This is a genomic window from Agrobacterium bohemicum, assembly GCF_001562555.1.
GTDB classification, from domain to species: domain Bacteria; phylum Pseudomonadota; class Alphaproteobacteria; order Rhizobiales; family Rhizobiaceae; genus Agrobacterium; species Agrobacterium bohemicum.
The window spans coordinates 57672-113005 of sequence record NZ_KQ961033.1 but is presented as its reverse complement, the minus strand read 5'-3'; the positions used below and the strand labels follow the sequence as shown (position 1 = coordinate 113005).

The following is a 55334-nucleotide window of genomic DNA, read 5'->3' as shown; positions in this document are numbered from 1 at the left end:
GCGGAAGCCGAGGGCATTGCGCGTATCTTCCGTGAGGCAGGCTTCGAATGGCGCGAGTCCGGCTGTTCCATGTGTGCGGCAATGAACGGCGATGTGGTTGGCCCCGGTGAGCGTTGCGCATCCACCTCAAACCGCAATTTCGTCGGCCGTCAGGGTCCGGGCGCACGCACCCATCTGGTCAGCCCAGCCATGGCGGCTGCCGCTGCCATCAGCGGCTGTCTGACCGATGTCAGAAAGATGTGAGGGCGGGATGATGAAAGCATTCACACGTGAAACATCCACGGCAATTGCGATCCCCGGCGTCAACTGCGACACGGATCAGATTATTCCCGGACGCTTCTTGAAAGCTGACCGCGCGCAGGGCTACGGCCAGTTCCTGTTTCATGACATCCGTCGTGATGAGCATGGGGAAATCGACCCTTCATTTCCGCTGAACAGACCCGGTGCCGATGCCGCGACGATCCTGCTTGTCGAAGACAATTTCGGCTGCGGTTCATCTCGCGAGGGTGCCGTTTACGCTCTGGTGGATCACGGCGTAAGGGCGGTCATCGGCCCTAGTTTTGGTGATATTTTCTTCAACAACGCACTGAAAAACGGGTTAGTGCCAGTCCGTTTGGCCGCGGAACACTGCGAAGCGCTGGCGGACTATCTCACGCGCTTCCCCGCCGCCGAGGTCTCAGTTGATCTGGAAGCTGCGGAGCTTGTCTTGCCGGGTCATCTTGGCATCCATCCCATCGCCATTGATCACTTCGCGCGCGACTGCATCCTAGGCGGTCTCGATGAGATCGAAATGACATTCACCTTCATGGAGCAGATCACCGCCTTCGAAAAAGATCGAATGGCGTCGCATTCCTGGCTGGACCGTTGACGGGCGGACCAGCGAGTTTCTTTTGCCGTCTCATAAAAAACTGGGAGCATAAAAAATGACATTCAAAATCGAAAGACGTGACCTTTTAAAAGTATCGGGAGCGCTGGCGGTCGGCCTGGCCGCACCCTCCATCCTGCGTGCGCAGACGCCGCCAACCGTAAAGGTCGGCGTCATCGAGCCGCTGACCGGCAATCTTGCCTATAACGGTACACAGAGTGCGGCCGGTGCAAAGTTCGCCGCAGAAGCGATCAATGCAGCAGGCGGCATCAAGAGCATGGGCGGCGCCAAGATTGAACTCGTGGTGGTCGACGCACAAAGCCGCCCGGAAGCCGCCGCTTCCGCCGTCGATACCCTCATTCAGGCCGATGCCTGCGCCTTCACAGGCGCGACAGCATCTGCGCTTGGACTTGCCTCTTCGCAGGCGGCTGCAAAGTATAAACTGGCTCAGGTCTTCTCCATCGGCACGGCCGAAACCGTTGTCCAGCGCGGTTTGCCAAATGTGTTCCGCTTCACGCCGGGCGTCAACAAATGCACCAGTGTCGCGCTTGAAAACCTCAAGCTTCTCAATGAAGGCACCGGCAACGCGGTCAAGACCGCAGCCATTGTTCATGAAGATGGGCCTTTCGGCTCCAACATGGCGAAAATCCTTGCCGAGCAACTGCCTAAGCAGGGTATCGAGGTTGTCGAGACGATCTCACATCCGACGCCCCAGCGCGACTTTTCCAACATCGCGCTGCGCGTGAAGGCATCCAAGGCCGATATCCTCATTCCTTCCAACTACATCAATGAATACACGCTGATGGCACGTGCGCTGAACCAGCAGCGTGTGGAGCTGAAGGCGATCTATTCCATCCTTGGCGGCGCCGCATCCAACATCAAGTTCGTTCGTGAAAACAATGCGGTCGCGCAATATGTCATGGATTGCAATCATTGGTACGATCCTTCCAAGGAACTGTCCAAAGCACTGGCCGCCAGCGTAGCCGCTGCAAAGCTCGATATGACCTACGACGTTATGGTTTCCTACGCGACGATACAGGTCATCGCCGATGCCCTGGAGCGCAGCGGGTCTGCCGATCGTCAGAAGATGATCGAAGCCTTGTCGGCCTCCACCTTTGACCAGTCGATCATGCCCTATGGACCGACGAAGTTCGTCAATGGGGACAATGTCAATTCACGGCCCGTCAACACCCAAATCCGTGGCGAAAAGATCGAGCTGGTCTTCCCGAAAGAATACGCCACCGCAGAGGCGGTCTTCCCGATCCCTGCCAAGAACTGACACGGCCTCGCCCCCATGACCCCATGGTCCTGGGGGCGCTCTTCAAACGACAGAGAGGCGAGCCCTGATGTCAAGTCTGATCTTACCTGCCGTGTTGAGCGGCCTGATGATGGGAGCCATCTATGCGCTTGTGGCGCTGGGCCTGACCCTCATCTATGGCGTGCTCCACATCATCAACTTTGCGCATGGCAGCCTGTTGATGCTGGCGCTCTACGCCGTCTATTTCCTGTACTCCTATTTCGGCGTTGATCCGTATCTCGCCATTCCCCTTGTTCTTCCGGCCTTTTTCGCGCTGGGATACTTGTTGCAGCGTTTTCTGATTGCGCCGATGAGCAGCGGCTCGGAACAGAACGTGCTTCTCATTACGCTTGCCGTATCGATGATTATCGACAATCTGGCACTCTACTTCTGGACGTCCAATACGCGCACGGCAGATATCGCCTATGCCTATGACACCGTTGAGGTGCTGGGCGCTTATCTGCCGCTTGGTCGCGTCATCGCCTTTGGTGCAGCCCTTACCGTCGCGCCGCTGCTGTGGTGTTTCATGGCCTATACCCGCACCGGCTCTGCCATTCGCGCCGTTGCCATCGAAAAGCGCGGGGCCGAACTCGTCGGTATCGACGTCAATCATACCTATGCCGTCTGTTTTGGCATCGGCACCGCCTGCGTAGCACTTGCCGCCTGCCTGTTGTTGCCAACCTTCTACATCACCCCGCAGGTCGGCTACACCTTCGTGCTGGTCGCCTTCACGACGGTGGTGCTGGGCGGAATGGGTAGCCTTCTGGGTGCCTTGGTCGCGGGCCTGCTGCTCGGCGTCATCGAATCGCTGTGCGGACTCTTTCTGGGCGAAAGCCTCGGCCAGATCGGCATCTTTCTCGCCTTCATCTTCATCCTTCTCTTCAAACCATCAGGGCTTCTTGGGAGGGCAAAGACATGAGACCTCAATCTATCGGGCAGATTGCCCTTATTGCCGCTGCTCTCGCTTATCTCTTCGGGGTCTATTTCGCGTCGTCGCCAGTCTGGATGGGCTTTACTATTAACGCGCTAATCGTCGCGGTCGTCGCTCTCTCCTGGAACATCACCGGTGGTTTCGGTGGCCTTTCGTCCTTCGGTCATGCCGCACTTTACGGTACCGGGGCCTATGCGTCCGCGATCCTTCAAGTTCAGTATGGTGTAAACGCCTGGGTTGGCTTCGGCGTGGGCATTCTTGCAGGTGCCGCCATGGGTGCCTTCATCGGAGCCTTGGCGTTCCGCTATGGCCTGAAGGGCTCCTATTTCGCGCTCGTCACCCTGGCCTTTGCTGAAGTGCTGCGCATCTGCGCATCGTCCTTCGATTTTACGGGCGGCGGTAGCGGGCTGCAATTGAAGCTGGACCCCGGCGTGGCCAATCTGCAATTCAACGACCGTGCCATCGCCTACACCGCCCTTCTCGTTGTGGTGGCACTGGTCATGGCGCTAACGGCCCTCATCAAATACTCACGTTTCGGTGCCTATCTCATTGCTGTCAGGGAAAATGAAGATGCCGCACGCGCGCTTGGTATCGACACCTACAAGATCAAGGTGCAGGCCATGGCGATATCAGGCGCCTTCGGTGGTCTGGCCGGTGTGCTTTATCTCCAGCTCTGGCTCTTCATCGATAGCAACGTTGTCTATGGCAGCGCGGTCTCTATCGAAGCTCTGATCGGGCCGATTATTGGCGGTGCTGGCACCATCTGGGGTCCGCTTCTCGGCACACTCGGTCTGCATCTTCTCGGCGAAGGCGCGAAACATCTGCTGCCCAACGCGCCCGGCCTGAACTTCGTGCTTTATGCGATTGTGCTGATCTGCGCCCTGCGCTTCCTGCCAAACGGTCTTGTTGGGCTTACTAGCAAGCTCGGCACCTTCAAAAAGAAGGAGGACGACAATGCTTGAAGTTCGTAATCTTTCCAAAAGCTTCGGCGGCTTGAGAGCCGTCACAGACGCCTCGCTCGATGTGCCCGAGGGTTCAATCGTTGGCCTGCTTGGGCCGAATGGTGCGGGCAAGACAACTTGCTTCACCATGATTGCCGGTTTCACTAAGGCGGATGAAGGCACAGTCCGCTTTCAGGGCAAGGATATTACCGGCCTGGCGCCGCATAGCATCTGTGCGCTCGGAATGATCCGTACGTTCCAGATCGTCCAGCCCTTTGCCGGGCTGACGGTGCAGGAAAACATCGCGGTGGGTGCCTATCTTCACCACCACGATCGGCGCGAAGCCATGGCCGTGGCACGGGATGTGGGCAAGCGGCTGGGCATGGGCGCAATGCTTGATCGTCCCGCTTCCTCGCTCACCATTGCGGGACGCAAGAGGCTGGAGCTTGCGCGTGCGCTTGCAACCGGTGCGAAATTTCTGCTGCTAGATGAGGTCATGGCGGGGCTGATCCCATCAGAGATCACCGAGATCGTCGGCATCATCAGAACAATCCGCGAAGAGGGTCACACGTTCCTCATGATCGAACATGTCATGCAGGCCGTCATGCAGCTTGCCGAAACGGCCTATGTGCTGAACCAGGGCAAGATGATTGCCCACGGAACACCACGCGAACTCGTCAAGGATCCGTCCGTGGTGGAAGCCTATCTCGGCCACGGTGCGGCCGCGCACTTGCAGGAGGAAAACCATGCTTGATATCAAGGGTATCCGCGCAGGCTACGGATCGATGAGCGTCCTACAAGGCATCGACATGAGCGTCAACAATGGCGAAATCGTCGCTCTCCTTGGTTCGAACGGCGTGGGCAAGACCACGCTCAACAATGTCATTTCCGGCTTCATCAAGCCCAGCGCCGGATCTATCTCCTTCAAGGGCGTGACGATAACCGGTAAGAATGCACGCGATATCGTAGCGCTCGGCATTGCCCATGTGCCCGAGGGGCGAAAGGTTTTCCCGAACCTCTCGGTGGGCGAAAATCTCAAACTTGGCGCGTTTCGCCGTGCAGGCAAAAACACCAGGCAGAACTTCGAGAAGATCTGCGAGATTTTTCCAAGATTGCGGGAAAGAATGAACCAACTGGCGGGAACTCTGTCTGGCGGTGAACAGCAGATGTTGGCGATTGGGCGTGGGCTTATGTCGGAGCCGGAACTGCTCATTCTCGATGAGCCGTCTCTCGGCCTTTCGCCGATCATGGTGGAGGAGATGTTCGGGCTGATCACAAAGATCAATGCAGACGGCGTTGCCGTGCTGCTGGTCGAGCAGAACGTCATGCAGTCGTTGAGTGTTGCCAAGCGCGCCTATGTCATTGAGCAGGGCCGCTTCGTCATGCAGGGAGAAGCCGCAACGTTGCTGGCCGATCCGCAGTTGCGCCAGGCCTATCTCGGAATGTGAAAAGTCGCCCTGGACAACACGCGCCAGGGCGCAGCCAATTTACGGAGAATGGAGAATACAATGTCCCTAACACGTACCCAACGTCTGCGGCAGTTGCTCGCAGGCGAACGAGCCCTCATGGCTCCCGGTGTCGTCGATGCTATGTACGCCCGCCTTGTCACAGAAGCCGGTTTCGACGCCATGTATATGACGGGTGCTGGCACCTCTGCCACACGCCTTGGCTATCCGGATGTGGGTCTTCTGACCATGACCGAGATGGTCGATAACGCCACCCGCATCGCCGACGCCTCCGACATCCCCCTGATTGCCGATGCCGATAATGGCTTTGGCGGCCCACTCAATGTGCGGCGTGCCATTCAGCTCTACGAACGTGGCGGTGTGGCTGCGGTCCATCTTGAAGATCAGGTCTTGCCGAAGCGCTGCGGGCACCTCGCGGGCAAACAGATTGTGTCAGCCGAAGATATGGTGGCCAAGGTCAAGGCTGCAGTGGATGCCCGTGTTGACGAGAACTTCGTTGTCATTGCCCGCACGGATGCGCTTGCGCTGCATGGCCGAAACGCTGCATTTGACCGTGCGGAAATGTATCGTGAGGCAGGCGCCGATGTCATCTTCATCGAAAGCCCCGTCCCAGATGACTTGGCCCATATTGCACCGCGCTTTCCCGGCATTCCGCTGCTCTACAACATGGCGACCTCGGGCAAGACACCCTTCCTGACCCGCTCTGAAATCGAAGCGTTGGGCTTCAAGCTTATCATTTACCCTAACTGGCTGCTGCTTTCTGCCTGCGAAGCGGCGCGCAAGACGCTTCAGGTTTTAAAGACCGAAGAGACCATCGCGTCTGTCGCGCCCAACGTCATGAACTTCAAGGAGTTTTTCGATATGGCGCGGATGCCTGAAATTCAGGAGCTGGAAGCCCGCTACGGCACACCGGACGCAAACCGTACCACCTATTGAGCAGGAGATTTGAGCCATGGCAGTGCTACAAGCCGAAGGCGTGACGTTCGATTTTGAAGTACCTGTCGTGGTCGTCGGGGCAGGGGCCTGCGGTCTGGTCGCAGCCCTTGCCGCCCATGATGCGGGTCAAGATGTCATGGTGCTGGAACGTGACGAGAACCCGACGGGCTCTACCTCGCTGTCTGCCGGTCTCATTCCGGCACCGTGCACCCGTTTGCAGAAGGAAGCGGGCATCGAGGACAGCCCCGAACTCTTCGCTCAAGACATCGTCGCCAAAACCCATGACCACACACCCCATGATATGGCGCTGGTTGCTGCAAAAGCCGCAGGTCCGATGATCGACTGGTTGATGGACACGCATAAGGTGGAGTTCGAACTGGTCACGGGGTTCATCTATCCCGGCCATTCGCGGCTTCGCATGCATGGACCGAGAAGCCGAACTGGTGCCGATCTGGAGCAGTCTCTTCTCGCCGCCTTGTCTAACTCCGATATCGATTTGATGACCGGCGCGTCTGTAGAAGACCTTTATGTGGATGCCAGCGGCCGCGTCACCGGCGTTCGCTTCCGCCGGCCTGATGGTGCACTGGAAATGCTGGGCTGCAAAGCGCTTGTTCTCGCTTCCTGTGGCTTTGCAGGAGACGTCGCGCTGGTGCAGAAATACATTCCGGAAATTGCCGATGCCGAGTGTTGCGGCCACCTCTCCAACACCGGGGACGCAGTAAAGTGGGGGCTGGAGATCGGCGCTGCAGTCGCCGACATGGCAGCCTATCAGGGCCATGGATCGGTCGCTCATCCGCATGCCTTGCCGTTGACATGGGCCGTCATCACGATGGGTGGCATTCTTCTCAACACGCAAGGCCAGCGCTTTTCCAACGAGATTCGCGGTTATTCCGAACACGCCGCAGAAGTCGCCGCCCAGCCCCACAATATTGCCTGGGACATTTATGATGCCAGGGGTGAAGAGGCCGCAATCGGCTTTTACGACTACCGCGAGATCCGCAAGTTGGGTGCCGTCAAAACGGCCAATAATCTAGAGGAACTGGCATCTGTCACGGGTCTTCCGCTTGCCGCCATCCGTGAGGAGTTGGAGGCCATCGAAAGCTGCGCACGCACCGGCGAGCCAGACCGTTTCGGTCGCAGCTTTACCCAGGATCAGGTTCTGGTTGCGCCCTATTATGCGGTGAAGGTCAACGGCGCGCTGTTCCACACTCAAGGTGGTCTGGTCATTGATGCCGAGGCCCGTGTGCTGCGCGAAGATGGAACGCCCTTACCAAACCTGCTGGCAGGCGGCGGTGCTGCGCGCGGCGTCTCTGGCGATTCCAATTACGGCTATCTCTCCGGAAACGGTCTTTTGACAGCGACCAGCTTTGGCCGGTTGGCTGGCATCACGGCTGCCCGAATTGCTGCTGAAAGCTGAAAAACAAGAGGAGGACGTCATGAAGAAGGTTATGGTCATCGTACCGTTTCCCATGGGCGAAGACGATATCGCCCGCCGACAAGCGCAGATGAAGGCGGTCGATCTTGGTCCCGGCGTCGCGTTTCACTATCGCTCGGTGCGGGTTGGGCCAAAGAACTATTCCAGCCAGCACGACATGGCGCTCGCCGACTTCTCGATCCTCGATGCCGGTCTCGATGCTGAGAAGGAAGGCTTTGATGCCGTCTGCATCGACACAATGTCCGATAGCGGCATGTCGATGCTGCGCTCCGTCCTCATCATCCCAGTGATTGCGCCGGGCCGCCATTCCATGCTGCTGGCGCAGATGCTGGGTGACAAGTTCTCGATCCTGATGATGTGGGATCGCTGGAAAATGCTCTACACCAAGACGCTGGGCGAGCTTGGCATGGAACATAAATGCGCGTCTATGCGCTCGATTGGCGTCACCCCTGATAATATGAGCCTGCTTTCCGGCAAGGAAGACGAGGTATTTCCACTTCTGCTGGGCGCCGCGAAAAAATGCGTTGAGGAGGACGGTGCGCAGGTTCTGATCCTCGGCTCCACCACCATGCATGAAGCGCATTCCTGGCTCTCTGCTCGCATCGGCGTTCCCGTCATCAACCCTGGTCCACTCACCTACAAGCTTGCGTCCATCGCACTCGATCTGAATCTCACCCACAGCAAGGCGACATGGCTAACACCGCTTACGCCAAAGCACGACATGATCCGCGCCATCGGCGCTGCCGGTGCGGCCTATCTGGAGGGTAATCAATGACCCGCATTCTCGTCATCGTTCCCTTCGCACTGGACGAAGAAGGCGTGCGCAATCGCCAAGCGCAGTCGCAATATGTGCCGCTGCCTGCGGACTGGGAACTAACCTATCGCCCCGTGACCTGCGGCCCGACGTCCTTCATGTCGCCGCATGATTGGGGACTGATGGATCTCGCCATTTTCGAGGCCGGGTGCAACGCGCAAGACGAGGGTTTCGATGCTGTCTGCATCGACACGATGTCGGATAGCGGCATGGTCATGCTCCGCTCTGTCCTCTCCGTCCCCGTCATCGGTGCGGGCAAGGCCTCAATGCTCTATGCGCTGACGCTTGGTGGAAAATTCTCGGTGCTGGCGCAATGGGACCCGGCACTGCCGCGATACCGCAAGGCCATCCGTGAATATGGTTTCGACCGCCAGTGCGCCTCTGTGCGCAGCTTCGATCAGCCGCCGGATTTCTCCAACCTGCTGGGCGGCAAGGAAGACAGCGTGTTCCCCCGTATGCGCGATTTAGCCATGCGCTGCATCGAGGAGGATGGCGCGGAGGTCATCTGCCTGGGATCAACGACCATGCATCAGGCTGGCGAATATCTCGCCGCAAACCTGCCGGTTCCGGTCGTCAATCCCGGTCCGCTGACATACAAGCTGGTCGAGACCTTCCTCGCTCTCGGCTTGACCCATGGCAGAGATGTCTATCCACCACCGGTGGAGCCACGCTTGGATATGTTACACGCGATGATGAAAGCAGGAGCTCTTGCAGAAGGGGCATCGAAAGGTAACTAGGTCACTGCTCCGAACAAAAAGCCTCAATTACCCAGCGAGAAATCTTTTCCGTCTTCGCGCTTTAGCGAGACACGGTATTCGTAACGATCAGCACGATAAAAGATTTCAGCCGCGTAAAAAGGCTTTAATTCTGAGTTGAAAAACAAACGGTTAACCAGCATCAATGGAGCGCCGATGGGTATTTCCAAGTGTTTGGCGGCATAGTCGTCGGCAAGCGTCGCCGTCAATGTTTGTTCTACCTTTTCAACGACTGCACCAGCTTTTTGCACAAGATCGATCATATTGGTCGTTGCCAAATCCTGCCGGTTCAACGTCTCGCCGATTTCCGGCAGCAGATAGGCTGTCGATAGCGAATAGGGGCGGCGGTCCAGTGAACGCACCCGAACGGCGCGAACCAGTTCCGTGGTGGGCAACACGCCCATCTGTTCGCAAATCCGTGGCGGTGCTTCTCCAACATCAAGGCTGACAACCTTCAGCCGTGTGCTCTTCCCCACTGCATTGAGGTAGCTGAACAGGCTGTTGATGTTGGAAACGACGACACGGTTCAATTTGTTTTCTTTGGTGCGGTCGGTGATATAGGTGCCTCGTCCCCGCGTTCGTGTCACCAGCCCTTCCGCCGTCAACATCTCCATCGCCTTGCGAATGGTAATCCGGCTGACCGAAAAGCTTTCTGCCAATTCCGCTTCGCTGGGGACCGGTGCGTCGCTGGGATAATAACCCTTTACGATGCGTTCGCGCATGACCGCATAAATCCTATGATAAAGCGGGGTAGGTGAGCGGACTTCAGGCATCGATCAAGGAATTCCATAACGAGAAATCGGATTATGTCATGCAGGGGACGAGCCTCAGCCTCCAAGTATAACATCTAAGATCCTGTTAAGGGCGGCCCCGCTCCCGATCGACCATCTCACAGCAACGCGAGAGGTGCAATTCAAAAGATATAACATTATGTCATTTATATCTTTTATTTTGAGTAATCTTCACTGGGCAGGAACATACGAGCTAGACCCAGGTTAGTATGGAAAACCAAGGAGCTCATCAAGAACATGACCGGTCCCCAGACACCAAGCACTCCCTTCGCCGATCCAGAGACATCGCTTTACACCGATCCAGGTGTTGTTCCGGCTGATGAAACGGATTTTGCGTCCAAGCCCGATGCGCCGCTGGTCGAGGATGCTTTGAGGTATGTGGCGGAGAGGGACGCCGGGTTTGGCAGTTCTGTGACTGATGAACTGAAGGCCATACGCGGAGAAGTGGAAAGCCTTTCATACCGTGCAGGCGACACGCTCTCGACCAACCTTGTGGCAGCGCCCGAAAAGACTGTTCGATCAGCGCGGCGTCTCATAGATCAACACCCAATTGCATCACTCGGCCTCGCTGCTTTGCTCGGATTCGCGTTTGGATCGACGCGCAGGCATTGATTCAGCGATTGGGAAACAGGGAGATTTAGCGAGTTATCCGCGAAAATCTCCCTCGTTCGTCTCCCGCTCATCATAATTCACATCCCATTCTTTCTTGATCGGTTTCTTTCCGGGAGGCGTTTTATGCATGGTCGCATCGTCTGATCCGGTAATCACCCGCGGCTTGGCGCTGTCCACTCCATTATTATCGCTGTGCTTCAAACCTTTGGTATATTGCCCTTTGGCATCGTCGTGAATGTCTTCCACAGAACCCTTAACGTCTTTTTGCGGTGTCATCACGTGTCTCCTTTGAGCTGTTTCGCGAGGATTTGTCTGCACTCCTGAGCGAACAGCAAGTGACACCTGTTGTTCCCGAAAAAATAATCATAGTTTGAGAGCAAGCTGCGGCTCTTGGAATGTTTGCTGGCTGTTGAGTGAGGAAAGGGTAACGCCCAGAAGCCTCACTGAACGCTTGAATGGAAACACGGACGCCAGCAGAACCTCTGCGATCTCCGTGATAATCCCGGCATCGGAAATCGGTTCGGATACTGTCTTGCTGCGTGTCGCCTGGCTGAAATCGGAGTATTTGATTTTAACGGTGACCGTTTTTGCGGCGATATCATGCGCCTCGCAATAGCGCCGCACTTTTTCTACCAGTGGTTTTAGCTCCGCTTTGGCTCGATCGAGATCACCGATATCCTCAGCGAACGTGTCTTCGGCGCCCACCGATTTGCGGATACGGTCGGCTTTCACCTGTCGTTCGTCGATGCCACGGGCGATGCCGTAGAAATATGCGCCAGACTTGCCGAAATGCTGCTGCAAAAAGCTCAATGGTTTCGACTTCAGATCAAGGCCGGTTTCGATGCCGTGATTTTTCATCCGCTCAGCCGTCGCTGGCCCAACGCCATGGAATTTCTTGACGGCAAGAGACTCGACAAAGCCTGGCCCGTTTTTAGGCGTAATAACAGCCTGACCGTTAGGCTTGTTCAGGTCGCTCGCCATCTTGGCAAGAAACTTGTTGTAGGAGATGCCAGCTGAGGCATTGAGACCTGTGACGACCTTGATCTTTGCACGAATTTCAAGCGCGATCTCGGTCGCGATTTCCATGCCTTTCAGGTTTTCAGTCACATCAAGATAAGCCTCGTCCAGCGAAAGCGGTTCGATCAATGGCGTATATTCGGCAAAGATTTCACGGATTTGATGCGAAACCTGCCGGTAGACGTCGAAGCGAGGCGGCACGAAAATCAAATCTGGGCACTTGCGCTTTGCAGTCACTGAAGGCATTGCCGAATGCACACCGAAAGTTCTGGCCTCGTAACTTGCCGCAGCCACGACACCGCGCGCTGCCGACCCGCCAACGGCCAACGGCAGGCCTCGAAGGGCAGGATTATCCCGCTGTTCCACCGATGCGTAGAAGGCATCCATATCAACGTGAATAATTTTTCGAACCGGAGGCTGGGCCATGACATCCATCTCCTAACGCCTCCCCTCAAGGTGAAATCGAAACAAAAAGAGAACATACCAGCTTTTATGCAAATTTCCAGTGCTGTCGCTCTTTCGTGCGGCGTCGAACGGAACTCTCCGGTCTCGAGTGAGTATGCCTATATTGATACTCAAAACAGGAGAAACCTATGGCCGACGACAGCACAACGACAATGAAAGCGCTTTTCGAAACGCGTGCGGCGGCAGACCTTGCGGTTGAGCATCTGGTTCAGCAACACGGGATATCGCGATCTGACATCTTCATCCAATCCACAACGGCTGAGAACACAGTTGGTGTTTCGCAGTCTGGAGGTGATGTGTCCGCCAACGATAATGCGCGGCAAGACGCACCGCTTGCTGGCGAAATCGAAGTGTCCGCCGATATTTCCGCCAACGATGTCGCGGCTGTACAACGCAGTCTGGGCGAGGCGGGCGCGATCCGCGTTTCAGCAGGCTGAAATGCTGTGGGGTTTCTGTTAACACGGCCCCAGTTGACGGGCCGTGTGCATTCATTGGTCCCCTACCATCTGCGCGGTATCCCTTGAACGCAACCGTCCGCGTCCCCATTCATTTATAGCGTAAATACTTTTATCTCTCGGGTTGGAGTGCATCATGGCCGCAAAAACTTGGAATGCAGATGGCGCTGCAACAGGGACAGCAAGCGATTTCACCGATAGTGCGGAGCGCATTCGGAGATTGCGTCGGCTGTCCGGCATTGCTCGCCTGATGGATACGGCTATCGGAATACCGGGTACGCGCATCCGTTTTGGTGCCGACTCCATCCTAGGTCTGATGCCGCTTGTTGGAGATGGTGCTGGGGCGATGGTTGGTTTGTATATCGTCAACGAAGCCCGCCGCCTTGGCGTTCCGCGTGACAAGCTTGCGCGCATGGTGGGTAATATTGGCCTGGATGCTGTCGTCGGCAGCGTGCCGCTCGTCGGGGATCTGTTCGACGTCTATTTCAAGTCACACCGCCGGAACGTCGATATGATTATAGATCACTTCGGTATTCAGCAGGACGAGTTGAAACGGAAGCGGTGAATTCTGAACGCTGGTTCAAGCCGTCGATGACCGAGAGGGTATCGCCGCAGGCAGAACGAGGATCGCTCTTAAGCCCTGCGGAGAATTGCGTTCCAGTGTGAGAGAACCGCTATCGAGTTCGGCGAGTTCGTTGGTGATGGTCAGTCCGAAGCCAGTGCCAGAGATGCGCTCGTCTTCTCTGACGCCCGGAAGCAAAACCGCCTCCATCCGATCGACAGGGATGCCCGGTCCGTCGTCCTCGATAGTAATGCGCAGGGTCGCTTTGTCTCTTACAGCAGTCACCTTTACGGTGGAGGATGTCCACTTGAAGGCGTTTTCGATCAGGTTTCCCAACATTTCTTCAAGGTCGTTATCGTCGCAGGCGACCCTCAATTCGCTGTCGATGACGGTCTCGAACCGGACAGTCTTTTCCGCATGGATGGAGCTGATTGCCAAGTGCAAATTCGTGACGGTATCGGCTACGTTGGCGCTTGCCGTGCTCCCGCTCGTCGCCATGGCCTGGCGCGTTGAGCTTAGGTGGTGCTTGATCCTGTGATCGATACGTTGGCCGAGATCTCGCAAAGTGCCGTCTGGATCATTGCTATCATTCAAGGCCAGTAAAAGGCTCGCGACCGGGGTTTTAAGCCCGTGTGCGAGATTGGCAAATTGCATGCGCGTGGCGATAAGGCGCTCTTCGTTTGCCGCGAGGAGAGCGTTCGTCTTGGTCGATAGCGGAGAAAGCTCTGGAGAGAGTTGTGGTGGCAGGCGCGCCAGTTCGCCACGGTTGATGGCATCGATATCCGCGACCATCGTTCCAAGTGGGCGCAAGCCAAACCGAATTTGCCACAGCGTCCCGAACAATAGAACGATGCCCAGTAACAGCATGCAGGGTATCAGCCATGACAATGCTCTGACCGCCGGGTCGATCAACGCGCCGGAGGGTGCCGTTGCTGTGATGGTCATCATGGTGCCGTTGATGCTGCGTGTTATCTGGCGGGTATAGAGCGTTTTCCCGTGTTCATCTCGGGCTTCTCCGGGTGACGCCATGCCCGTCAGCATGTGCTTCAAGCTCTGACGGGGGGGCGGAGCGTCTATGGCGCTTTGCGCGAGTGAGCCAGACGTCAGACGGTGTCCATTTGAATCGATCTGCCAGTACCATCCTGATCCGCTCCGATCAAACGGAGGAGCATCCATCGGTGTGGAAAGTGAAAGCTGGCCACTCGCAAGTGGCTGCACGGCATTTGCGAGTGCGCCTATTTGCGTGTCCAGACGCTGGTCTATTTGTTCACGCACGACATTCTTAAGCGCCAGCCAAAGGATGACGGACGCGACAACAAGCGCTGCGGTGACGAAGAACCCTGAAAACAATAGCAGTCGTCTCGCCAGCGATTTCGGGGCGCGCAGTTTCATCGGCTTCACGACGTCACCGCAGCCGTTAGCATATAGCCACGCCCTCTAACGGTTTCGATCCGCTCGGCTCCTATCTTTTTGCGCAGCCGGGCGATGATGACCTCCATGGAATTGGAGTCCACTTCCGCGTCTCCTTCATAAACGCGTTCGTTGAGTTCGCGCCGGTCCACCACGGTTTCCTTTCGCAGGATCAAGCAGGACAGAACGCGCCATTCCAGAGCCGTCAGCTTCAAGGGAAGACCATCAAGTTCAAACGTGCCCAGTTGCGCATCGAAAACAAGAGGCCCGCAATTCAGCCTTGCCGAGGCGTAGCCAGCAGCGCGGCGCACCAGCGCCCGAAGCCTGAGCACCAGTTCTTCGACCTTGAATGGCTTGGGCAGAAAATCATCCGCACCCGCCTTGAAGCTTGCGACCTTGTCCGGCCATCCATCGCGGGCTGTCAGAACCAGAACGGGCAGGTTGCGCTCGCTCTCTCGCCAGCCTTTCAGAACCGAGATGCCGTCGATTTTCGGCAGACCGAGGTCGAGAATGGCAACGTCGAACAACTCCGTCAGTCCGGCGTGCAGGGCATCTTCGCCGTCGCGGGCTATATCGACGACGAAGTTTTCGAGCCGAAGTGCGCTGGCTATCCTGCTGCCGAGATCTGCATCATCTTCTACGAGCAACACGCGCATGAGGGGACTTTCAAATGGAAGAAATGCCAGAAACTTATGGATATCAGCTTAACTCAAACTGAACAGGAAGGTTCAGCAGGGTGTGGGTATGGTTGAGTTAGTTTGTGCTTGTCATTCAAAAGGAGCACTGAAATGAATACTGAAAATCAGACCCACGAGCACACCGATCCTGCTTCGGCACCGGCCCATCCACCACACAAGCACCGCCGCCGTTTTGCGCTGCCGGTTCTCGCGGCAGTCGTTGCACTTGCGGTCGGTGCAGCAGGTGGCGCCGGTGCCATGAAGCTGGTGCGGCCAACGCCGGAGATGGCACCGATCACACCGGTTGCGATCTCGGCCATGCCACCGTCCAGCCTTGTCACGATCAAAGGCACGGTCGCCGAGATTTACGGCAACAAGTTCGTGCTGCAGGACGACAGTGGAAAAGCCCTGATCGAGACAGGTCCAGGTGGCGAAGATGGCAAGCTGGTCACCACCAATGAGGCCGTTACCATACAGGGGCGCTTTGACGATGGTTTCGTGCATGCCAGCTATCTCGTTCGCCAGGATGGGCAGACTGAATCGCTTGGCCCGCGGCATGGTCCCCCACCGCATGGCCCACTAGAGGATATGGCTCGCAAACTGAGACCATGATCCGGTTGAACGTGTGTTCTGTGTTGCAAATGACATCCCCGGTATCCGAGTGGAAGACGGGGATGTTGTCGTCCGTACTTTAAGCGGCCGTTGAATATCTTGCGACGGACTGCGCTGGCAAAAGCCTTAGAACTTCGTCGGCATATACGTTCGCATTTTGCAAAGCCTTATCCAGATTGCTGACCTGCGACGGGTTCATCATGTGCAGATAACCACCGAAATCGAACATGTCGCGGAAGGCGGCGCGTTCGATGATCGGCGTATCCAGCACATGCACATTGCGTTTTGCCAGAAGGGCTTTGGCAGCCAGCAGTGCACGCGTCGTCACCATGGAATTGACACGTGAAAGCACGACGGAATGAGGGATTTTGATGGATGCCCGATCATCCAGATAGCGCAGCAGTTCGAGGACCTGCGCAGCACCCTGCGCATCCATGGTGCTGCCCTGCACAGGTATCATGACATGATTTGAAAGCCCGACGGCCGTTGCCAGAAGCGGTGATTGGGCGCCCGGTAGATCAATGATGACGTGGTCGAACTTGCAGCGATTGTTCAGCACATGCTGCTGCAAGCTGGATGCCGAAACATAGGTGATGACGGATAGATCGACACGATGATCGGCGGCTTCGCGCCACTTGGAAAGCCAGCGCTGAGGATCCGTATCGATCACGCACACCGTCAATCCGCGCCGCACCAGTTCCGATGCGAGCAACAGAACTGCTGTCGTCTTGCCCGCGCCGCCTTTGGTGTTTGCGAATGTGATGACCGCCATGATTGATCCGATAAAAGCTGAGACGGTCATCGTCTGCTCGATACGCCGAGATCATGGCGCGTGCCAATCATTAACCATTATGATTAATGCTTTCTTAAAGATGTCAGGCGATTTCGCTCCTAGCGACGGCGGTCTTCGTTCAGGATTTCACGGGCAATCTGGTCCAACGGCACTGTCTTATCGACGCCACCATGGGCAATGGCCTCTTTGGGCATGCCGAAGACGACGGAAGAGGCCTCGTCCTGAGCGATTGTCAATGCGCCAGCCTGATGCATTTCCAGCATTCCGCGCGCACCATCGTCGCCCATTCCGGTCATAATCACACCCATGGCATTTGATCCCGCCGCACGTGCTGCCGAACGAAACAACACGTCGACGGACGGACGGTGACGGGAGACGAGGGGGCCGGTGCGGACAGAAACATAATATCGTGCGCCCTGACGCTCCAGCAGCGTGTGCTTGTCACCGGGGGCGATCAGCACATGCCCGCGCAAGACGGTATCACCGTCTTCTGCTTCCTTGATCTCAACATCGCAGAGCGAGTTGAGACGCCGTGCAAAAGCCGCCGTGAATTTCTCCGGCATATGCTGCACGATGACCATGCCCGGCGCGTTGGCCGGTAGCCGTTCCAGCATCTCACGTAAGGCCTCGGTGCCACCAGTCGATGCGCCAACGCAAACCACCATTTCCGTCGTGCGCGCCATTGCCCTGCCAGAAGGGGGCGGCAGAATGACGTCTGCGGTCAACTTTGCCTGTGGCGCGTTGGGAATTGCGTGGCGCGAAGGTGTCTTCATGCCTTTGACGCGGGCGTGGGCAGCACTTTTGACGACTTCGCAAATCCGTTGGGCGGATTCTGCCAGATGGTCGGCAGCGCCAATGCGCGGCTTGAGGATAATGTCGACAGCACCCGCCTCGAGCGCCTGAAGCAAGGTTTCCGAGCCAGCCTCTGTGAGTGATGAACACATGACCACCGGAATGGGGTGCTGCGACATGATTTTGCGCAGGAACGTAATGCCATCCATCCGCGGCATTTCAACATCGAGTGTTATGACGTCGGGCAGGTCTTCCTGTATCTTGCGAGCGGCCATGAAGGGATCGGAAGCCGCGCCTATCACTTCGATGTCTGGGTCTGCCTGAAGAATCGCGGTCAGCGTTTGCCGGACGCTGGCGGAATCATCGACGATAAGAACACGTGTTTTCTTGGTCATATATGTGACTATTGTTTCATGAAAATTGTGTTGGCAACCTGTTTGATGGGCAGGTCAATTCCGGTCACCGTCTCCGAATGGCCTATCAAAAGATAGCCGCCGGGCACAAGGCATTTACAAAGCTGGCTCAAAACGTGGGTCTGCGTTTTCTTGTCGAAATAGATCAGAACGTTTCGGCAAAACAGAATGTGAACCGGATCGCCGATTTCGTAGGTCGGGTTCATCAGATTCATTCTCGCAAAACCGACCTTGGAACGAAGCTTGGCGGCAATGCGCACATCGTTCCGGTGCTTTTCTTTGGCTTGCATCACATATTTACGCTTGAATTCCGGCGGCACGGGGTCCACGAGGTCCCGGGGATAGATACCGCTATGCGCTTTCGCCAGAACTTCGGTGGACAGGTCAGTTGCAAGAATGTTGAAATCGGAAATCACGCCTTTTTCAGCGGCGTCGGCCATGATCATCGCCATAGTGTAAGGCTCTGCACCTGTCGAGCATGCCGAGCTCCATGCGCGAACGCGTCCAAAGCCTTTTTTCGCCAAGGCAGGAAGGGCGGATTTGGCCATGAAATCGAAGTGGTTAGGCTCCCGAAAGAAGTCGGTCTTGTTGGTGGTGACAACGTCAATCAGAAATATCGCTTCCGTTTCGATTCCGCCGTGGCGAAACAGATAGTCGCAATAGGAACCGAATGTCGGGTGCCCTGTCGCACGTAAACGCTTGCGCAACCTGCCCTCCAGCATGGACCGCTTTGTTTCCGGCATTTTGATGCCGCAGTAGTCGTAGATGAAACTGGAGAGTTCCCGAAAATCGCGTGTGTTCAGGCTGTCGTCGAAATTTACGCTTACAGCAGTACTCAACTCTTGGATTCCTTTCACGCGGCGCGCATCGGTCCGGCATTGACCTTGGCAAGATCGCTTGCTTCGCCTGAAAACAGCTGTGCAAGATCGATAATGACGACAAAGTCTCCCTCACGACGAACGACGCCTGCGATGTAGCTGGAATTCCAGCGTATGCCGATATCAGGTGCGGTTTCGATTTGGTCGAGATTGAACGGCGTCACCTCGAAAACCTTGTCGGCAACCAAGCCCAAGGCTAGCGCCTTTTCACCGAACGGAATGTCGAGAACCAGTATCCGGGTGTGGGGCGTCTTGATCGTTTTGGACATGCCCAGACGCAGACGAAGATCGATGACGGGAACGCCCTGACCGCGAACGTCGCGCAGACCGAGAAGATAGTCTGGCCCGTGAGGAATTTTAAATGCGTCTTCGTGATCGAGAATTTCGCGGACGACATCCACGGGCACGGCGAAGACTTCCTCACCAAGACTAAAAGTTACGTATTGAGTTTGAGTGGATGGGCTCGCCATTTACGTTTTCTCCAAAGTCCTGGGCATATTCGTCAAGTTGCGCTGTTCAATTGCCGTGCCGGAATGATCCGGCGCGGATGGGCATAAAACCCTCCCGCGCCGGATAGCGTGTGGACATCATGCGGAATGACGGAAATCCTGGTCGTCCGCGTCCGGTCCACCCATGGAAAGATCAAGTGTGAAGCCTTTTGCACGTGCCTGCTGGCCACCGATCGAATTGTCGCTCTGTTTGCGGTTCGCCGTTCTTGATGCTGGCGCGGGTTTATGGATTGGACGGTGCGAATTTTGAGGCTGTGGCTGCGCGCGGGACGCAATCGAGGGGCGGTCAACCTTGAAGAAGGCGATGCTTGCCTGCAACTCTTCAGCCTGTGCTGCCAGCTCTTCCGACGTTGCAGACATTTCCTCGGATGCGCTGGTATTCTGCTGCGTCACCTTGTCGAGCTGCTGGATAGCTTCGTTGATCTGGTTGGCGCCGATATCCTGCTCGCGGCAAGCGGCTGAAATTTCGGCCACCAGTTCTGCCGTCTTTCGGATATCGGGGACCAGGCGGTTCAACATTTCGCCCGCATCGGCGGCGGCCTTTACGGTTTCGCTGGACATGGAGCTGATTTCAGCCGCAGCGGACTGGCTGCGTTCGGCAAGTTTGCGCACTTCAGATGCGACCACCGCAAAGCCCTTGCCATGTTCGCCTGCACGGGCTGCTTCGACAGCGGCGTTGAGGGCGAGAAGGTCTGTCTGACGTGCGATTTCCTGAACGATGGAAATCTTTTCGGCAATGGTGCGCATGGCAATCACAGCCCGGCCAACGGCAGCGCCACTGGCTTCGGCATCGGTAGAAGACTGGCGGGCGATCTTTTCCGTCTGTGCGGCATTTTCAGCGTTCTGGCGGATGTTTGCAGCCATCTGTTCCATCGAAGCGGATGCTTCTTCTGTCGAAGATGCCTGTTCCGTCGCACCCTGTGAGACCTGCTCGGAACTGGCGGACAGTTCCTGGCTTCCCGACGAGACGTTTTCTGCAGCGGAAATCGAGTCCGACACCACGCCGCGAAGGCGTTCGATCATCGTGTTCACATGCTCGAGAAGTGTGCCGATTTCGTCGCGCGTCGTGACAGCGGCCATGGTCGTCAGATTGCCTTCGGAGACATTTCGAACGGAAACGATTGCCTTGTTGAGGCCACGGCTGATGGAGATCGAAATCAAAACGGCAGAAATCAAAGAGATAATGGCGGCCACAATAGCTAGGCTCAACAGCGTCGTGAACGTGCTGTTATAAGCAGCTTCGCTGGCCTTGTCGGAAGCCCCGATACCCTCTTCCGTCAAGACGGCGAGGTTTTCCGTCATAGCATCGAGCTTTTCAGATGCGACTGTTCCGTCGTTCTGATTGAGTTCTAGCGCCTGCTCACGATTATTGGATTTCACCAGATTGATGACGCGATCCTGAAGGGCTATAAAATTACCCCAAAAACTGCGAATTTCTGCCCACTTTGGTTTGAACTCTTCCGACGCACTTTGCTCGCCAGTTGCGAGGGCTTCTGTGAAGTTCTTACGCTCGGTTTCGATCATTACCAACGCATTTTGCATACGCTCAGGCGATGTCGAAAGAAGCAGGTCACTCTCGGCCAAACCAAGACCGTCGAATGCGCCGGCGATGTCATTGGCAACATCGTCCTGATGGATGGGACCGCTAATCATGCTGTCCTTCAGTCCATCCATTTCCCGCAAGCCATTAATGCCGAAGACAGCACATGCCGCCATGAGGAGGACAAGTAGACCAAAGATCAGGCCAAGTTTCAGTTTGATCGTGAACCGCATGATATGTCCTTTAAGAATAGCGCTCGAAGTGATGGGCGTTAAGGGTATTCGCTACCCCTGAATCGCGCTTGGAGTGATGCATTCACTTTTCGCGATAAAATGCGGGACAATCATCGTCGCATCCATATGACGGGCTTGGGGAAAATCTTCCCCAAGCCTATGTCTTTTGATTGTTAGGCGCTTTCGCGGAAGTCCGCGTCGTTGGCATCCGGGCCACCCATCGACATATCAAGCGCGAAACCCTTTGCGCGTGCCTGTTGTGAATGAATGGAGTGGTCCTGTGTCGGGCGGCGCACTGGAGCAGCTGGTTTTGCAGCAGGTCGAGGTGCAGGGGCGGGCGCCCGTGTTTGAGCCTGGGCTCTCGGTCCTGGGCTTGTATTGCCGCGCTCCACTCTAAAGAAGGCGATGCTCGCCTGAAGCTCTTCAGCCTGGGCTGCCAATTCCTCGGAGGTGGCCGACATCTCTTCGGAAGCGCCTGAGTTCTGCTGGGTCACGAGGTCCAGTTGCTGGATCGCCTCATTGATCTGGCTGGCGCCAATATCCTGCTCACGGCATGCGGCAGAGATTTCCGAAACCAGTTCCGCTGTCTTGCGGATATCTGGAACGAGGCGGTTCAACATTTCGCCAGCTTCGGTCGCAACCTGTACCGTAACACCCGACAGAGACGAGATTTCGGCTGCCGCAGCCTGGCTACGTTCTGCAAGTTTGCGAACTTCAGATGCGACGACGGCGAAGCCCTTGCCATGTTCACCCGCGCGGGCGGCTTCAACGGCGGCGTTCAATGCGAGAAGGTCTGTCTGGCGAGCGATTTCCTGAACAATAGAAATCTTCTCGGCGATGGTCCGCATGGCGGTAACTGCACGACCGACAGCCTCGCCACTGGCTTCCGCATCCTTGGAGGACTGGCGTGCGATTTTTTCGGTCTGTGCGGCGTTATCGGCGTTCTGCTTGATGTTGGCTGCCATCTGTTCCATCGAAGCAGATGCTTCTTCGGCAGAAGAGGCCTGCTCGGTGGCACCTTGCGAAAGCTGTTCCGAGCTTGCGGACAGTTCCTGGCTACCGGAAGAGACATTATCGGCGGCGGTCAGCGCATCGGCAACAACGCCGCGAAGACGCTCGACCATGCGCTGCAAGGCAATACCCAGCGTATCCTTGTCGGATAGTGGCGTCGGCGTGATTGTCAGATTACCATCGGCAATTTCGTTCGCCACGCCTGCGGTGTTGCGCAGGTTTCCAGTCATGACGTTGATGCGCGTCACCAGGTCCTTGATTTCGTCGTTCGTTTTGATCTCGACATCCTGGTTGAGGTCACCGATCGAAACGGCTTCCGCAACGACCAAGATCTTACGCAAGCCGCTGCTGATGCCGAGAGCAATCCAAAGAGCCGTGAACACGGCAATGACAACTGAGGCGATCGATGCGCAAACCAGCAGCATGCGCGTTTGCTCGTAGTCGGCAGTGGTGGAGACTTTGGCTTCTTCAAGACGTGCGCGGTTCATCTCGACGCCCTGATCGAGCTTCTGCGTCAGAGCATTTGCGGACACGCGACCGTCTCCCGACGAATAGGTGGACGCGGCAGATGCGTTGCCTTCTTGGATATATTCGCGAACGCGGTCGTCACTGTTTTCGAACGCTTTGGTAATTGCCTGTAGCTCTATCCAGTAGTTGCGCGTCTGGGGGCTGGCTGTGGCCGCCATGTCGGCGATCATCTTGTTCATTTCCGTCCGCGTTTCGTCGCTGGCGGCGATGTGCTTTTGAACTTCCTGGGGCGACGTCGCCAGAATGAGGTTTTTCTGGGAGCGTACGGTCGAAAGTGACAGCGCATTTATCTGGTGTGTCTTGTCCAGACGAACAACGGTGCCGTCCACCACCTCGTCCATTGCGTCCTTGGCCAAGCCGAGGCTGTAAATGCCGTATCCGGCTGTTCCTGCAAGCATCAAGATCAGGAATCCGAATGCGACAGCTAGCTTCATTTTAATGGTAAATCGCATTTTAGAATTCCTTAGAGAGGTCGATGACGTTGTTGCGGGAAGTGCCTTTCACGGATGTGTCCGGCTGTGAGGTGAAGATTGCATTGAGATTCGGAAGAATGACGAACTCGCTGCCGCGTTTGACGAGGCATTTGATGTAGTCGGGACGCCACCGCATTCCAACGCTCGGAGGCTGCTCGCTCGCCGTTCTGGAAAAGGTTGTAACCTCGTAGACCTTATCGGTGCGAAGGCCGACCAATGTTCGCTCACCATCAAGCGGAAGCTCGATGACGATGATGCGGCTATCGATTGTTTTTTCCGCAGCACCCATGCCAAAGGCCAGGCGAATATCCGCCAACGGAATGACTTTGCCGCGAAAGTTGATGACACTGGCCACAAATGGCTTGCTGCCAGGCACCGCGGTTTCTGGCAAAAGATCCAGGATTTCCTGAACCTGAACGGCTTCGATGGCAAAGGTTTCGCCCTCGATGCTGAAGGTGAGAACCTCGAGATCCTCTTGAGAGCCCCAGAGCTCTTCTGGCTGTTTCAATCTAGGCTGGTTCATCCGGCAATACGCATCTGCGCCTCCTGCTGCTGTCCTGCGGTCACGAGGTGTCCGACATCGAGGATGAGGGCGACACTGCCGTCACCGAGAATGGTCGCACCGGAGAATGTTGCAACGTCGTGATGCAGTTTCGACATCGCCTTGATCACCGTCTGGTGGTCTCCGATGATCTGATCGACAACGAGGCCAACGCGCTCTGAACCCGTTGAAATAACGACGACTTTCTGGAACTGGTCAGGCGTCGTGCCGGTATGGAACAGCTCACGAAGGCGAATAAAGGGAACGAGACTTTCGCGCAGCGAGATGAAAGAGCGGCCGCGGGATTTCATGTCGTTTTCAGGCGTCAGCTCAAGGCATTCTTCCACTGCCGACAGGGGAATGACATAGCAGCCAGAACCGACCCGCACCAAAAGACCATCGATGATGGCCAGTGTCAGCGGGATGGCTAGCGTTATCTCGGAACCGGCACCAGGTGTGCTGCTGACGTTGATGGTGCCGCGCAATCCCTCTATCGTCTTTTTCACGACATCCATGCCGACGCCTCGGCCTGAGAGGTTTGTGACCTGCGCTGCCGTGGAGAAACCCGGCTCGAAAATCATCTGTAGAAGTTCCTGATCGGACAAGGTTGCGCCAGCAGCAACAAGACCTGATGATTCAGCCTTCGCTCGCACCCTGTCGCGGTCGATGCCACGACCGTCATCACGGATGGTAATGGTGACGTCGCCGCCAGACTGGCGGGCCACCAGTGTGACCTGACCCGCTGGATTTTTGCCAGCGGCGACACGTTCTTCGGGCGTTTCCAGCCCGTGGTCGCAGGAATTTCGGACGAGGTGCACGAGAGGGTCGGCCAGACGTTCGATCACGACCTTGTCGACCTCGGTGCTTTCCCCTTCGGTCAGAAGTTCGATCTGCTTTCCGGTTTCGCGGGCAAGGTCGTGGACGAGGCGGCGAAAACGACTGAACAATTGCGAGATCGGCACCATGCGAAGCACCATCATGGTGTCGCGAAGTTCACCGGAAAGGCGCTCAACATCTTCAGAAACCGAGCGAAGCTGGATATCGACACTCGTATTGGCCAACTGGGAAAGCCGCGATTGAGCGATCACCAGCTCTCCGACACGATCCATCAATTCGTCAAGACGCTCGGCAGGAACGCGAACATTTTCCGCACTCCTGTTCTGTTTGCCATCGGTATTTGCCTGGGCTGCGGTATTTGCCTTGGCTGCTTCCTCGACCGGTGCCAGCGGCTGGACGATTTCGGTTGCGGGCGCTGGCTCGCTCGAGATTTTTTTGACGTCTATTTCCATGTCGTCCATGACGAAGATGAAAACGTCATCGATGGCCGAGCGTGGTTGATCCGTCGTCAGCGTGATCGCCCAGGAAAGGTACAGATTGGTTGGGTCGATGAGATCAAGCGAGGGAATCGCGCTCGTATTCACGGTAATGGCGCAATCGCCAAGTTCCGCCAACTCATCCAGAAGCCCCAATGGGTTCGTGCCGTTTGCCATGGAGTTTGCAGGCAGGCTGAAATTGATTTGCCACGTTGCGGTAGAGGGCTCATCCGCTTTTGTCGCGGCGACAGTTTGGCCCTTGTGAGGGACGGCTGCGCCGTCTGAACCGACTGCGGCTTGTAATTTTGCCAGCAGGCGATCGCCTGTTTCTGGAAAAGCCGTGGCCGGATTATCAACGAGGCGGCGCATGTGGTCCTGCGCCTCGAGCACTGCCGCGATCAGTTCGCTACTGGCGGGAACTTCACCCTTGCGGACGCGGTCGAACGCGGTTTCACAGTGGTGGGTGAAGGCGGCCAAGGCTTCGAAACCAAACATGGCTCCGGACCCCTTGAGGGTATGCAGGCCGCGAAACACGGCGTCGATCTGTCCTTGGTTGGACAGGTCATGCAACAGGTCCAGCAAGCCGCTTTCGATCTGTTCGAAAAGCTCGGCTGCCTCTGTTCTGAAAACCTGAATGGGGTCCAGTATGTTCATCTACCAAGAACCTTTTTAACGATTTTGACGAGGTTTTCAGGATCGAAAGGCTTGGTGACCCAACCCGTCGCGCCTGCGGCTTTCGCCCGAGCCTTCATGTCCGCGTCTGATTCCGTGGTCAGGAATATGATGGGTATGCCGGTATGGGCTGGCGACTGCCTCAAGGCTTCGATCATTTCCAGGCCGTTCATGTTCGGCATGTTCAGATCGGTGACGATAATATCGAAAGAACCGGCCTTCGCCTTCGTCAGTCCATCCGCGCCATCGACCGCTTCCGTCACGTGATAACCTGCATTTGTCAGTGCGATTTTGGTCGTCATTCTGATGCTGGCAGAGTCATCGACGGTAAGAATATTGGCGCTCATTGAATTTCCTTTCCATGCAGCCAGAAGAGGCGAGAGGCCTCGTCCATATTCGTGAGAAACCCGCCCCGGCGAAGGGTATCGACGACACCTGGTGAGGCTGGTTTCGTGAGGGTGATGTACTTGCCGTTCGCACGTGCATAGACCCTCGAGGCTTCGATGAGCTGGATGAAGCTCAAATCGGTATGGGCATCTGAGGGAATGTCGATAGTGACGGCTTTATGCATCTGAAGCGCGTCAAGCAGGCTCTCATGCACGGTCGCGATTCCGCGTATGGAGAGCGAGGGAGGCAAATTGAGTATTTCTGGCGTCATCAGTTCCTACTTCCCGGCTGTCTTGAATTCTGGCCAGCGAAAATCGCCCGTCACGTGTCTTGCGACGCTGAATCCGCCAGTGCTGTCTGACATTTCCGCATCGATGTATGTTTTGGAGATTTGTGCCTGTCTGGCTATGTTGCGGCGCACGAGCACGGCGTTGCCGCTGAAAACACCAAGGTGTTTGTCGATTGCTGCACGAACAGCTTTCGAACTTCCGTGGTGTTCAGACACAGCCATGACAACGCCGTCTTTGCAAAAGCAAGAAAGCGATCCAAATCCATTCATTTTTTGAAGTTCGGGCAGGCTTCATGCGACCCGGCACGATAACGGTACAATCCAACGATTAATCGTTATGTCTCGTAGCTGTTCATCATATTCGACTATTTGTAGGGGTGTAGTGGTTAAGGCACGGTTAATCACGGTTGCGATTAGTGGTGGTATTTTAAGAGTTGTGATTAAACTGTGGTAATATGCTGTTTTTCTGCAATGACAATATTTTTACTACCTTAGATACATATTTTATGTTCATGTTGCAGGTGTCTACGTTTGATTTTGGTCGAGTTCGCTGCGCCATGAACGTTGGAACACTTGTGTGTCATGATCATACCGCCACATGACTCTGAAGCATATTTTCCCTGATTGTAGGTGGTTGAAACCATTAAACGGCTGTCTTGGTGCCGACAGATTGTATTTTACGGTAATGCCCCTCACGCCGTAATTTTTAAATCGGACAAATCATTGAAATAAAAGGTTTATTTTGATTTTTATTTTTTTTGGCTGATGCTGTTGCAGAACCAGGATGTTTCGCATAGGCTTTTACGGCAACGTTTCAGTGAGGGAGGAGACTCATGCGCATACGTTCTATTTTGGCTGCCTTGGCGGCCGGTGTCATGTTACCTGCAGGTATTGCGGGGGCCACTGACTTGGAAGTGACGCACTGGTGGACATCGGGCAGTGAAGCTGCTGCGGTGGGAGAGCTAGCCAAGGCGTTTGATGCAACCGGAAATAAGTGGGTGGATGGTGCGATAGCTGGCTCAGGCGGCACTGCCCGCCCAATCATGATCAGCCGCATAACCGGTGGTGACCCGATGGGCGCCACGCAGTTCAATCACGGTCGTCAAGCAGAAGAGCTTGCGCAATCTGGATTGATGCGGGATCTCACGGATGTCGCTGAAAAAGGCAAATGGAAAGACGTCATCAAGCCAGCAAGCTTGCTCGACAGCTGCACAATAGACGGTAAAATATACTGTGCGCCCGTCAATATTCACTCATGGCAATGGCTGTGGCTTTCCAACGCCGCTTTCAAGACCGCTGGCGTAGAAGTTCCGAAAAACTGGACCGAGTTCATCGCGGCTGGCCCAGCGCTTCAGAAAGCCGGAATACAGCCTTTGGCTCTCGGTGGGCAAGCATGGCAGGCGAATGGTCTGTTCGATACGCTGGTCATTTCGATGGGCGGCAAGGACCTTTACGAAAAGGTCTATAAGGACAAGGACGCCGAGGTTGCGGCGGGCCCTGACATGCAGAAGATTTTCGCTGCTGCCGATGAAGCGCGCAAGCTTGCCAAGGGCTCGAATGTTCAGGACTGGAACCAGGCGACCAACATGGTCATCACCGGCAAGGCGGGTGGTCAGGTCATGGGTGACTGGGCGCAAGGCGAGTTTCAGCTTGCCAACATGAAAGCAGGAACCGACTACACCTGCCTTCCGGGCCTGGGTCTGAACGAATATCTGACCACGGGCGGTGATGCGTTTTATTTCCCACTGCTGAAAGACGATGCGAAGTCGAAGGCGCAGGAAGTTCTTGCCGAAGTGATCGTTGATCCCAAAACCCAGCTTGCATTCAACCTGAAGAAGGGCTCGCTTCCCATCAGAGGCGATGTCGACTTAGGCACGGCTAATGACTGCATGAAAAAGGGTCTGGCGATTCTCGCCAAGGGCAACGCCCTGACAAGCACGGATCAGCTCATTTCCGCCGATACGCAAAAGCAGAAGGAAGATTTGATGGCGGAATTCTTCGCCAATTCATCTCTGACGGCTGAAGCTGCGCAGAAGCGCTTCGCTGATATCATCGGTTCCGCTGACTGATAGCTTGCCTGTGTGCGGTGGTTTAACATGCCGCCGCAGGCACCTCCTTGCCAGACATGGAGCGCATTGGCGCGTCTGGAAACTGTGCGGCGGGATATGCTTTCAAGGCTACCCGCGGCACGATCAACCTCTACGATTGATAAGGAGTGGGGCATGGCAGTGAAAAGCCATTCTGGTCGTCCAAACCAGCTATTCCGCAATCTGAATTCAAAGATTGCATCTATCCCTATGATCCTGACCGCGATGGTCATCTTCATGGGCGGAACGATCTGGACAGTCGTTTATTCCTTCACCAATTCGAAGCTCTTGCCGCGTGCAACCTTCATCGGTTTCGAGCAATATGAGCGCCTTTGGGCCGCGCCTCGCTGGATCATCTCGATCCAGAATCTGGCCATATACGGCATTCTTTCTCTGATTTTCAGCCTAGTGATCGGCTTTGTGCTGGCAGCGCTGATGGATCAGAAAATCCGTTTTGAAAATACCTTCAGAACCATTTTCCTTTATCCTTTCGCTTTGTCTTTCATCGTTACCGGCCTTGTTTGGCAGTGGCTGTTGAACCCGGAATTCGGCATCCAAGCCGTCGTTCGGTCCCTTGGCTGGGAAAGCTTTACATTCGACCCGCTCTATAATTCGGATTTCGTCATTTATGGCATCCTGATTGCGGCACTCTGGCAGGGAACGGGTCTCGTCATGTGCCTTATGCTCGCGGGTCTGCGCGGTATCGATGAGGACATCTGGAAGGCCTCGCGGGTTGACGGTATCCCGATGTGGAAGACCTATATTCTCATCGTCATTCCCATGATGCGCCCGGTTTTCATCACCACGCTCGTGATTATCGCCAGTGGTATCGTCAAGGTCTACGATCTGGTCGTGGCACAGACCAGCGGTGGACCCGGCATCGCCTCCGAAGTCCCTGCGAAATATGTCTATGACTACATGTTTCAGGCACAGAATCTGGGGCAGGGCTTTGCAGCGTCCACGATGATGTTGCTCACCGTCGCCATCATCGTCGTCCCATGGGCCTATCTCGAATTCGGAGGGCGCAAACGTGGCTAATATTTCGACGCTCAATACGGTCGCTGCCGGAGTGGACCCCGTGTCCTCTCAACTTGGCGGCCCACGCGGACGCAAGCCGCGCAAGCGCATATCCCGACGTAATATCATCCTCTACGGCAGCCTGTTCGTCGCCGCGCTCTATTACCTGCTGCCGCTTTACGTGATGATAGTGACATCGCTGAAAGGCATGCCCGAAATTCGCATGGGCAACATTTTTGCCCCGCCGATGGAAATTACCTTCGAGCCTTGGGTCAAGGCGTGGTCCAATGCCTGCACGGGTTTGAACTGCGATGGTCTTTCTCGCGGTTTCTGGAACTCGGTGCGCATCATGATCCCATCGACCTTCGTGTCGATCCTGATTGCTTCCGTCAGCGGCTATGCGCTGGCCAACTGGAAGTTCAAAGGCTCTGAGTTTTTCTTTTCCATTCTCATCATCGGAGCCTTCATTCCCTATCAGGTCATGATTTATCCGATCGTGATCGTGCTGCGCGAATTGGGTGTCTACGGAACATTGACCGGCCTCATCATCGTTCACACCATTTTCGGCATGCCGATTCTTACCCTGCTGTTTCGTAACTACTTCGCCGGACTGCCGGAGGAGTTGTTCAAAGCGGCGCGTATCGATGGTGCGAATTTCTGGCAAATCTATTTCCGCATCATGGCGCCCATGTCGCTACCGATTTTCGTGGTGGCGATGATCCTGCAGGTCACGGGCATCTGGAACGACTTTCTCTTCGGCGTCGTGTTCACAAGACCGGAATATTATCCGATGACGGTTCAGCTCAACAATATCGTCAACTCGGTTCAGGGCGTGAAGGAATACAACGTCAATATGGCGGCCACCCTACTGACCGGTGCCGTTCCGCTGTTCGTCTATTTCGTTTCAGGTAGACTTTTTGTCCGCGGCATCGCCGCAGGCGCAGTCAAGGGTTAAGCTTCATGAATAAAAGCGTCTCCATTCGCGACCTGTCCCTGTCATTTGGCGCGGTCAACGTGCTCTCAGACCTCAACCTCGATATTTATGAAGGGGAGTTCCTCGTCCTTCTCGGCTCGTCCGGTTGTGGGAAGTCCACTTTGCTCAATTGCATCGCCGGTTTGCTGGAACCGACCGACGGACAAATCTTCATCAAGGACAGAAACGTCACCTGGGAAGAGCCGAAAGATCGCGGCATCGGCATGGTGTTCCAGTCTTACGCCCTCTACCCACAGATGACGGTGGAAAAGAACCTGTCCTTCGGTTTGCAGGTCGCCAAAGTTCCGAAGGAAGAAATCGACAAGCGCGTCAAGCGCGCCGCCGGTATTCTCCAGATCGAACCGCTGTTGAAACGCAAACCCGCAGAACTTTCCGGCGGCCAACGGCAGCGTGTGGCCATTGGACGTGCGCTGGTACGAGACGTCGATGTATTCCTGTTCGATGAACCCCTCTCCAACCTCGACGCCAAGTTGCGTTCTGAACTGCGCGTGGAAATCAAGCGGCTTCATCAGGCGCTGAAAAACACAATGATCTATGTCACGCACGACCAGATCGAGGCGCTGACGCTGGCAGACCGGATCGCGATCATGAAAAGCGGTGTCATTCAGCAGTTGGATGATCCGATCTCGATCTACAACAAGCCGAAAAACCTTTTTGTGGCGGGTTTCATCGGTTCACCTTCGATGAACTTCCTGCGCGGCGAACTGGTTGAAAAGGACGGTAAAGTTCTTTTCGTCACCAACGGCGTCAGCTTCACGCTGGATGGATATGACGCTTCGTCTGCACTCAATCCGGGCACCTCGGCTGTGCTTGGCGTAAGGCCGGAACATGTGCGGGTCGATAGCGATATCACCAGCGGCGAAATCCACGATGCTGTCGTCGATATCGAAGAACCGATGGGTGCGGATAACCTGATCTGGCTGAAGCTTGCCGGACATACACTGTCAGTTCGTGTCGGCGGCCATAGACGCTTTGCACCTGGCACCAAGGTCAAACTCGCCTTCGATATGTCGATGGCCTCGCTTTTCGATGCGGCAACAGAAGATCGCATCTGAACACAAACACATTTCCACCGGACACAGTCCCAATGTCAGGAGAGACACATGACGAAACTCGGTTTCCAACTCTATAGCGCCCGCAATTTTCCGCCCCTTTCGGATGTTTTAAAGAAATTATCGGCGGCGGGATATGCCCACGTCGAAGGGTTCGGCGGCATTTATGGCGCGATGGACGATGCAGCCTTGAAGGCACTGCGCAGCGATCTCGATGCGAACAATCTGACCATGCCGACAGGACATTTCGGTCTCGATATGCTGGAAGGAGAGCCACAGAAAGCGCTCAACATCGCGAAAATTCTGGGCATTCAGGCGATCTATTGCCCCTATCTCTTGCCCGATCAGCGTCCAAGCGATGCCGCGGGCTGGCTTTCCTTCGGCAAGCGCCTACAAGACGCTGCCAAGCCTTTTCGTGATGCGGGCCTTGCATTTGGTTGGCACAACCATGATTTCGAATTCGTAAAGCTGGACGACGGCTCCACGCCGCAGGATCAGATTTTTGCCGGTGGACCTGAGCTGGAATGGGAAGCAGACATCGCCTGGATCATCCGCGGAAAAGCTGATCCGTTCGAGTGGATCGAGCGCTATGCCAGCCGCATCACCGCAGTGCATGTCAAGGATATCGCACCAGCGGGTGAAAATACCGACGAGGACGGTTGGGCAGATGTCGGTCAAGGAACCGTGGATTGGAAGGGGCTTGTGGACGTGCTGAAGAAGACTGCCGTCAAATATTACGTGGTCGAGCACGATAATCCCAAAGATGTAGACCAACTGATCACGCGTTCCATCGCATCCTTCAATACGTATTAATTCACCAATCTGGAGTTTCAGACATGGCCAAGGAACTTGGCGTCGGCATCATTGGATGCGGCAATATTTCAACGACCTATTTTTCCCTCTCACCGCTCTTCAGAGGATTGAAAGTTCTCGCCTGCGCCGATCTCAACCGCAGCGCGGCGGAATTGAGAGCCGAAGAGTATGATGTAAAAGCTCAGTCCATCGAAGAGTTGCTTCAAAACGACGAAATCGATGTGGTTGTGAACCTCACCATTCCGGCAGCGCATTTTTCCGTTTCGAAAGCCATTCTCGAGGCTGGTAAACACGTCTACTCGGAAAAACCCCTTGTCCTGACCCTTGAGGAGGGCGAGGAACTGCGGCGTCTCGCCACGAAAAAAAATCTGGCTGTCGGTTGCGCGCCTGATACGTTCCTGGGCGGTGCGCACCAACTCGCCCGCAAATACATCGATGAAGGCGGCATCGGGCGTATCACATCAGGCACATGCCACGTTATGAGCCCCGGAATGGAAATGTGGCATCCCAATCCCGGCTTCTTCTTCCTTGAAGGTGGCGGACCAATCCTGGATTTGGGGCCGTACTACATCGCCAATCTCATCAACCTCATCGGCCCGGTCAAACGCGTTGGCGCTTTGACCTCCATGGCAAACCCCACCCGTACAGTGACCAGCCAGCCGCTGAACGGCCAGACGATCCCCGTGGAAACACCGACGAACATCCATGCTTTGCTGGAATTCGTAAACGGGGCGACGATCACGTTGTCGGCCAGCTGGGATGTATGGTCGCACCGCCACGCCAATATGGAGCTTTATGGCACCGATGGCTCGATCTATGTGCCGGATCCCAACTTCTTCGGCGGTGTCGTGGAAGCCAGTGGTCGAGACAAGGATATCAAGCCGCTGGAAAACTGGGAGCATCCATTTGGCATTGCCAATCAGGAAAGCCCGCAGGGCCCGCGCGCGAATTATCGCACCGCCGGTCTTGCCGACATGGCACTCGCGCTGATCGAGGGCCGCGACGCCCGTTGCTCGCTGGATCGCTCGCTACACGGTATCGATGTCATGACGGCCATCCTGAAATCTGGTGAAGAAGGCCGCTTCATCGAGTTGAGCACAACCTGCACCCAGCCAGCGGCTTTGGGTATTGAGGAAGCGCAGGCGCTGCTACGTTAAACAAAAAATGGCGGATACTCCCAAGGTGTCCGCCATTTCAGGCTGCAGGCTCATGTGTCAGAATATCCGTCCTCACGGTGGCCTTCAGCGGCAGATGATCTGAGGCGACGCGAGACAAGGCGCTGTTATGCGCTGTGACATTGTCGATCAACCCCGTGCGGTTGGAGATAATCCGATCGAGGGCCAACACAGGCATACCTGCGGGAAAGCTGGGAACGGCGGGCGGCAATGTTCCAAAGGCATCGCGAAACGTATTGAGCGAAGAGCCATTGCCCAGCCGCCATTCATTGAGATCTCCCAGCAGAATGGTCGGCTGTTTGTCTCTTTCATCCAGTAGTTCTACCAGAGCCTTTGCCTGTTGCGCCCGCGAGTGCCGCAGCAGTCCGAAATGGGCGGCGATGATGCGCAGCGTGCCACCCTGTTTCAATTCCAGCTCAACCACCAACGCGCCGCGTGGCTCAAGCCCCGGTAGCTTCAGCGGATGCACATCACGAACGGCACCTTCCTTGAACAAAACGACGTTGCCGTGCCAGCCATGCGCCTTTGTACCGGCGGCGACGGGAACAGGTGACAGACCACACTCCCGCTCCAGCCGGATCAGGTCGAGCAAGCCTGTGCGTTCTCCAAAACGGCTGTCTGCTTCCTGGAGGGCGATTATGTCCGCGCCGATTTCCTGAATGACATGGCTTGTGCGATCCGGGTCGAATTTGCGGTCTCGACCCACACATTTGTGAACATTATAGGAAGCAATGACAGGAAAGCCGTTTTCCCCGCACGGGTCACTACCGGTTGGACGTTTTTTGCGGTTGCGAAAAGAGTTCACCAGAACGGACGACAGGCTCTCGGGCTTCGCTCGTATCGTTTTTTTATCTGGCATCACCGAACCCAATTCCAATTTGCTTAGTCGTCGGCGCTGCCGCATCCAGACGTCTTGTAACGCATGTTATAGATATGGCGACGCAAGCCATAGGACCCTTTCGAAAAGCCGTAGCAGGAATGGCCGCGCGCGCAACTCTTCCAGCTTCACTTGCCTTGCAGTTTCCATCGCCGCCGCGAAGCGTTCGGATATGGAATTTGCAAAGCCTTCATCGATAACTTCTATGTCCACCTCAAAGTTCAATCTCAATGAGCGGGGATCGAGATTGGACGAGCCGACATAGGACCAGCGGTCATCGATCACCAGCAGCTTCGAGTGATTGAAAGGGCCTGTCGCCCGCCAGATCCGACAATAGCTTTTCAGCATCTGGTCGAATTGCGCCGTCATTGCGTGGTCGACAAGGGTCAGATTGTTGTTTGCGGGCACGATAATATCGACCTGCACCCCGCGTCTGGCAGCCGTCGTCAGTGCTGAAATCAGCTCTCTGTCTGGCAGGAAATAGGGGGACATGATGCGGATGGACGACCGTGCGATGGAAAACGCCCCCATCAGCATTTTATGGCTGGTTTCGATGCTGTTGTCCGGCCCGGATGGCACCACGCGGCCAAGTACCGGAGAGCCGGGGTCACCTTCGGGTAGCGTAACATCCCAGACAGGGCCATCCAGCAACTCACGCGTCGTAAATCGCCAGTCTTCGGCGGCAACTGTGAAAAGGTCGGCAACGAGCGGGCCGGTTACCCTGAAATGCGTATCGCGTGAGTGTCTGTCGCCGGAAAACTCCTGCGTAAAGCCTTCGCGAATATTCATGCCACCGGTAAAGGCTGTTCGGCCATCGACAACCAAAATCTTGCGGTGTGTGCGCAAGTTCGCGTAGGGCAAGCGCAGGCCGACGATAACATTGCCATTGAAGACGGCCGCCTTGATGCCAACCTTTTTGAGGGCCGGCAGGATGCTGGGAACAGAGTAGCGGGCTCCGACTGCATCGACCAGCACGCGTACCTCGACACCGCGGTTTTGCGCGTCTGACAAAGCCTCCACGAAGCGCTGTCCGATCATGTCCTGATCGAAGATATAGGTCTCCAGAACAATGGATCGCTTGGCATTGGATATGGCCTCAACCATCGCCGTGTAAGCTTCGTCGCCAGAGGATAGTGGCTCAATGGTGTTTCCTGTGGTCAAGGCATTGCGTGTCACCCGATCGCCTACGTTTTTCATGGCTAGGAAACGACGGCCGAACCGGGCGATCACCAGATCATCATCGGTATCGAAAAGGGCGACGCGGTCCATGATGGTTCCGTGCATCAAAGAGCGCTGTTGGCCAAGAGAACTGCGGCGGATACGGTTTATACCGGCAACGGCATAGATTGCGGCACCCACGAAAGGCGAAAGCAGAATGACACCGACCCAACCCAGTGCAGTGCGCACTTCCTGTTTGGTCATGGTCGCGTGGATAGCAGCACTTGCTCCCATGATAATCGACAGTGTCGCCAGTATATGCGGCCAATAAGTGGTAAAGAGATCAAACATATAGAGAATATAATGGAGTTCCAGCGTGCCGCAAGCCGCTTCCTTTATAGCCCAGGTAGCGATGTATTAAGGCTTTGTAAGCTATAACAGGCGCCAAGAATTTTTGATGAAGCCGATGACACGATGGACGCTTGCCGGGAAATCTCTGCCGAAAATAGCCTTTTGATCCCAAGTCGCCAGACTTGTATTCAAACCGGAAATATTTTACCACCGTGTCACTTCCTGCAAACCGGTGAAACGCCATGCGTTTGAGACATATTGCGCTTCTTGCCTGCACCGCATTTATGCTCGCAGGCTGCAACGATACGCTCGAGACAGTCGAGCGTGATGTTTCGCATGTCAAGAACAAGGTTGATTACCCGCTTTCCGCGTCCATTCTGGCTGAGATGGACAAGAAGAATATGGATCGCAATGCGCCGATCATGATCCGTATTTTCAAGGAAGAGGGTAAGCTCGAAATCTGGAAGGCCAAGCGCGACAATCGCTTCGATGTCATCGCGTCTTATGACATCTGTGCATGGTCTGGAAAGCTGGGCCCAAAGGTCAAGGAAGGCGATCGGCAGGCGCCCGAGGGTTTCTATAATCTGACGCCGGGGCATCTGAACCCGAATTCCAACTACTACCTTGCCATCAACACCGGCTTTCCCAACCGTTATGATCAGGCCAACGGCCGCAGCGGCACCAATCTGATGATCCATGGTGCATGCTCGTCGTCGGGTTGCTACTCGATGACCGACGCGCAGGTGCTGGAGATTTACGGCTTTGCGCGCGATGCCTTTAAGGGCGGTCAAAAGACGGTGCAGCTTCAGGCGCTGCCGTTCCGCATGTCGGCGGAAAACATGGCACGCCACCGTAAAAGCGAGCATTCTGAATTCTGGAAGATGCTGAAGGTTGGCTACGACAATTTCGAAGTCACCAAGCGCCCACCAGAGGTCAATGTCTGCGAAAAGAAATACGTCTTCAATCAGCAGGCTGAAGGCGGTCAGTTCAATGCTGGCGCTGCATGTCCGAAAATGAGTACGCCGCCGGCGCTTGCCAGCGCGCTTCAAAGCTACGCCAAGACCTATGATGTCGCTTATGCCAAGGCGACCAATAAGCTGGATGGAATGGTCTGGTACGACCCAAGCGAAGCCGAGCGCAAAGCGCTGGTTGCGGCAAAGCGCAAGGGCCGTGAGCCTGCCTATGCGCCGACAGGGTCTGCTCTCAAGGCTGGCAAGCTGATGAAGGAAACCGAATTTGCCGCCCTGATGGAAAAGAAGGCGGCCAAGGGTATTTCCGGACAGGCAGCGACGGCCATGGCATCTGCATCGAACCCCGGCGCGACGACTGCGGCGACGGTTGGAACGCAACAACCGGCTGCTGCCCGTGTAGCGCCGACGGTTATGGTCGTGGCAGCGCCGGTGGCTCCCAACCAGCAACAGACTGCCGCCGCACAGAGCATTCCTGTTCCAGCGCTTAACCCGCTGGCCTTCTCCGCGCCACCACAGCCTGACGATGCCCAGAAGAAACCGTTCTGGAAGTTCTGGGCCAAGCAATGACCTTGCCCGTCGCCGATATCTACGATCTGAGGGGGCTGAAATGCCCCCTTCCTGTTTTGAAAAGTCGCAAGAAATTATCGAGCATGAAAGCGGGCGAGGAACTCTGGGTCGAAACCACCGACCCTCTGGCCTTCATCGATATTTCGCACATGTGCAGACAGGACGGACATGTTCTGCTGTCAGCCGTCGCAACGGACACTGGGCACAAGTTTCATATTCGCAAAGTGTAATGCGTTCTCAGACGCCGCGTTTATTGCCCCACAGCAACACGTGTAGTTGCGGCAGCACGCGAACATTAAACCAGTGATCGGCGCTGACCTTATCCACCAGCCATAACATTCGGTTCATCACGCCGTCGATATCAACGACAGCATCGTCATCATCCGGTGGCGGAGGCGTATGGTTGCCTGGCTGGAGATAGACCGGCAAATCGGGAAAGCGCGCGGCGGCATTCTTCGCATAGGCGTAATCCGCATCGTCAAAAATCACGACCTTCAGAGCAATATGCGGACCTTTCCCTGCTGCCGCAAGACAGCTTTCAAAGGCTTCCCAGTCCGTCTGCATCCCGCTGGACGGTGGCTTGGGGCTGAGGATAAGGTAGTCGAGATCGGCAAACCAGCGCTTGGCAATGCTGCCTTGAGTTTCCAGCGCGAAACGATAGCCCTCGGCATGCCCTTTATCGATCAATCCGCCCAGCGGCTGTATGGCTGGATTGCCGCCGGACAGGGACACGGTCAGAGGCTTGCCGCCCGAGAGCGCTGTGACATCCTGCCAGATGGCATCGACGGACATCGGCTTCCAGTCATCGCGATATTGGCTGTCCACCGCGTGGAGCGTATCGCACCACGAGCAGCGATAGTCGCAGCCCCCGGTACGCACGAAAACCGTGGGAACGCCGATCAGCAGACCCTCACCCTGAATGGTCGGACCGAAGATTTCGCTGATGCGGATGGGTATGTCCTTCGTGCTGCTCATGGCTGGCGCAGGGGCCGATATTCGGCCCATGTCTTCGCCGTCTCGCTGACACGGACCGCGCTGGTTTCTGGCAGACGTTCCTTGCACCAGTCATAGAAATGCTTGGCAAGACGTTCAGCCGTGACCATGTCGTGTCCCAGCACATCATTGAGGTGCCGATGGTCGAAGCGATCATCGATGTAGTGCTTCAGCGGCGATAGCTCCTGATAGTCGCGCACAAAGCCGTGCTCGTTCAACGTCTCGCCGGAAAGCTCGACTTCAACGATATAATTATGACCATGTAGCCGCGCGCATTGATGATCTGCGGGAAGTCCCGTCAACTGGTGCGATGCCGAGAAATGGAATTCCTTGGTGATGCGAAACATCAGTTCACCTCCTGCGCAGCGTAGGCGCTGGTGGCTGCAAGCCAGAAGTCCGGGTCTTCATAGTCCGTGGGGTCGTTGACCCCTGCCAGATGAAACGCCTCGCGGCGCTCCACGCAGGTACCGCAGCGTCCACAGTGGCGCATTCCACCCTTGTAGCAGGACCATGTTTCGGCAAAGGGCGTATCGTGGCTGGCACCATCAGTCACGATGTCGGCTTTGGAGCCCGCGACATAGGGGGCATAGAGTTTGACGCTGGCATAACCATCCAGAGCGTGGCGCTGCATATCGTTGAAACTGTCTATGAAACCTGGTCGGCAGTCGGGATAGATGAAGTGATCACCACCATGAACGGCAATGGCCACGGCATCCGCCTGCTGTGCGGCGGCCAGCCCGAATGCGATCGTCAGCATGATGGCGTTGCGGTTCGGCACGACGGTCGAGCGCATCGTTTCTTCCGCATAATGGCCATCCGGCACCGCGACATCATCTGTCAGTGCTGACCCTGTCAGATGTGCACCGATAGTCCTGATATCGATAATGTGGTGCGGCACCGCAAGGCGGCTTGCACAGAGGGCTGCAAAGTCCAGTTCCTTCTTGTGGCGCTGGCCGTAATCGAAGGAGACCAGAGCAACGAGTTCGTTTTCGGCTGCAATTTTATGCGCAAGCGAAACGGAGTCCAATCCGCCGGAGCAGATGACGATGGTTTTCATATTTTGGATCCCTTGTTTTGACCGGGTGGGCTGCGACCGGATTACGGTTGCGGCTTCTAACGCAAGTCGGGACCATTGTGAAGGGGCGCGGGCACATTAGGCCGCGCCTTCGCAGAAGGTGATATGTGTTACTCCACGATTACCGAAAGTGCGGTGCCGGTGTAGACTGGTCGCACCTTCACACCATCGGTTTCAATCGAGGCAAAAGAGCCGTTGATGCTGTTCGCCGTCAAAACCTCGATTTTCGAACCCGAAGCCGGAGTTTGGCCGCCGAAGGTCAACTTTAAGACCGCACCCTTGATCGCAGCTTTGCCTTTGATGTGAAGCGGACCATTTTTCGCATCGACAAGAAGAATGCCACCCGTCTGGCTATAGTCTCCATCGATATTGATGCCTTGCTGCGCGGCAAGATGCAGGGTGCCGCCGGAAACCAAGACGCTGCCGGTGCCAAGTGCCGTGCTCGAAGCTGCGACGAGCATCCCATCCCTTATCGCGGTACCGCCGGAGTAGCTGTTTGCGCCGACGAGTTCCAGAACACCGCTACCCGCTTTTGCAAGACGGCCCGGTCCGGAAATGTCGTTTGCCCAGCGGTCACGCGCATTGAATCCGCCAGCGGCAGCATCCATCGTCACAGTCACATCGCCGTCGAAGGCGCCGTAACCTGCTGCGGCCGCAACGAGATTGATCCGGCCCCAGCCCTGGCTGTCATCCAGCAGGGGATAGCCGGATTCGATACCGGTGGAGAAGAGGACCGCACGTCGTTGTGAGGCATCGAGATAGGGCAGGCGGGTTTCAAGCAACACCTCGGCACCGTCAGGCACCACCATCGCAGCGCGTGGTGCAGCCATGTCCCTGCTGAACGAATAGGTCATGCGCGTGCGGAAATCAGCTCTGTTCGTCGCCGCGTCGGCAAAGCGGTCGGTAGACTTGTCTGCGCTATGGGCAAAAGCCTGCAATGTCTGTCCCTGTGGTAAGCGTCGGGTCAAATAGGCCTGTACCTCTTCATGCGCCGCCCTCTTCGCATCGGCTACCTTGGGGTCTTGCAGGACGGCAGCAGCTATGGCCGTGGCGGTGATCCGTCCGCCGATTACATCGAGCGGCGAGTGCATGCCCGCCACGATCCGTGTGTCGCCAAGCTCCGATGCTTTTGTCAGCAGTTCCGAGAAGCGCTCGGGCACGGCGTAAGCATAGGCGATAGCGGCAAGATAGGCTGCATTGGTGTGGCCACTTGGAAAGCCGCCATCCTTGCCGCGGCCGCGATTTTCACGCGCATATCTCAAGGCGGGCACGGTGACATCTGGCTCGGTTTCGTAACGTTCAAATGTCTTGTCGCCAATGGTTTCGGTGCCGGTTTCGATAACTTCGCCCTTCGCGCTCATGCGCCAGGGACGTGGCGTCGAATAGAAATATTTCGATGGCGAGGTCGAGCCTTCGGGACCACGCATCAATTTCATGAAGGCAACAAAGTCCTTTAATTCGGAATCCGACGAGCCTGAGTCTGTACCCTTGTCGTCCTCTCGCTTGGTGATGACGTCATTGACGTTGAAGTCTTCAAGCGTGTGGTTGATGGTCGTGGTTGCGCCAGCGCCTTCGCGGTACCATGCCGCCAATGGTCCCAGACCTTCGATCACGCTATAACCCTGCGAGCGACGGTCGTTCAAATAGGCATTGAGAGCGTCAGCATCAGTGCGGTTCCTGCCGGTGACGGACAGAACATAGCGCATGTTCTCAGTCCAGATGTCTGGATTGAGGATTTTGACCTTGCTGTAATCCGTCGGGCCATCGCCGTTGGCGCCGCCACCCGCCCATTTTTCATCACCCAGCGTCCAGATGCGTTTAAAGCCGGAGAGAATTTCGATGACCGGATTGTCTTTGTCATCATAAGCATTGACGGCTTCACCCTTGGCATTCTTGCTGGTCTGGTTGTGATAGTTTTGCGTAACGGGTAACGGATATGGGGCGGGCGGGGCCGGTACTCCGATCTTGAAGCCAATGCCCGAGGGTTCCGGTGTATCGAAAGCCTGCGCATGTGAGGTCATGCCAAATGCTGTCAGAGATGCCAGCAGGGTGGAGCGGAGCAATGGAAAACGAGCGCCCGGATTGGTCATGGCAGCATCCTCATTCATTTTGGTGCAAAAGTGAGTTTGTGAAAAAGACGGCGTCAACGGTCGGCAAAATGCCCCTCGTCCATGACAATTTGATTACAGTCAGCGACGAATAAAGCGCTTGGAGGCTTATTGGGGAGAGCCGTCTTCTTCCCATTGCACGCAGATGGATGCGCCCTGCGATGATGGTGTGGCGGACTGGCTGACGGTTGCTCGTAGGCTTTGCGCCATGGCGGTGATCAGTCGTGTACCGAGCCCGGTTCCCTTCGGCGAGGTGGCTCCATCGATGCCGATGCCATCGTCTTCAACGATAAGTCGAACGATGTTGTCGTGTGTTTTCAATGAAATACGAATGTCGCCCGCGCCGCCGGGATAGGCGTATTTCAGCGCATTGGTGGTCAGTTCGGTGACGATAACCCCCAATGCGACGGCCTGATCCGGAGAGGCCTTTATGGTATCCATGTCCGTCGAAATGCGCAGTTTTTCGCTGTCGCGCGCGGATCGGGCAAGGTCGTGAATGATGGACGAAAGATAGGAATCGAGTTCGACTTCCCCGACATTATAGGCTGTGTACAAACTGCGATGGACGCCAGCAATCGCGGAAATCCGGCTTTGTGTTTCGAGGAGGGCGGTGCGGGCTTCCTCGGTTGCCACGGCATTCAACTGCATGCGGATCATGGCAGAGACAAGCGACAGGCTGTTGGCGATCCGGTGGTTCATCTCCTTTGCCATCAGCTCTGCGCGTTCTTTTGCCTGCAACAATTGCCGCTCGGCCTCTTCTTTTTCCCGCCGAAGCTGGAAATTGTCGAGGGCCTGCTGGATAGAATTGAGCAAAAGCGGAAAGAAGTCGTCGCCAACATTCTTGATAACGTAATCGGCAGCACCCGCCTTCAGAGCGTCGATGGCGACCTGCGCTTCGCTAGCGCCGGTCACATAGAGAACGGGTATGTTTCGATGCGCTTCGCCGATGCCGGATAAAAACTGCAGACCGGTACCATTTTGAAAATAATGATCGAGAACCACCGCATCGAAGCTGTTCGCCTTGAATTCTTCAAGACCTACAGCCACGGAGGCGGCGTGAACCACCGTCATGTCATGCCGACCAAGCACGCGCTGCGCAAGCTTTGCGAGCGTTGGGTCGTCATCAACATAAAGTATTCGCAACGTCATTAAGCTTTCATGGAACCTGTATTACGGAAAAGAAAAGGCCAAGGTTTCGAATGGCCGTAGCAAAACCCTCATAGTCCACCGGCTTGGTAATATAAACATTTGCGCCGAGATCGTAGCATTTCTGGATCTCGGTTTCGTCGTCGGTTGTCGTCAATACCACAACTGGAAGACGTTTTGTGTATTCATTGCTCTTGATCTGTTCGAGAATCTTTATGCCTGAGGTGTCCGGCAGATTGAGGTCCAGCAAGATCAAGAGATAGCGGTCTTTGCTGACAAGCCCGTCCCGCTCAGGTCCGAGGATGAAATCCAGAGCCTTGTGACCAAGGGTGAAAGGAACGATTTCATTGTTGACGCCGGCACGACGCACGTTCTTTTCTATCAGGCGCGCATGGCCTTCGTCGTCTTCGATCATGACGATCGTGACTTCTTGTCCTGTTGCTTTCATACGTCGTTCCCTCGTGTGATTTTCCGCAGATCGGTCGGCAGTGTCAGGTGAAAGGTGCTTCCTTTCCCAAGTTCAGACGCAACCGTAATATCTCCACCTAGATTCCTGATGAGCGACCGCACATGGGCAAGACCTATGCCTTCGCCCTGCTGGTCCTGTTCTCCCGCGCGGCGGAACAGTTCAAAAATACGCTCCAGATCATCTGCGGCAATGCCGCGTCCGTTATCGCTGACATCGACGCGTACGATGCCACGTCCTTGCGGCAGAATACGGGCGGTCAGTTCCAGCGGTCTTCCCGGCATCTGGTACTTGACGGCATTGTCGAAGAGATTGCCGAGGATCTGGTCGAGCGAGATACGGTCGGTAATGATCGTGAAACTCTGAACATCGAGATCGATCTTGCCATCGACAGCGCTGACCTGATGCTGGACGCTGGCGCCAGCCGTCATGAGGAGGTCCTTGAGATCGACTTTTTCGGCCTGCAGCTTCCGGCGTCCGTCACGCGAGATTTTGAGAATGGCGTTGATCAGCTGGTCCATCTTGCGGGTCGAAGACCGAATGAAGCGCATGGCCTCGGGCAAATCTTCTTCCACTGCCAGCTTGGCCTCACGCACTTCGTTTTCGGACAGGGGCTTGCCGTCCGCCAGTACGAAAGCCTGCACAGGTTTCAGCGATGTGTCGAACTCCGACAAGAACCCCATGATATTGACGAGAGGCGCACGCAAATCATGGGTTACGATATAGGCAAACTTCTGGATTTCCTGATTGGCGCGGACAAGATCTCTGGTGCGCTCGTCAACGCGTTCTTCCAGCCCCTTGTTCAGCTCGTCCACCTCTTCGCGAGACCGCATGAGCTCTTGAATATATTTCCCGATCAGTGCCAGCGCGCCACCCAGCACCGCCAAGATAGCAATCGCACCGCAAATCGTAACCCAGCGCAGATTTTCCGCAGCCGATAGCTGGTCGGCCACGATGATGCGCAACCGGCTGTCGGTTGTTTCCTGATAGCGAGCGAGCGTGTCGCGTATCTCTCGCATATAGGTAAGGCCGGTATCGCTACGCACAAGTTCGATTGCTTCTGGTGCACGATTGTCGTTCATCAACTGAACGGCGCGACCGAGTTCGGCCATCTTGGCATCGAGATTGGATTGCAGCTTTGGCAGGTCGGCGACATATTCCGGGCGGCTGCCAATGCGCTCAACCAGCTGTAGCTTGATGTCACCGAGCGCTTTCAGTGCTTCCCGGTAGGGAACCAGATAACGCTCGTCGCTGGTCAGAAGGTAACCACGCTGTCCGGTTTCGGCATCCTGAATAGTGGTTAGGACGTCGAGGATCGATGCCCTTAAACGGCGCAGCTCAGCTGTTTCCTGCGAATATTTGTTGTTTGCCTGGACGAGCCAAAGGGAGGTCGCAACCATGCCAAGAAGCACTGCGATACCCAAACCGAACATGATCATTGTTCGACGAACGAACGAAGATAGTTTCGCCACCCCAGACCCCGTAGCTTTTAAGTTATTTCGTAAGTACTCGAGCATCACGGCTATATGCAAGATGTTGTGGTGTTATTGGTTAAGTTGTTCACTTTAATCGCAGAAAGCGCTGAAGACGCGAGGCGATCCGCGCGAACCGTAGCGCTCGGTATCGGCCAAGAAAAAGCCCACCGGCATGTCACTGGTGGGCTTCCTTATTTTGCTGCTGGCTTTTTTTAAAGGCTGCGACCGATGTCGAGGAATTTTTGACGTCGTTCAGCGCGCAATTGGCTGCCAGACAGCGGAACGAGTTCTTTCATCGCCGCTTCAATAGTCTTGCCGGTCGCCTCGATCACCGTTGCCGGGTCGCGATGCGCACCGCCGAGAGGTTCCGGAATGATCGCATCGATAACGCCAAGTGACTTAAGATCGTCGGAGGTGATGCGCATATTGGTGGCTGCTTCCTTGGCGCGTGTCGAATCGCGCCACAGAATGGAAGCCGCACCTTCCGGTGAGATCACAGAGTAAATGGCATGTTCCAGCATGTAGACGCGGTTGCCGGTGGCGATAGCGATAGCGCCGCCTGAACCGCCCTCACCGATCACGACGGATATAATCGGAACCTTGGCATTGAGGCACATTTCCGTCGAACGGGCGATAGCTTCCGCCTGGCCACGTTCTTCGGCTCCGACGCCGGGATAGGCGCCAGCGGTGTCGATCAGTGTAATAACGGGCAGCGAGAAACGATCGGCCAGTTCCAGAACGCGGATCGCCTTGCGGTATCCTTCTGGACGCGGACTGCCGAAATTGTGCTTCAGGCGCGACTTGGTATCGCTACCCTTTTCCTGGCCGATGATGGCGACAGGCTGTCCGTTGAACCGGCCGAGACCCGCCTGGATTGCAGCATCTTCGGCAAACTTGCGGTCGCCAGCCAGCGGTGTGAAGTCTGTGAACAGCTGTTTGGCATAATCAACGAAATGCGGACGCTGCGGGTGACGCGCGACCTGCGTTTTTTGCCAGGCGTTCAGCTTGGAGTAAATGTCCTGCATCGAGTCCCTGACGCGGGATTCAAGACGCGAAATCTCCTCCGAGGTATCTATGCTCTCGTCTTCGGCGGCGAGCTTCTTTAGCTCCAGAATCTTGCCTTCAAGGTCCGAGATAGGTTTTTCGAAGTCGAGGTAGTTGTGCATGAGATCCGTTTCCGATCGTTTTGCGCAAGGTTTGACCGGGTGGTCCCGGCGGTTCCGATCGCTCTATTCAAGGTTTTTGGCCTGTTTGGCAAGAGGGTGGTGCGTTTGTACCAGCTCTTGAAGCCTTTCTTCCAGCACATGTGTATAGATTTGTGTCGTGGAAATGTCCGAATGACCAAGCAGTTCCTGCACCGCACGCAGGTCGGCACCATTTTGTAACAGGTGGCTGGCAAAGGCATGACGCATGATGTGCGGTGAAATTGCCGAAGGTGAAAGACCCGCCCTGATCGCGATATCTTTCAGGTCGCGGGCAAAAACCTGACGCGGCAGATGTCCTTCCTTGCCATTGGAAGGAAACAACCATGGGCTTTCTGACTGCCCCCGGACGAGCGCTTTTCTGGCTTTGTCATAGGTCTCCATAGCTTCCATGGCGGCCCGCGAAAGCAGAACCATCCGGTCCTTGTTGCCCTTGCCACGGATCATCAGGAAGCGGCCTTCATGGCGTAAAACCGTGGCCGGAAGCGAAACCAGTTCGCTGACACGCATGCCGGTGGCGTAGAGGAGCTCCAGCAACAGATGCATTCGGATGCGGGCAACTTGCCCGGCCCCTTCCGTTTCGGCTTCCGTCTGCGCCTGTGCCAGAAGCTTCGTGACATCTGACACGCTCATGATTTTGGGAAGGGAGCGACCTTTTTTCGGTGCGTCCAGTATGCCGGTGGGGTCGTCGCCTCGCAGCCCTTCGGTGTAGAGAAACTTGTAGAATTGGCGTGTTGAGGACAGGCGCCGCGCTTGCGAGGACGCTGCAAATCCTTGCGTTGAGAGATGCCCAAGATAGGCTGAAAGGTCTTCCGTCGTCGCCTCCGATATCGCGGTATTGCGTTCTCGCAGGAAGTCCGTCAGGTCGGTCAGATCGCGCTCATAGGACGACAGTGTGTTTTCCGCAGCGCCGCGTTCGGCGCTCATCATTTCCAGAAAACTTTCCAGCCTTGCGGCGTCCTGACCAGCCATCGATGCGCTTTCGTTAGATCAGGGGGTGGGGTTCAGACGCTCGGAGGGAATGCGCACGGTGACCTCCCGCTCTCTCGGCTGGACCAGCGACACGAGCGAAACCATGCTGCCATAAATGATACCCGCAATGGCCGCCAGGACAAAGATGAAGCGAAAAAGGGTTGGCATGGAAACTCCGGTACACGTCTCAGGTCTTATATGAGACGCGCTTGAAGCAAGGACAAGGCTGCTGCTTTAAACGTAAGGCGCGTCTTTCGGGCGATTCTCTTTCTATAAGCCGCAATTTGGCTTGACGCTTCGTAAACATTTGCAGATACCGATCCCAAACGGGCCATCATTCATGAGTGAAACCAACACAAATTTTCATCCTGGATTGGGTGAAAAAACGATCGGTGAAAGAGCGCGGGCAAAGCTTGGACGACGAAACCTCGTTTTCGTGGGATTGATGGGTGCGGGCAAGTCCGCAATCGGCAGGCTGGTCGCGCAACACCTTAAAATTCCTTTTGTTGATACGGATATCGAAATCGAGCGCGTATCGCGCATGACGATTCCAGAGCTTTTCGCGTCCTATGGCGAAGACGAGTTTCGCGCGCTGGAAAAGCGGGTGATCAAGCGCCTGCTTCGCGGCGGACCGAAGGTGGTCTCCACAGGCGGCGGCGCCTTCGTGAACGAAAGCACACGTCGGCACATTAAGCGTGGCGGTCTCTCCATGTGGCTGAAAGCCGACATCGAGGTGCTGTGGGAGCGCGTCAACAAGCGCGACAACCGTCCTTTGCTGAAAACCGAGAACCCGAAGGCGACGTTGATGGAACTGATGGAGCGTCGTCATCCGATTTATGAAGAAGCCGACATAACGATCGAGTCACGCGATGTCCGCAAGGAAATCATCGTGAACGAGGTACTCGAAGCCATCGTTGGTGCGGAACAGAAGGCCTGATCTTATGACATCTCTTCCCAGCCAGACCGAAGAACACCTCGTCCATGTGCCGCTTGGTGATCGTGCCTATGATATTCTGATCGGCCCCGGTCTGGTGGCGCGTGCCGGCGGTGAGATTTCCTCCCGTCTCAAGGGCAAGCGCGCCGCCATCATAACAGATGAGCATGTGGCACCTCTTTACCTAGAAGCCCTGATGGACGGCCTTCAGACCGACGGTATCGAGGCTGTGTCTCTCACCCTTCCTGCCGGTGAAAAGACCAAGAGCTTCGAACATCTGATGACGGTTTGCGACACCGTTCTGGCTGCCCGCGTAGAGCGTAACGATGCCGTGATTGCGCTGGGTGGCGGTGTGATTGGCGATCTCGCAGGCTTTGCGGCGGGGATCGTGCGCCGCGGTGTTCGCTTTGTGCAGATACCGACATCGCTTCTAGCACAGGTGGATTCATCCGTCGGCGGCAAGACCGGCATCAACTCGCGATACGGCAAAAATCTTCTCGGCGTTTTTCACCAGGCCGATCTCGTTCTGGCAGATACCGCAGTGCTGGATACTTTGAGCCCACGCGAATTTCGTGCCGGTTATGCTGAAGTCGTCAAATACGGACTTATCGACAAGCCGGAGTTTTTCGAGTGGCTGGAAAACAATTGGCCGGATGTCGTCAAGGGCGGCCCTGCCCGTATCAAAGCCATTGCCACCAGTTGTCAGGCGAAAGCGGATGTGGTCGTCGCGGACGAGAAAGAGCATGGTGTTCGTGCGCTTCTCAATCTTGGCCACACATTCGGTCACGCGCTGGAAGCAGCAACGGAATATGACAGCAAGCGTCTGGTGCATGGCGAAGGCGTGGCTATCGGCATGGTGTTGGCGCACCAGTTTTCAGCCCGCCTCAATCTAGCGAGCCCAGATGATGCCGCCCGTGTCGAGGCGCATCTGAGGGCCGTGGGCCTGCCGACGACGATGAAAGACATTCCCGGCGAATTGCCACCGGTGGAAACATTGATGGCGGCGATTGCGCAGGACAAGAAGGTAAAGGGCGGCAAACTTACCTTCATCCTGACCCACGGCATCGGGCAATCATTCGTCGCCGATGACGTTGCCTCCTCCGAGGTGCAGTCCTTCCTGACCGAAAAACACCCCGGCTAACTGGATCAGGTCAGAAACGTGTGGCTTCGCCCGGTGCTGCGACATCTATTGCGAGCGCGTGAAGTCCGGCATCCAGTTCCGGCTTCAACAGGGCATTGATCGCGCGGTGACGATCCACTCGTGACTTGCCGGAAAAGCTTTCCGACACTATCTGAACACGCATGTGCGTCTCATCCGTTCCGGTCATGTCGGGCTGATGGCCAGCGTGTAAATGACTCTCGTCGATAACGTTCAACCTGACCGGTAAAAACGTCTCTTTGAGCTTGTTTTCAATGCTCTGGCGCAAGGACATCTGTTCGGTCTCCAAATCGTTATTGCCTCTGAAAAAGGGCTCTCTAAGAGCCTGTAACATTCCGATTTGTCAATTCTTGTCGTGCGCATTCTCGCGCACCATAATCAGGTTACCATGAAATTGGATTCGAAATATTTCGACCGTATTCGCACGCGTCGCAAAAGGGAGCCGGAGCCGGAGATCAAAGCTCCAGCCTGCCAGTGGGACGGATGCGAAAAACCGGGCGTTCACCGCGCACCTGTCGGCCGTAACGCCGAGGGGCAGTTCTTCATGTTTTGTTTCGAGCATGTGAAAGACTATAACAAAGGCTATAATTATTTCTTGGGTCTCTCAGATAGCGAGATTGCCCGGTATCAGAAAGAAGCCATTACCGGCCACCGCCCAACATGGACGGTCGGGGTGAACAAGACCGCTGGCGACAGTCCGTTGCACTCCACATTGCGCTCGGGTTCTGCTGGCGCGACCAATGCGCGCATCCGTGATCCTTTCGGCTTTACAGGTCAGGGACGTAGCGGCGGCCCGCGTTATGCGCAGAGCCGCAAGCTGAAGACGCTGGAACAAAAAGCTTTCGATACGCTCGGACTTTCTGCAAATGCCAAGCAAGAAGAGATCAAAAAGAGCTATAAAGAGCTTGTCAAAAAACATCATCCTGATGCTAATGGTGGTGATCGTGGTTCGGAAGAGCGTTTTCGTGCTGTTATTCAAGCGTACCAATTGTTAAAGCAATCTGGTTTCTGCTAAGCCCTTTCCTGTGATCGCCTGATAGATATGTGGCCGGGTGGCTGCTACCCGCCTTGGAGACGTTATGAGCAAAATTGACCTGGATATTACCAACCTGCCGGATACGACTGTGTCTGTGCGCGATGTTTTCGGTATCGATGCGGACCTTCGTGTGCCCGCCTATTCGCAGGGCGACGCTTATGTGCCGGACCTAGACCCCGACTACCTGTTTGACCGTGACACCACGCTCGCCATTCTAGCCGGCTTTGCTCACAACCGACGCGTCATGGTGTCCGGCTTCCACGGCACCGGCAAATCTACCCATATCGAACAGGTGGCCGCGCGGCTGAACTGGCCTTGCGTGCGCGTCAATCTCGACAGCCACGTCAGCCGTATCGACCTCGTCGGCAAGGACGCCATCGTTCTGAAAGACGGCAAACAGGTCACGGAATTCAAGGACGGCATTCTGCCCTGGGCTTACCAGCACAATGTGGCATTGGTTTTCGATGAGTATGATGCCGGTCGCCCGGACGTGATGTTCGTTATTCAGCGTGTGCTGGAATCCTCCGGCCGTTTGACTTTGCTTGACCAGAGCCGCGTCATCCGCCCGCACCCTGCCTTCCGTATTTTCGCGACTGCCAATACGGTTGGTCTTGGTGATACGACCGGTCTTTACCATGGCACGCAGCAGATCAACCAGGCGCAGATGGACCGTTGGTCTGTCGTGACAACGCTGAACTATCTACCACACGAGCAGGAAGTTGCCATCGTCGTCGCCAAGGTGAAGAGCCTCGATAACGCCAAGGGCCGCGAAACAGCATCGAAGATGGTGCGTGTGGCCGACCTGACTCGTTCGGCCTTCGTCAACGGTGATCTCTCTACGGTCATGAGCCCGCGCACAGTCATCACCTGGGCAGAAAATGCCGATATCTTCGGCGATATCGCTTTTGCTTTCCGCGTTACCTTCCTCAACAAGTGCGATGAGCTTGAGCGGACGCTGGTGGCCGAACATTATCAGCGCGCATTCGGCGTTGAGTTGAAAGAAAGTGCTGCGAACATCGTTCTCAGCGCCTGATATTTTCCGGTTTTTCCGGAAGGCATCACCGACGCGTTGAAAAAGCCACCCTTTAGCCTTGGTGATAAGGGTGGCGTTCAGGATCGACAGGAAAGACAATGGCAGGCCGTGGCGACAATGTGAGACCCAAATCCGGGGCGGTAATCGATTCCGAACCTTTGCGTCAGGCCATCACAGGATGCGTGCGCTCCGTTGCAGGCGATGCGCAGGTCGAAGTCGTGTTCGCCAATGAGCGGCCGGGCCTTACCGGTGAGCGTATGCGCCTGCCGGAAATTTCCAGGAAGCCGACCGCACAGGAAATTGCTGTCACCCGTGGTCTGGGTGATTCCATGGCATTGCGGCTTGCCTGTCACAATAGCGATGTCCACGCCACCATGTCGCCTCAAGAGCCGGATGCCCGTCTCATCTTCGATGCGGTGGAACAGGCCCGCGTCGAATCCATCGGCGCACGGCGCATGGCCGGCATGGCGTCCAACATCCGGGCGATGAACACCGAGAAATATGCCAAGGCGAATTTCGTCAACATCGATACGCAGGAAGACGCACCGCTTTCCGAAGCGGTGGCGATGATGGTGCGCGAAAGGCTGACGGGTGAAAAGCCGCCCCAGAGTGCCGGCAAGGTTCTGGATTTGTGGCGTTCTTTCATCGAGGAAAAGGCATCTGCCGATCTTCAGGACCTGTCGAAGGTCATGGACGACCAAAAGGCATTTTCCAGGCTCGTCCGTAAGATGCTGACTTCCATGCAGATGGCGGAGGATTTTGGCGACGACGAGGATCAGGACGAAAGCCAGGAGACGGATTCCGAAGAAGATCAGCCTGCCAGCAACGAGACGCAGGAAGAGCAGATCGAGGAAGAGGCCGGTTCAGATGCCGCCCCTGCCGAAGAGAGCGAAGCTTCTCAGGAGCAGATGGAAGACGGCGAGATGGACGGCGCCGAGATGTCTGAAGACGAAATGTCCGACGATCTCGATGAGGACTCCGAAACTCCCGGCGAAACCCGCCGTCCCAACAGCCCTTTCGATGACTTCAATGAGAAGGTGGATTACCGCATCTTCACACAGGAGTTCGACGAAGAAATTTCGGCCGAGGAGCTTTGCGACGAAGCCGAACTGGACCGTCTCCGCGCCTTCCTCGACAAGCAGCTTGCTCACTTGCAGGGTGCGGTCGGACGCTTGGCCAACCGGCTGCAACGCCGCCTGATGGCGCAGCAGAACCGTTCCTGGGATTTCGATCTGGAGGAGGGATACCTCGACCCGGCACGTCTTGTGCGCCTCGTCATCGATCCGATGCAGCCATTGTCCTTCAAGAAGGAGCGTGACACCAAGTTCCGCGATACGGTCGTTTCGTTGGTCATCGATAATTCCGGCTCCATGCGCGGCCGCCCGATTACCGTTGCCGCCACCTGCGCCGATATTCTTGCGCGCACGCTGGAGCGTTCTGGCGTGAAGGTGGAGATTCTCGGCTTTACGACGAAGGCCTGGAAGGGTGGGCAATCGCGCGAGCAGTGGCTGGCCGGTGGCAAGCCACCATCTCCGGGGCGCCTCAATGATCTGCGCCACATCATCTACAAATCGGCAGACGCCCCATGGCGTCGCTCGCGCCGGAACCTCGGCCTGATGATGCGTGAAGGCCTGCTGAAAGAAAATATCGACGGTGAAGCGCTGATGTGGGCGCATAATCGCCTCATCAATCGTCCCGAACAGCGCAAGATCATGATGATGATCTCCGACGGTGCGCCGGTGGATGATTCCACGCTTTCGGTCAATCCCGGCAATTATCTGGAGCGGCATCTGCGCGCCGTCATCGAGCAGATCGAAACGAAGTCATCGGTCGAACTGCTTGCCATCGGCATCGGCCACGATGTGACGCGCTATTATCGTCGCGCCGTGACAATCGTGGACGCTGACGAACTGGCGGGCGCGATGACCGAACAACTGGCAGCCCTTTTCGAGGACACCAGCAGCGCGCCACGCCGTTCCGGCAGGGCACGCCGTGCCAGCTAGGCAGTTTTTTGCTGCTGCCATTCGGATCATGAAACGGGCTCTTGGTGCAGCGCTCGTTCTGACGGGCACACTAGCGCCCTCCACCATGGCTGCGTCCACAGTCGATGTGCCTGTCAGCGCGCGTCAGATACCCACGTTCAAAGTCGGTTCAGAAGAGAAACGGTTCGGCAAGCTGGAATTCGTCGGCGGGCTGATCATGCATTCTCCCGAACCGCTTTTTGGCGCAATCTCCAGCATTCGTTTTCTACCGGATGGCCGTCATTTTCTTGCGGTGCTGGACACCGGCCACTGGCTCACTGGCGCCATAGATCGCAACCCATCCGATGTGTTGTCTGGCATTTCAGATGTCCGCATCGACACCATGCTGGATGAAAATGGCCACGAGGCGAAACGCAAGATGGATATGGACGCGGAAGGACTGGCGCTCCGCGCCGGTCAAGCCTTCGTCAGCTACGAGCGTTGGCCGCGGATCGAAATATTCGCCCGAAAAGATCTCGCAACTGCAAAGCCTGTAGGGCAATTGCCGGTCCTCATCCCGATTGAGGAGTTTCGTCGCAACGCCGGAATAGAGACGCTTGTGCTCTCGCCCATCGACGGGCCTCTCAAGGGGGCTATGGTGATCGTCGCGGAGGGGAGCTTCGACAAGGATGGACACCTCTTTGCAGCTGTCCTCGAAGGACCGCGCAAGGGAATTTTTGCCGTCGCCCATGACAGCTCCTTTTCGGTAACAGACGGAGCCTTTTTGCCCAACGGCGATCTGCTGTTGCTGGAACGCCGCTTCAATCTGGCCGAGGGTATAGGAATGCGCATCCGTCGTATTTCTGTCGATGCCATCAAACCCGGCGCTGTCGTTGATGGTGAAGTTCTCATGAAAGCCGATCTTTCAAACCAGATCGACAATATGGAGGGTATCGATGTCATCGCCGGTCCGGATGGCTCGACACACGTCATTCTTGTTTCGGACGACAATCATTCTTTCCTGCAAAGAAACATCATGCTGGAATTCAAGCTCACCCAATAGAGCTGTTTTTGGTATGAAATCGCAAATTGTCAGATAGAACAGTCATTGCTTTTTTACGAATATCTCAAATATTACAGCAATTTAATCTTCCATCATCTTCCGTTTTGAGTATTTGGCGCGTTAAGTGGTTTAGAGGGATGCTAGAGACCCGTTCTCTACAGCCCTATCGATACAACCCATTTCGTTTGCATAATACGACTCTGAAGATACACGTTCACTGACTTTATCATTCGCTGTTCTACCAGGAATATACTCCGACCGTGAAGTGTATCGATTAGCCTGTCGCGCATTTGCTAAGCTGTCCAAAGGACTTCCGCATGAAATATGTCATTACAGTCGTGCTGATCGCTGCCATTTCCGCCGTGCTGTTCATCAATCGCGAAACAGTGGAATCGTATCTTCCTGCATGGGCAAGCCAGACCTCGGTCAAGACGTCGGATACCCATGCTGCGGCAGAGGGTCAGTCCAAGGGCGGCGGCAAACGGGGCGGTGGCGGACAGGCTGGCGCGCGTGTTTCAGCGGTAAAGGTGGCGGTTGCCAGGACGGCATCGATGCCGGTCTTGCGCCAGACGATCGGCTCGATCGTTCCCGTAGCGCAGACCGCACTGACGAGCCCTATTTCCGGCATTGTTGCAAATGTGCTGGCAAGCGATGGTGCGGAGGTCAAGGCGGGCGATCTGCTGGTGCAACTGGATGACCGAACGATCAAGGCGAATATCGAGCGCGACGAAGCGCAACTGGCCAAGGATCAATCGGTGCTGGATGCTGCGAATGCGACACTTGGCCGAGTGGAAAGCCTGAGTAAATCAGGCGTCGACACCCAGCAGCAATTCAGTGATGCCACCGCGACGGCCAAACAGGCTGCTGCTACTGTTTCCGTCGACAAGGCAAATCTTGCGGCCGACAATGTTGTGCTGTCGCAAACCCAAATCCATGCGCCCTTTGATGGCAAACTGGGTGCTGTCCTTTTGTCGCGAGGCGCATATGTGGCTCCTGGCGCCAATGTCGTGATGTTGACGCAGATGAAGCCGGTCTACGCCGAATTTACCTTGCCGGAACCGGATATCGATCTCGTTCGTACGAACCTTTCCAATAAAAGTCTGACGGCAGATGTGTATCCAACCCAGGGGCAGACCGAAAAAATGTCCGGGTCTGGTGACATCGTCTTCATCGACAACACGATCGATTCCGCGTCCGGGACGTTCAAACTGCGTGTCCGTCTAGACAATGAAGCCG

General features: G+C 55.9%; 59 protein-coding genes (2 of these 59 cut by a window edge). 30 read left to right on the top strand and 29 right to left on the bottom strand.

From position 1 onward, the window contains the following. The 11 genes from leuC to ATO67_RS17475 all read left to right on the top strand — a co-directional run. Positions 1–243: the 3' end of a 3-isopropylmalate dehydratase large subunit gene (gene leuC, locus ATO67_RS17525; protein WP_067652298.1), read on the top strand. Its footprint begins 1164 nt before the window's first position; 243 of the gene's 1407 nt are visible here — the last part of the coding sequence; its start codon lies beyond the left edge, outside the window; it ends in the stop codon at positions 241–243. A 7-nt stretch (positions 244–250) separates the two neighbouring features. Next, positions 251–868, top strand: a complete 618-nt coding sequence (gene leuD, locus ATO67_RS17520) for a 3-isopropylmalate dehydratase small subunit (RefSeq protein WP_067652296.1) — start codon at positions 251–253, stop codon at positions 866–868. Between the two features lie 55 nt (positions 869–923). Beyond that, positions 924–2144, top strand: coding sequence for an ABC transporter substrate-binding protein (locus ATO67_RS17515; protein ID WP_067652294.1), 1221 nt, complete (start codon positions 924–926; stop codon positions 2142–2144). A gap of 67 nt (positions 2145–2211) precedes the next feature. After that, positions 2212–3081, top strand: coding sequence for a branched-chain amino acid ABC transporter permease (locus tag ATO67_RS17510; RefSeq protein WP_067652292.1), 870 nt, complete (start codon positions 2212–2214; stop codon positions 3079–3081). Continuing rightward, positions 3078–4055 (top strand): branched-chain amino acid ABC transporter permease, encoded by a 978-nt coding sequence (locus ATO67_RS17505; RefSeq protein ID WP_067652289.1) that lies wholly within the window; start codon positions 3078–3080, stop codon positions 4053–4055. The genes ATO67_RS17510 and ATO67_RS17505 overlap by 4 nt, the downstream gene beginning before the upstream one ends. Continuing rightward, positions 4048–4788: an ABC transporter ATP-binding protein gene (locus tag ATO67_RS17500; RefSeq protein WP_067652287.1), complete on the top strand. Its 741-nt coding sequence runs from the start codon at positions 4048–4050 to the stop codon at positions 4786–4788. The genes ATO67_RS17505 and ATO67_RS17500 overlap by 8 nt, the downstream gene beginning before the upstream one ends. Then, positions 4781–5482, top strand: coding sequence for an ABC transporter ATP-binding protein (locus tag ATO67_RS17495; RefSeq protein WP_067652285.1), 702 nt, complete (start codon positions 4781–4783; stop codon positions 5480–5482). The genes ATO67_RS17500 and ATO67_RS17495 overlap by 8 nt, the downstream gene beginning before the upstream one ends. 60 nt (positions 5483–5542) lie before the next feature. Continuing rightward, on the top strand, positions 5543–6436 hold the full coding sequence (locus tag ATO67_RS17490; protein ID WP_210176145.1) for an isocitrate lyase/PEP mutase family protein: 894 nt from the start codon (positions 5543–5545) through the stop codon (positions 6434–6436). 16 nt (positions 6437–6452) lie between these two features. Next, positions 6453–7853 (top strand): FAD-dependent oxidoreductase, encoded by a 1401-nt coding sequence (locus ATO67_RS17485; RefSeq protein ID WP_067652281.1) that lies wholly within the window; start codon positions 6453–6455, stop codon positions 7851–7853. A gap of 19 nt (positions 7854–7872) precedes the next feature. After that, entirely contained in the window at positions 7873–8646 is a 774-nt protein-coding gene (locus ATO67_RS17480; protein WP_067652448.1) for an aspartate/glutamate racemase family protein, read from the top strand. Beyond that, the gene (locus tag ATO67_RS17475) at positions 8643–9422 is read left to right on the top strand and encodes an aspartate/glutamate racemase family protein (protein ID WP_067652279.1); all 780 of its coding nucleotides are present in this window, start codon (positions 8643–8645) and stop codon (positions 9420–9422) included. The genes ATO67_RS17480 and ATO67_RS17475 overlap by 4 nt, the downstream gene beginning before the upstream one ends. 23 nt (positions 9423–9445) lie before the next feature. Here the strand turns inward: ATO67_RS17475 and ATO67_RS17470 are convergent, their stop codons facing one another. Beyond that, the gene (locus tag ATO67_RS17470; protein ID WP_067652277.1) at positions 9446–10213 is read right to left on the bottom strand and encodes a GntR family transcriptional regulator; all 768 of its coding nucleotides are present in this window, start codon (positions 10211–10213) and stop codon (positions 9446–9448) included. A 255-nt stretch (positions 10214–10468) separates the two neighbouring features. On the opposite strand from ATO67_RS17470, the gene ATO67_RS17465 reads away from it, so the two are divergent. After that, positions 10469–10843: a hypothetical protein gene (locus ATO67_RS17465; RefSeq protein WP_067652275.1), complete on the top strand. Its 375-nt coding sequence runs from the start codon at positions 10469–10471 to the stop codon at positions 10841–10843. Positions 10844–10876: 33 nt separating this feature from the next. On the opposite strand, the gene ATO67_RS17460 is transcribed toward ATO67_RS17465, so the two are convergent. Together ATO67_RS17460 and dinB are read right to left on the bottom strand one after the other, a co-directional pair. Next, a complete protein-coding gene (locus ATO67_RS17460; protein ID WP_067652272.1) occupies positions 10877–11119 on the bottom strand; it encodes a hypothetical protein in 243 nt (80 codons plus the stop codon). 87 nt (positions 11120–11206) lie between these two features. Next, entirely contained in the window at positions 11207–12286 is a 1080-nt protein-coding gene (gene dinB / locus ATO67_RS17455; RefSeq protein WP_067652446.1) for a DNA polymerase IV, read from the bottom strand. A gap of 167 nt (positions 12287–12453) precedes the next feature. Between dinB and ATO67_RS17450 the strand changes: the two genes are divergently transcribed. Further along, positions 12454–12762: a hypothetical protein gene (locus tag ATO67_RS17450; RefSeq protein WP_067652269.1), complete on the top strand. Its 309-nt coding sequence runs from the start codon at positions 12454–12456 to the stop codon at positions 12760–12762. A gap of 154 nt (positions 12763–12916) precedes the next feature. After that, positions 12917–13345: a DUF4112 domain-containing protein gene (locus ATO67_RS17445; RefSeq protein ID WP_067652266.1), complete on the top strand. Its 429-nt coding sequence runs from the start codon at positions 12917–12919 to the stop codon at positions 13343–13345. A gap of 15 nt (positions 13346–13360) precedes the next feature. Here ATO67_RS17445 and ATO67_RS17440 read toward each other — a convergent pair whose 3' ends face one another. Further along, positions 13361–14743 carry a sensor histidine kinase gene (locus ATO67_RS17440; RefSeq protein WP_067652263.1) on the bottom strand — a complete coding sequence of 461 codons (1383 nt, stop codon included), beginning with the start codon at positions 14741–14743 and terminating at the stop codon, positions 13361–13363. Beyond that, on the bottom strand, positions 14740–15408 hold the full coding sequence (locus tag ATO67_RS17435) for a response regulator transcription factor (protein WP_067652260.1): 669 nt from the start codon (positions 15406–15408) through the stop codon (positions 14740–14742). Before ATO67_RS17435 ends, ATO67_RS17440 begins: the two co-directional genes overlap by 4 nt. Positions 15409–15540: 132 nt before the next feature. Here ATO67_RS17435 and ATO67_RS17430 point away from each other — a divergent pair, with 132 nt between their 5' ends. Beyond that, positions 15541–16041, top strand: a complete 501-nt coding sequence (locus ATO67_RS17430; protein WP_067652257.1) for a hypothetical protein — start codon at positions 15541–15543, stop codon at positions 16039–16041. Between the two features lie 79 nt (positions 16042–16120). Here the strand turns inward: ATO67_RS17430 and ATO67_RS17425 are convergent, their stop codons facing one another. The 11 genes from ATO67_RS17425 to ATO67_RS17375 form a co-directional block, all read right to left on the bottom strand. Beyond that, positions 16121–16813, bottom strand: a complete 693-nt coding sequence (locus ATO67_RS17425) for a ParA family protein (RefSeq protein ID WP_067652444.1) — start codon at positions 16811–16813, stop codon at positions 16121–16123. 119 nt (positions 16814–16932) lie between these two features. Beyond that, the gene (locus ATO67_RS17420) at positions 16933–18021 is read right to left on the bottom strand and encodes a protein-glutamate methylesterase/protein-glutamine glutaminase (RefSeq protein ID WP_067652254.1); all 1089 of its coding nucleotides are present in this window, start codon (positions 18019–18021) and stop codon (positions 16933–16935) included. An 8-nt stretch (positions 18022–18029) separates the two neighbouring features. Then, the gene (locus tag ATO67_RS17415) at positions 18030–18878 is read right to left on the bottom strand and encodes a CheR family methyltransferase (RefSeq protein WP_067652251.1); all 849 of its coding nucleotides are present in this window, start codon (positions 18876–18878) and stop codon (positions 18030–18032) included. Between the two features lie 14 nt (positions 18879–18892). Beyond that, positions 18893–19387, bottom strand: coding sequence for a chemotaxis protein CheW (locus ATO67_RS17410; protein ID WP_067652248.1), 495 nt, complete (start codon positions 19385–19387; stop codon positions 18893–18895). Positions 19388–19504: 117 nt separating this feature from the next. Further along, positions 19505–21199: a methyl-accepting chemotaxis protein gene (locus ATO67_RS17405; RefSeq protein WP_067652245.1), complete on the bottom strand. Its 1695-nt coding sequence runs from the start codon at positions 21197–21199 to the stop codon at positions 19505–19507. A 173-nt stretch (positions 21200–21372) separates the two neighbouring features. After that, on the bottom strand, positions 21373–23190 hold the full coding sequence (locus tag ATO67_RS17400) for a methyl-accepting chemotaxis protein (protein WP_067652242.1): 1818 nt from the start codon (positions 23188–23190) through the stop codon (positions 21373–21375). A gap of 1 nt (position 23191) precedes the next feature. Continuing rightward, a complete protein-coding gene (locus ATO67_RS17395; RefSeq protein WP_067652239.1) occupies positions 23192–23734 on the bottom strand; it encodes a chemotaxis protein CheW in 543 nt (180 codons plus the stop codon). Then, entirely contained in the window at positions 23731–25719 is a 1989-nt protein-coding gene (locus ATO67_RS17390; protein WP_067652236.1) for a chemotaxis protein CheA, read from the bottom strand. Before ATO67_RS17390 ends, ATO67_RS17395 begins: the two co-directional genes overlap by 4 nt. Further along, a complete protein-coding gene (locus tag ATO67_RS17385) occupies positions 25716–26084 on the bottom strand; it encodes a response regulator (protein ID WP_067652233.1) in 369 nt (122 codons plus the stop codon). The genes ATO67_RS17390 and ATO67_RS17385 overlap by 4 nt, the downstream gene beginning before the upstream one ends. Beyond that, positions 26081–26395 carry an STAS domain-containing protein gene (locus ATO67_RS17380; RefSeq protein ID WP_067652231.1) on the bottom strand — a complete coding sequence of 105 codons (315 nt, stop codon included), beginning with the start codon at positions 26393–26395 and terminating at the stop codon, positions 26081–26083. The genes ATO67_RS17385 and ATO67_RS17380 overlap by 4 nt, the downstream gene beginning before the upstream one ends. 6 nt (positions 26396–26401) lie before the next feature. After that, a complete protein-coding gene (locus ATO67_RS17375; RefSeq protein ID WP_157940922.1) occupies positions 26402–26635 on the bottom strand; it encodes a hypothetical protein in 234 nt (77 codons plus the stop codon). A gap of 611 nt (positions 26636–27246) precedes the next feature. Between ATO67_RS17375 and ATO67_RS17370 the strand changes: the two genes are divergently transcribed. The 6 genes from ATO67_RS17370 (at position 27247) to ATO67_RS17345 (ending at position 33533) form a co-directional block, all read left to right on the top strand. Further along, positions 27247–28482 carry an ABC transporter substrate-binding protein gene (locus ATO67_RS17370; RefSeq protein WP_067652225.1) on the top strand — a complete coding sequence of 412 codons (1236 nt, stop codon included), beginning with the start codon at positions 27247–27249 and terminating at the stop codon, positions 28480–28482. 153 nt (positions 28483–28635) lie between these two features. After that, entirely contained in the window at positions 28636–29538 is a 903-nt protein-coding gene (locus ATO67_RS17365) for a carbohydrate ABC transporter permease (protein WP_067652222.1), read from the top strand. Continuing rightward, positions 29531–30472, top strand: a complete 942-nt coding sequence (locus ATO67_RS17360) for a carbohydrate ABC transporter permease (protein WP_067652218.1) — start codon at positions 29531–29533, stop codon at positions 30470–30472. Before ATO67_RS17365 ends, ATO67_RS17360 begins: the two co-directional genes overlap by 8 nt. A 5-nt stretch (positions 30473–30477) precedes the next feature. Continuing rightward, positions 30478–31566 (top strand): ABC transporter ATP-binding protein, encoded by a 1089-nt coding sequence (locus ATO67_RS17355; RefSeq protein ID WP_067652214.1) that lies wholly within the window; start codon positions 30478–30480, stop codon positions 31564–31566. Positions 31567–31614: 48 nt separating this feature from the next. Further along, positions 31615–32376 carry a sugar phosphate isomerase/epimerase family protein gene (locus tag ATO67_RS17350; protein ID WP_067652211.1) on the top strand — a complete coding sequence of 254 codons (762 nt, stop codon included), beginning with the start codon at positions 31615–31617 and terminating at the stop codon, positions 32374–32376. A 23-nt stretch (positions 32377–32399) separates the two neighbouring features. Continuing rightward, positions 32400–33533: a Gfo/Idh/MocA family protein gene (locus tag ATO67_RS17345; protein ID WP_067652208.1), complete on the top strand. Its 1134-nt coding sequence runs from the start codon at positions 32400–32402 to the stop codon at positions 33531–33533. A gap of 37 nt (positions 33534–33570) precedes the next feature. Here the strand turns inward: ATO67_RS17345 and ATO67_RS17340 are convergent, their stop codons facing one another. Both ATO67_RS17340 and ATO67_RS17335 read right to left on the bottom strand, forming a co-directional pair. After that, entirely contained in the window at positions 33571–34410 is an 840-nt protein-coding gene (locus tag ATO67_RS17340) for an endonuclease/exonuclease/phosphatase family protein (RefSeq protein ID WP_425352229.1), read from the bottom strand. Between the two features lie 66 nt (positions 34411–34476). Further along, the gene (locus ATO67_RS17335) at positions 34477–35937 is read right to left on the bottom strand and encodes a phospholipase D-like domain-containing protein (protein WP_067652203.1); all 1461 of its coding nucleotides are present in this window, start codon (positions 35935–35937) and stop codon (positions 34477–34479) included. A 242-nt stretch (positions 35938–36179) separates the two neighbouring features. Between ATO67_RS17335 and ATO67_RS17330 the strand changes: the two genes are divergently transcribed. Beyond that, entirely contained in the window at positions 36180–37475 is a 1296-nt protein-coding gene (locus tag ATO67_RS17330; RefSeq protein WP_067652200.1) for a L,D-transpeptidase family protein, read from the top strand. Then, positions 37472–37705 (top strand): sulfurtransferase TusA family protein, encoded by a 234-nt coding sequence (locus ATO67_RS17325; RefSeq protein WP_067652197.1) that lies wholly within the window; start codon positions 37472–37474, stop codon positions 37703–37705. The genes ATO67_RS17330 and ATO67_RS17325 overlap by 4 nt, the downstream gene beginning before the upstream one ends. A gap of 7 nt (positions 37706–37712) precedes the next feature. Here ATO67_RS17325 and queE read toward each other — a convergent pair whose 3' ends face one another. The 10 genes from queE to ATO67_RS22935 form a co-directional block, all read right to left on the bottom strand. Continuing rightward, positions 37713–38450, bottom strand: a complete 738-nt coding sequence (gene queE, locus ATO67_RS17320) for a 7-carboxy-7-deazaguanine synthase QueE (protein WP_067652194.1) — start codon at positions 38448–38450, stop codon at positions 37713–37715. After that, on the bottom strand, positions 38447–38815 hold the full coding sequence (queD, locus tag ATO67_RS17315; RefSeq protein WP_067652191.1) for a 6-carboxytetrahydropterin synthase QueD: 369 nt from the start codon (positions 38813–38815) through the stop codon (positions 38447–38449). The genes queE and queD overlap by 4 nt, the downstream gene beginning before the upstream one ends. Then, positions 38815–39525, bottom strand: a complete 711-nt coding sequence (gene queC, locus ATO67_RS17310; RefSeq protein ID WP_067652188.1) for a 7-cyano-7-deazaguanine synthase QueC — start codon at positions 39523–39525, stop codon at positions 38815–38817. Before queC ends, queD begins: the two co-directional genes overlap by 1 nt. A gap of 128 nt (positions 39526–39653) precedes the next feature. Continuing rightward, positions 39654–41633, bottom strand: a complete 1980-nt coding sequence (locus ATO67_RS17305) for a phosphatase PAP2 family protein (protein ID WP_067652185.1) — start codon at positions 41631–41633, stop codon at positions 39654–39656. Between the two features lie 126 nt (positions 41634–41759). Continuing rightward, positions 41760–42800: a response regulator gene (locus tag ATO67_RS17300; protein ID WP_067652182.1), complete on the bottom strand. Its 1041-nt coding sequence runs from the start codon at positions 42798–42800 to the stop codon at positions 41760–41762. A 7-nt stretch (positions 42801–42807) separates the two neighbouring features. Then, positions 42808–43245, bottom strand: a complete 438-nt coding sequence (locus ATO67_RS17295; protein ID WP_045229493.1) for a response regulator — start codon at positions 43243–43245, stop codon at positions 42808–42810. Then, entirely contained in the window at positions 43242–44696 is a 1455-nt protein-coding gene (locus ATO67_RS17290) for a sensor histidine kinase (protein WP_067652442.1), read from the bottom strand. Before ATO67_RS17290 ends, ATO67_RS17295 begins: the two co-directional genes overlap by 4 nt. A 254-nt stretch (positions 44697–44950) precedes the next feature. After that, on the bottom strand, positions 44951–45904 hold the full coding sequence (locus ATO67_RS17285; protein ID WP_067652179.1) for an acetyl-CoA carboxylase carboxyltransferase subunit alpha: 954 nt from the start codon (positions 45902–45904) through the stop codon (positions 44951–44953). 63 nt (positions 45905–45967) lie between these two features. After that, on the bottom strand, positions 45968–46912 hold the full coding sequence (xerD, locus tag ATO67_RS17280; RefSeq protein WP_067652176.1) for a site-specific tyrosine recombinase XerD: 945 nt from the start codon (positions 46910–46912) through the stop codon (positions 45968–45970). Between the two features lie 18 nt (positions 46913–46930). Beyond that, a complete protein-coding gene (locus ATO67_RS22935) occupies positions 46931–47080 on the bottom strand; it encodes a hypothetical protein (RefSeq protein ID WP_103087224.1) in 150 nt (49 codons plus the stop codon). 172 nt (positions 47081–47252) lie between these two features. Here ATO67_RS22935 and ATO67_RS17275 point away from each other — a divergent pair, with 172 nt between their 5' ends. Together ATO67_RS17275 and aroB are read left to right on the top strand one after the other, a co-directional pair. Next, the gene (locus tag ATO67_RS17275) at positions 47253–47849 is read left to right on the top strand and encodes a shikimate kinase (protein WP_067652173.1); all 597 of its coding nucleotides are present in this window, start codon (positions 47253–47255) and stop codon (positions 47847–47849) included. 4 nt (positions 47850–47853) lie between these two features. Next, entirely contained in the window at positions 47854–48987 is a 1134-nt protein-coding gene (gene aroB / locus ATO67_RS17270; RefSeq protein ID WP_067652170.1) for a 3-dehydroquinate synthase, read from the top strand. Positions 48988–48997: 10 nt separating this feature from the next. On the opposite strand, the gene ATO67_RS17265 is transcribed toward aroB, so the two are convergent. Then, positions 48998–49279, bottom strand: coding sequence for a BolA family protein (locus tag ATO67_RS17265; RefSeq protein WP_067652168.1), 282 nt, complete (start codon positions 49277–49279; stop codon positions 48998–49000). 114 nt (positions 49280–49393) lie between these two features. On the opposite strand from ATO67_RS17265, the gene ATO67_RS17260 reads away from it, so the two are divergent. The 5 genes from ATO67_RS17260 to ATO67_RS17240 all read left to right on the top strand — a co-directional run. Then, a complete protein-coding gene (locus ATO67_RS17260; protein WP_067652440.1) occupies positions 49394–50020 on the top strand; it encodes a J domain-containing protein in 627 nt (208 codons plus the stop codon). Positions 50021–50084: 64 nt separating this feature from the next. Next, positions 50085–51074: a cobaltochelatase subunit CobS gene (gene cobS, locus ATO67_RS17255; RefSeq protein WP_067652166.1), complete on the top strand. Its 990-nt coding sequence runs from the start codon at positions 50085–50087 to the stop codon at positions 51072–51074. Positions 51075–51172: 98 nt separating this feature from the next. Then, on the top strand, positions 51173–53077 hold the full coding sequence (gene cobT / locus ATO67_RS17250) for a cobaltochelatase subunit CobT (protein ID WP_067652163.1): 1905 nt from the start codon (positions 51173–51175) through the stop codon (positions 53075–53077). Between the two features lie 28 nt (positions 53078–53105). Further along, on the top strand, positions 53106–54098 hold the full coding sequence (locus tag ATO67_RS17245; RefSeq protein ID WP_067652438.1) for an esterase-like activity of phytase family protein: 993 nt from the start codon (positions 53106–53108) through the stop codon (positions 54096–54098). A gap of 317 nt (positions 54099–54415) precedes the next feature. After that, positions 54416–55334, top strand: the 5' portion of a protein-coding gene (locus ATO67_RS17240) for an efflux RND transporter periplasmic adaptor subunit (RefSeq protein WP_067652159.1). Its footprint extends 329 nt past the window's final position; 919 of the gene's 1248 nt are visible here — the first part of the coding sequence; the start codon lies at positions 54416–54418; its stop codon lies off the right edge, out of view.

What these genes read in the sequence shown, in the direction of transcription:
- leuD (WP_067652296.1), top strand. Translation starts at nt 251, where the DNA reads ATGATGAAAGCATTCACACGTGAAACATCCACGGCAATTGCGATCCCC.
- ATO67_RS17515 (WP_067652294.1), top strand. Translation starts at nt 924, where the DNA reads ATGACATTCAAAATCGAAAGACGTGACCTTTTAAAAGTATCGGGAGCG.
- ATO67_RS17510 (WP_067652292.1), top strand. Translation starts at nt 2,212, where the DNA reads ATGTCAAGTCTGATCTTACCTGCCGTGTTGAGCGGCCTGATGATGGGA.
- ATO67_RS17505 (WP_067652289.1), top strand. Translation starts at nt 3,078, where the DNA reads ATGAGACCTCAATCTATCGGGCAGATTGCCCTTATTGCCGCTGCTCTC.
- ATO67_RS17500 (WP_067652287.1), top strand. Translation starts at nt 4,048, where the DNA reads ATGCTTGAAGTTCGTAATCTTTCCAAAAGCTTCGGCGGCTTGAGAGCC.
- ATO67_RS17495 (WP_067652285.1), top strand. Translation starts at nt 4,781, where the DNA reads ATGCTTGATATCAAGGGTATCCGCGCAGGCTACGGATCGATGAGCGTC.
- ATO67_RS17490 (WP_210176145.1), top strand. Translation starts at nt 5,543, where the DNA reads ATGTCCCTAACACGTACCCAACGTCTGCGGCAGTTGCTCGCAGGCGAA.
- ATO67_RS17485 (WP_067652281.1), top strand. Translation starts at nt 6,453, where the DNA reads ATGGCAGTGCTACAAGCCGAAGGCGTGACGTTCGATTTTGAAGTACCT.
- ATO67_RS17480 (WP_067652448.1), top strand. Translation starts at nt 7,873, where the DNA reads ATGAAGAAGGTTATGGTCATCGTACCGTTTCCCATGGGCGAAGACGAT.
- ATO67_RS17475 (WP_067652279.1), top strand. Translation starts at nt 8,643, where the DNA reads ATGACCCGCATTCTCGTCATCGTTCCCTTCGCACTGGACGAAGAAGGC.
- ATO67_RS17470 (WP_067652277.1), bottom strand. Translation starts at nt 10,213, where the DNA reads ATGCCTGAAGTCCGCTCACCTACCCCGCTTTATCATAGGATTTATGCG.
- ATO67_RS17465 (WP_067652275.1), top strand. Translation starts at nt 10,469, where the DNA reads ATGACCGGTCCCCAGACACCAAGCACTCCCTTCGCCGATCCAGAGACA.
- ATO67_RS17460 (WP_067652272.1), bottom strand. Translation starts at nt 11,119, where the DNA reads ATGACACCGCAAAAAGACGTTAAGGGTTCTGTGGAAGACATTCACGAC.
- dinB (WP_067652446.1), bottom strand. Translation starts at nt 12,286, where the DNA reads ATGGCCCAGCCTCCGGTTCGAAAAATTATTCACGTTGATATGGATGCC.
- ATO67_RS17450 (WP_067652269.1), top strand. Translation starts at nt 12,454, where the DNA reads ATGGCCGACGACAGCACAACGACAATGAAAGCGCTTTTCGAAACGCGT.
- ATO67_RS17445 (WP_067652266.1), top strand. Translation starts at nt 12,917, where the DNA reads ATGGCCGCAAAAACTTGGAATGCAGATGGCGCTGCAACAGGGACAGCA.
- ATO67_RS17435 (WP_067652260.1), bottom strand. Translation starts at nt 15,408, where the DNA reads ATGCGCGTGTTGCTCGTAGAAGATGATGCAGATCTCGGCAGCAGGATA.
- ATO67_RS17430 (WP_067652257.1), top strand. Translation starts at nt 15,541, where the DNA reads ATGAATACTGAAAATCAGACCCACGAGCACACCGATCCTGCTTCGGCA.
- ATO67_RS17425 (WP_067652444.1), bottom strand. Translation starts at nt 16,813, where the DNA reads ATGGCGGTCATCACATTCGCAAACACCAAAGGCGGCGCGGGCAAGACG.
- ATO67_RS17420 (WP_067652254.1), bottom strand. Translation starts at nt 18,021, where the DNA reads ATGACCAAGAAAACACGTGTTCTTATCGTCGATGATTCCGCCAGCGTC.
- ATO67_RS17410 (WP_067652248.1), bottom strand. Translation starts at nt 19,387, where the DNA reads ATGGCGAGCCCATCCACTCAAACTCAATACGTAACTTTTAGTCTTGGT.
- ATO67_RS17405 (WP_067652245.1), bottom strand. Translation starts at nt 21,199, where the DNA reads ATGCGGTTCACGATCAAACTGAAACTTGGCCTGATCTTTGGTCTACTT.
- ATO67_RS17400 (WP_067652242.1), bottom strand. Translation starts at nt 23,190, where the DNA reads ATGCGATTTACCATTAAAATGAAGCTAGCTGTCGCATTCGGATTCCTG.
- ATO67_RS17395 (WP_067652239.1), bottom strand. Translation starts at nt 23,734, where the DNA reads ATGAACCAGCCTAGATTGAAACAGCCAGAAGAGCTCTGGGGCTCTCAA.
- ATO67_RS17390 (WP_067652236.1), bottom strand. Translation starts at nt 25,719, where the DNA reads ATGAACATACTGGACCCCATTCAGGTTTTCAGAACAGAGGCAGCCGAG.
- ATO67_RS17385 (WP_067652233.1), bottom strand. Translation starts at nt 26,084, where the DNA reads ATGAGCGCCAATATTCTTACCGTCGATGACTCTGCCAGCATCAGAATG.
- ATO67_RS17380 (WP_067652231.1), bottom strand. Translation starts at nt 26,395, where the DNA reads ATGACGCCAGAAATACTCAATTTGCCTCCCTCGCTCTCCATACGCGGA.
- ATO67_RS17375 (WP_157940922.1), bottom strand. Translation starts at nt 26,635, where the DNA reads ATGGCTGTGTCTGAACACCACGGAAGTTCGAAAGCTGTTCGTGCAGCA.
- ATO67_RS17370 (WP_067652225.1), top strand. Translation starts at nt 27,247, where the DNA reads ATGCGCATACGTTCTATTTTGGCTGCCTTGGCGGCCGGTGTCATGTTA.
- ATO67_RS17365 (WP_067652222.1), top strand. Translation starts at nt 28,636, where the DNA reads ATGGCAGTGAAAAGCCATTCTGGTCGTCCAAACCAGCTATTCCGCAAT.
- ATO67_RS17355 (WP_067652214.1), top strand. Translation starts at nt 30,478, where the DNA reads ATGAATAAAAGCGTCTCCATTCGCGACCTGTCCCTGTCATTTGGCGCG.
- ATO67_RS17350 (WP_067652211.1), top strand. Translation starts at nt 31,615, where the DNA reads ATGACGAAACTCGGTTTCCAACTCTATAGCGCCCGCAATTTTCCGCCC.
- ATO67_RS17345 (WP_067652208.1), top strand. Translation starts at nt 32,400, where the DNA reads ATGGCCAAGGAACTTGGCGTCGGCATCATTGGATGCGGCAATATTTCA.
- ATO67_RS17340 (WP_425352229.1), bottom strand. Translation starts at nt 34,410, where the DNA reads ATGCCAGATAAAAAAACGATACGAGCGAAGCCCGAGAGCCTGTCGTCC.
- ATO67_RS17335 (WP_067652203.1), bottom strand. Translation starts at nt 35,937, where the DNA reads ATGTTTGATCTCTTTACCACTTATTGGCCGCATATACTGGCGACACTG.
- ATO67_RS17330 (WP_067652200.1), top strand. Translation starts at nt 36,180, where the DNA reads ATGCGTTTGAGACATATTGCGCTTCTTGCCTGCACCGCATTTATGCTC.
- ATO67_RS17325 (WP_067652197.1), top strand. Translation starts at nt 37,472, where the DNA reads ATGACCTTGCCCGTCGCCGATATCTACGATCTGAGGGGGCTGAAATGC.
- queE (WP_067652194.1), bottom strand. Translation starts at nt 38,450, where the DNA reads ATGAGCAGCACGAAGGACATACCCATCCGCATCAGCGAAATCTTCGGT.
- queD (WP_067652191.1), bottom strand. Translation starts at nt 38,815, where the DNA reads ATGTTTCGCATCACCAAGGAATTCCATTTCTCGGCATCGCACCAGTTG.
- queC (WP_067652188.1), bottom strand. Translation starts at nt 39,525, where the DNA reads ATGAAAACCATCGTCATCTGCTCCGGCGGATTGGACTCCGTTTCGCTT.
- ATO67_RS17305 (WP_067652185.1), bottom strand. Translation starts at nt 41,633, where the DNA reads ATGACCAATCCGGGCGCTCGTTTTCCATTGCTCCGCTCCACCCTGCTG.
- ATO67_RS17300 (WP_067652182.1), bottom strand. Translation starts at nt 42,800, where the DNA reads ATGACGTTGCGAATACTTTATGTTGATGACGACCCAACGCTCGCAAAG.
- ATO67_RS17295 (WP_045229493.1), bottom strand. Translation starts at nt 43,245, where the DNA reads ATGAAAGCAACAGGACAAGAAGTCACGATCGTCATGATCGAAGACGAC.
- ATO67_RS17290 (WP_067652442.1), bottom strand. Translation starts at nt 44,696, where the DNA reads ATGTTCGGTTTGGGTATCGCAGTGCTTCTTGGCATGGTTGCGACCTCC.
- ATO67_RS17285 (WP_067652179.1), bottom strand. Translation starts at nt 45,904, where the DNA reads ATGCACAACTACCTCGACTTCGAAAAACCTATCTCGGACCTTGAAGGC.
- xerD (WP_067652176.1), bottom strand. Translation starts at nt 46,912, where the DNA reads ATGGCTGGTCAGGACGCCGCAAGGCTGGAAAGTTTTCTGGAAATGATG.
- ATO67_RS22935 (WP_103087224.1), bottom strand. Translation starts at nt 47,080, where the DNA reads ATGCCAACCCTTTTTCGCTTCATCTTTGTCCTGGCGGCCATTGCGGGT.
- ATO67_RS17275 (WP_067652173.1), top strand. Translation starts at nt 47,253, where the DNA reads ATGAGTGAAACCAACACAAATTTTCATCCTGGATTGGGTGAAAAAACG.
- aroB (WP_067652170.1), top strand. Translation starts at nt 47,854, where the DNA reads ATGACATCTCTTCCCAGCCAGACCGAAGAACACCTCGTCCATGTGCCG.
- ATO67_RS17265 (WP_067652168.1), bottom strand. Translation starts at nt 49,279, where the DNA reads ATGTCCTTGCGCCAGAGCATTGAAAACAAGCTCAAAGAGACGTTTTTA.
- ATO67_RS17260 (WP_067652440.1), top strand. Translation starts at nt 49,394, where the DNA reads ATGAAATTGGATTCGAAATATTTCGACCGTATTCGCACGCGTCGCAAA.
- cobS (WP_067652166.1), top strand. Translation starts at nt 50,085, where the DNA reads ATGAGCAAAATTGACCTGGATATTACCAACCTGCCGGATACGACTGTG.
- cobT (WP_067652163.1), top strand. Translation starts at nt 51,173, where the DNA reads ATGGCAGGCCGTGGCGACAATGTGAGACCCAAATCCGGGGCGGTAATC.
- ATO67_RS17245 (WP_067652438.1), top strand. Translation starts at nt 53,106, where the DNA reads ATGAAACGGGCTCTTGGTGCAGCGCTCGTTCTGACGGGCACACTAGCG.